The sequence below is a fragment of the Chryseobacterium scophthalmum genome, from assembly GCF_900143185.1.
GTDB lineage: Bacteria > Bacteroidota > Bacteroidia > Flavobacteriales > Weeksellaceae > Chryseobacterium > Chryseobacterium scophthalmum.
In genome coordinates this window covers 57,672-115,342 of record NZ_FSRQ01000006.1, presented here as the reverse complement: position 1 = coordinate 115,342, position 57,671 = coordinate 57,672, and the positions used below count along the sequence as shown (strand labels likewise).

57 protein-coding genes, 1 pseudogene and 1 riboswitch (2 of these 59 cut by a window edge) are annotated in these 57,671 nt (G+C 32.8%); of the genes and pseudogenes, 33 read left to right on the top strand and 25 right to left on the bottom strand.

Annotated features, from left to right (window positions below):
• The 23 genes and pseudogenes from arr to BUR17_RS19920 all read left to right on the top strand — a co-directional run.
• Positions 1 to 303: the 3' portion of an NAD(+)--rifampin ADP-ribosyltransferase gene (gene arr / locus BUR17_RS20030; RefSeq protein ID WP_074232265.1), read on the top strand. The gene continues 123 nt to the left of window position 1, outside the view; the window shows 303 of its 426 coding nt (coding positions 124–426); the start codon falls outside the window, past its left edge; it ends in the stop codon at positions 301 to 303.
• Between the two features lie 174 nt (positions 304 to 477).
• A complete protein-coding gene (locus BUR17_RS20025; RefSeq protein ID WP_074232264.1) occupies positions 478 to 1,038 on the top strand; it encodes a DUF7822 domain-containing protein in 561 nt (186 codons plus the stop codon).
• A 61-nt stretch (positions 1,039 to 1,099) separates the two neighbouring features.
• Complete coding sequence (locus BUR17_RS20020; RefSeq protein WP_074232263.1) at positions 1,100 to 1,324, top strand: hypothetical protein; 225 nt, start codon at positions 1,100 to 1,102, stop codon at positions 1,322 to 1,324.
• Between the two features lie 111 nt (positions 1,325 to 1,435).
• On the top strand, positions 1,436 to 3,310 hold the full coding sequence (locus tag BUR17_RS20015; RefSeq protein WP_074232262.1) for a leucine-rich repeat domain-containing protein: 1,875 nt from the start codon (positions 1,436 to 1,438) through the stop codon (positions 3,308 to 3,310).
• Positions 3,311 to 3,429: 119 nt separating this feature from the next.
• Complete coding sequence (locus tag BUR17_RS20010) at positions 3,430 to 4,554, top strand: hypothetical protein (RefSeq protein WP_074232261.1); 1,125 nt, start codon at positions 3,430 to 3,432, stop codon at positions 4,552 to 4,554.
• A 137-nt stretch (positions 4,555 to 4,691) separates the two neighbouring features.
• A complete protein-coding gene (locus BUR17_RS20005; protein WP_074232260.1) occupies positions 4,692 to 5,435 on the top strand; it encodes a hypothetical protein in 744 nt (247 codons plus the stop codon).
• 24 nt (positions 5,436 to 5,459) lie between these two features.
• Positions 5,460 to 5,765: a hypothetical protein gene (locus BUR17_RS20000; RefSeq protein ID WP_074232259.1), complete on the top strand. Its 306-nt coding sequence runs from the start codon at positions 5,460 to 5,462 to the stop codon at positions 5,763 to 5,765.
• A gap of 155 nt (positions 5,766 to 5,920) precedes the next feature.
• A complete protein-coding gene (locus tag BUR17_RS19995) occupies positions 5,921 to 6,766 on the top strand; it encodes a metallophosphoesterase family protein (RefSeq protein WP_074232258.1) in 846 nt (281 codons plus the stop codon).
• Between the two features lie 411 nt (positions 6,767 to 7,177).
• Positions 7,178 to 8,626, top strand: coding sequence for an MBOAT family O-acyltransferase (locus BUR17_RS19990; RefSeq protein WP_074232257.1), 1,449 nt, complete (start codon positions 7,178 to 7,180; stop codon positions 8,624 to 8,626).
• 3 nt (positions 8,627 to 8,629) lie between these two features.
• The gene (locus BUR17_RS19985) at positions 8,630 to 9,664 is read left to right on the top strand and encodes an alginate O-acetyltransferase AlgX-related protein (protein ID WP_084550833.1); all 1,035 of its coding nucleotides are present in this window, start codon (positions 8,630 to 8,632) and stop codon (positions 9,662 to 9,664) included.
• A gap of 127 nt (positions 9,665 to 9,791) precedes the next feature.
• Complete coding sequence (locus tag BUR17_RS19980) at positions 9,792 to 10,289, top strand: GNAT family N-acetyltransferase (RefSeq protein ID WP_074232255.1); 498 nt, start codon at positions 9,792 to 9,794, stop codon at positions 10,287 to 10,289.
• 107 nt (positions 10,290 to 10,396) lie between these two features.
• Entirely contained in the window at positions 10,397 to 10,915 is a 519-nt protein-coding gene (locus tag BUR17_RS19975) for a DinB family protein (protein WP_074232254.1), read from the top strand.
• A gap of 192 nt (positions 10,916 to 11,107) precedes the next feature.
• Positions 11,108 to 12,091: an alpha/beta hydrolase gene (locus tag BUR17_RS19970; protein ID WP_143747631.1), complete on the top strand. Its 984-nt coding sequence runs from the start codon at positions 11,108 to 11,110 to the stop codon at positions 12,089 to 12,091.
• Between the two features lie 75 nt (positions 12,092 to 12,166).
• Entirely contained in the window at positions 12,167 to 13,027 is an 861-nt protein-coding gene (locus BUR17_RS19965; RefSeq protein WP_074232253.1) for an AadS family aminoglycoside 6-adenylyltransferase, read from the top strand.
• An 88-nt stretch (positions 13,028 to 13,115) separates the two neighbouring features.
• The gene (locus BUR17_RS19960; protein WP_074232252.1) at positions 13,116 to 14,417 is read left to right on the top strand and encodes a DUF2268 domain-containing putative Zn-dependent protease; all 1,302 of its coding nucleotides are present in this window, start codon (positions 13,116 to 13,118) and stop codon (positions 14,415 to 14,417) included.
• 40 nt (positions 14,418 to 14,457) lie between these two features.
• Complete coding sequence (locus tag BUR17_RS19955; protein WP_074232251.1) at positions 14,458 to 15,216, top strand: hypothetical protein; 759 nt, start codon at positions 14,458 to 14,460, stop codon at positions 15,214 to 15,216.
• A 4-nt stretch (positions 15,217 to 15,220) separates the two neighbouring features.
• Complete coding sequence (locus tag BUR17_RS19950) at positions 15,221 to 15,583, top strand: DUF2200 domain-containing protein (RefSeq protein ID WP_074232250.1); 363 nt, start codon at positions 15,221 to 15,223, stop codon at positions 15,581 to 15,583.
• A gap of 14 nt (positions 15,584 to 15,597) precedes the next feature.
• Positions 15,598 to 16,038 (top strand): DUF1801 domain-containing protein, encoded by a 441-nt coding sequence (locus tag BUR17_RS19945; RefSeq protein ID WP_074232249.1) that lies wholly within the window; start codon positions 15,598 to 15,600, stop codon positions 16,036 to 16,038.
• Between the two features lie 52 nt (positions 16,039 to 16,090).
• The gene (locus tag BUR17_RS19940) at positions 16,091 to 16,504 is read left to right on the top strand and encodes a DUF1801 domain-containing protein (RefSeq protein WP_074232248.1); all 414 of its coding nucleotides are present in this window, start codon (positions 16,091 to 16,093) and stop codon (positions 16,502 to 16,504) included.
• Positions 16,505 to 16,961: 457 nt separating this feature from the next.
• Positions 16,962 to 17,087: riboswitch (FMN riboswitch) on the top strand.
• Positions 17,088 to 17,177: 90 nt separating this feature from the next.
• Positions 17,178 to 17,824 (top strand): annotated as a pseudogene (gene ribB, locus BUR17_RS19935) (3,4-dihydroxy-2-butanone-4-phosphate synthase).
• Positions 17,825 to 17,945: 121 nt separating this feature from the next.
• A complete protein-coding gene (locus tag BUR17_RS19930; protein WP_074232247.1) occupies positions 17,946 to 18,920 on the top strand; it encodes a T9SS type A sorting domain-containing protein in 975 nt (324 codons plus the stop codon).
• Between the two features lie 38 nt (positions 18,921 to 18,958).
• Entirely contained in the window at positions 18,959 to 19,786 is an 828-nt protein-coding gene (locus BUR17_RS19925) for a hypothetical protein (protein ID WP_074232246.1), read from the top strand.
• A 220-nt stretch (positions 19,787 to 20,006) separates the two neighbouring features.
• A complete protein-coding gene (locus tag BUR17_RS19920) occupies positions 20,007 to 20,774 on the top strand; it encodes a DUF3575 domain-containing protein (RefSeq protein ID WP_074232245.1) in 768 nt (255 codons plus the stop codon).
• Positions 20,775 to 21,069: 295 nt separating this feature from the next.
• Here BUR17_RS19920 and BUR17_RS19915 read toward each other — a convergent pair whose 3' ends face one another.
• A complete protein-coding gene (locus tag BUR17_RS19915) occupies positions 21,070 to 21,282 on the bottom strand; it encodes a hypothetical protein (RefSeq protein WP_066679427.1) in 213 nt (70 codons plus the stop codon).
• A gap of 299 nt (positions 21,283 to 21,581) precedes the next feature.
• On the opposite strand from BUR17_RS19915, the gene BUR17_RS19910 reads away from it, so the two are divergent.
• A complete protein-coding gene (locus BUR17_RS19910; RefSeq protein WP_074232244.1) occupies positions 21,582 to 22,010 on the top strand; it encodes an FEKKY domain-containing protein in 429 nt (142 codons plus the stop codon).
• Here BUR17_RS19910 and BUR17_RS19905 read toward each other — a convergent pair.
• The 5 genes from BUR17_RS19905 to truA form a co-directional block, all read right to left on the bottom strand.
• Complete coding sequence (locus BUR17_RS19905; RefSeq protein WP_074232243.1) at positions 22,005 to 23,762, bottom strand: ABC transporter ATP-binding protein; 1,758 nt, start codon at positions 23,760 to 23,762, stop codon at positions 22,005 to 22,007. The two genes, BUR17_RS19910 and BUR17_RS19905, sit on opposite strands and share 6 nt — an antisense overlap.
• A gap of 133 nt (positions 23,763 to 23,895) precedes the next feature.
• A complete protein-coding gene (locus tag BUR17_RS19900) occupies positions 23,896 to 24,663 on the bottom strand; it encodes an alpha/beta hydrolase (RefSeq protein ID WP_084550830.1) in 768 nt (255 codons plus the stop codon).
• Between the two features lie 461 nt (positions 24,664 to 25,124).
• The gene (locus tag BUR17_RS21110; protein WP_228418880.1) at positions 25,125 to 25,490 is read right to left on the bottom strand and encodes a Crp/Fnr family transcriptional regulator; all 366 of its coding nucleotides are present in this window, start codon (positions 25,488 to 25,490) and stop codon (positions 25,125 to 25,127) included.
• Positions 25,491 to 25,771: 281 nt separating this feature from the next.
• Complete coding sequence (locus BUR17_RS19885; protein WP_074232240.1) at positions 25,772 to 26,113, bottom strand: hypothetical protein; 342 nt, start codon at positions 26,111 to 26,113, stop codon at positions 25,772 to 25,774.
• Positions 26,114 to 26,245: 132 nt separating this feature from the next.
• Positions 26,246 to 26,980 carry a tRNA pseudouridine(38-40) synthase TruA gene (gene truA, locus BUR17_RS19880; RefSeq protein ID WP_074232239.1) on the bottom strand — a complete coding sequence of 245 codons (735 nt, stop codon included), beginning with the start codon at positions 26,978 to 26,980 and terminating at the stop codon, positions 26,246 to 26,248.
• A gap of 184 nt (positions 26,981 to 27,164) precedes the next feature.
• On the opposite strand from truA, the gene lpxK reads away from it, so the two are divergent.
• The 4 genes from lpxK to BUR17_RS19860 all read left to right on the top strand — a co-directional run bounded on the left by lpxK (position 27,165) and on the right by BUR17_RS19860 (position 31,536).
• Positions 27,165 to 28,193 carry a tetraacyldisaccharide 4'-kinase gene (gene lpxK, locus BUR17_RS19875; RefSeq protein WP_074232238.1) on the top strand — a complete coding sequence of 343 codons (1,029 nt, stop codon included), beginning with the start codon at positions 27,165 to 27,167 and terminating at the stop codon, positions 28,191 to 28,193.
• Between the two features lie 133 nt (positions 28,194 to 28,326).
• Positions 28,327 to 28,842 (top strand): TlpA family protein disulfide reductase, encoded by a 516-nt coding sequence (locus BUR17_RS19870; RefSeq protein WP_074232237.1) that lies wholly within the window; start codon positions 28,327 to 28,329, stop codon positions 28,840 to 28,842.
• An 84-nt stretch (positions 28,843 to 28,926) separates the two neighbouring features.
• Positions 28,927 to 30,021, top strand: a complete 1,095-nt coding sequence (gene dinB / locus BUR17_RS19865; RefSeq protein WP_074232236.1) for a DNA polymerase IV — start codon at positions 28,927 to 28,929, stop codon at positions 30,019 to 30,021.
• A 42-nt stretch (positions 30,022 to 30,063) separates the two neighbouring features.
• Positions 30,064 to 31,536 (top strand): alpha-amylase, encoded by a 1,473-nt coding sequence (locus BUR17_RS19860; RefSeq protein ID WP_074232235.1) that lies wholly within the window; start codon positions 30,064 to 30,066, stop codon positions 31,534 to 31,536.
• Between the two features lie 196 nt (positions 31,537 to 31,732).
• On the opposite strand, the gene BUR17_RS19855 is transcribed toward BUR17_RS19860, so the two are convergent.
• Complete coding sequence (locus BUR17_RS19855; RefSeq protein ID WP_074232234.1) at positions 31,733 to 33,874, bottom strand: S9 family peptidase; 2,142 nt, start codon at positions 33,872 to 33,874, stop codon at positions 31,733 to 31,735.
• 195 nt (positions 33,875 to 34,069) lie between these two features.
• On the opposite strand from BUR17_RS19855, the gene deoD reads away from it, so the two are divergent.
• Positions 34,070 to 34,780: a purine-nucleoside phosphorylase gene (gene deoD / locus BUR17_RS19850; protein WP_074232233.1), complete on the top strand. Its 711-nt coding sequence runs from the start codon at positions 34,070 to 34,072 to the stop codon at positions 34,778 to 34,780.
• Between the two features lie 55 nt (positions 34,781 to 34,835).
• Here deoD and BUR17_RS19845 read toward each other — a convergent pair whose 3' ends face one another.
• From BUR17_RS19845 to BUR17_RS19830, 4 genes are all read right to left on the bottom strand, one after another.
• Complete coding sequence (locus BUR17_RS19845; protein WP_074232232.1) at positions 34,836 to 35,621, bottom strand: TatD family hydrolase; 786 nt, start codon at positions 35,619 to 35,621, stop codon at positions 34,836 to 34,838.
• Entirely contained in the window at positions 35,618 to 35,938 is a 321-nt protein-coding gene (locus BUR17_RS19840) for a hypothetical protein (RefSeq protein WP_074232231.1), read from the bottom strand. Before BUR17_RS19840 ends, BUR17_RS19845 begins: the two co-directional genes overlap by 4 nt.
• A 65-nt stretch (positions 35,939 to 36,003) precedes the next feature.
• A complete protein-coding gene (locus BUR17_RS19835; RefSeq protein ID WP_074232230.1) occupies positions 36,004 to 36,666 on the bottom strand; it encodes a hypothetical protein in 663 nt (220 codons plus the stop codon).
• Between the two features lie 2 nt (positions 36,667 to 36,668).
• Entirely contained in the window at positions 36,669 to 37,379 is a 711-nt protein-coding gene (locus BUR17_RS19830) for a DUF434 domain-containing protein (protein ID WP_074232229.1), read from the bottom strand.
• Between the two features lie 293 nt (positions 37,380 to 37,672).
• Here BUR17_RS19830 and BUR17_RS19825 point away from each other — a divergent pair, with 293 nt between their 5' ends.
• The 3 genes from BUR17_RS19825 to xylE all read left to right on the top strand — a co-directional run bounded on the left by BUR17_RS19825 (position 37,673) and on the right by xylE (position 42,296).
• Entirely contained in the window at positions 37,673 to 39,163 is a 1,491-nt protein-coding gene (locus tag BUR17_RS19825) for a xylulokinase (RefSeq protein WP_074232228.1), read from the top strand.
• Between the two features lie 256 nt (positions 39,164 to 39,419).
• On the top strand, positions 39,420 to 40,748 hold the full coding sequence (xylA, locus tag BUR17_RS19820; RefSeq protein ID WP_074232227.1) for a xylose isomerase: 1,329 nt from the start codon (positions 39,420 to 39,422) through the stop codon (positions 40,746 to 40,748).
• A gap of 126 nt (positions 40,749 to 40,874) precedes the next feature.
• A complete protein-coding gene (xylE, locus tag BUR17_RS19815) occupies positions 40,875 to 42,296 on the top strand; it encodes a D-xylose transporter XylE (RefSeq protein ID WP_074232226.1) in 1,422 nt (473 codons plus the stop codon).
• Between the two features lie 63 nt (positions 42,297 to 42,359).
• On the opposite strand, the gene BUR17_RS19810 is transcribed toward xylE, so the two are convergent.
• From BUR17_RS19810 to tssD, 14 genes are all read right to left on the bottom strand, one after another.
• The gene (locus BUR17_RS19810) at positions 42,360 to 42,641 is read right to left on the bottom strand and encodes a hypothetical protein (protein WP_074232225.1); all 282 of its coding nucleotides are present in this window, start codon (positions 42,639 to 42,641) and stop codon (positions 42,360 to 42,362) included.
• A 17-nt stretch (positions 42,642 to 42,658) separates the two neighbouring features.
• On the bottom strand, positions 42,659 to 44,242 hold the full coding sequence (locus tag BUR17_RS19805) for a Na+/H+ antiporter (protein WP_074232224.1): 1,584 nt from the start codon (positions 44,240 to 44,242) through the stop codon (positions 42,659 to 42,661).
• A 248-nt stretch (positions 44,243 to 44,490) separates the two neighbouring features.
• Positions 44,491 to 45,276, bottom strand: coding sequence for a hypothetical protein (locus BUR17_RS19800; protein WP_074232223.1), 786 nt, complete (start codon positions 45,274 to 45,276; stop codon positions 44,491 to 44,493).
• Between the two features lie 8 nt (positions 45,277 to 45,284).
• Positions 45,285 to 45,980 (bottom strand): hypothetical protein, encoded by a 696-nt coding sequence (locus BUR17_RS19795; protein WP_074232222.1) that lies wholly within the window; start codon positions 45,978 to 45,980, stop codon positions 45,285 to 45,287.
• A gap of 11 nt (positions 45,981 to 45,991) precedes the next feature.
• Positions 45,992 to 46,666 carry a hypothetical protein gene (locus tag BUR17_RS19790; RefSeq protein ID WP_074232221.1) on the bottom strand — a complete coding sequence of 225 codons (675 nt, stop codon included), beginning with the start codon at positions 46,664 to 46,666 and terminating at the stop codon, positions 45,992 to 45,994.
• Positions 46,626 to 49,370, bottom strand: coding sequence for an OmpA family protein (locus BUR17_RS19785; protein ID WP_074232220.1), 2,745 nt, complete (start codon positions 49,368 to 49,370; stop codon positions 46,626 to 46,628). The genes BUR17_RS19790 and BUR17_RS19785 overlap by 41 nt, the downstream gene beginning before the upstream one ends.
• A 3-nt stretch (positions 49,371 to 49,373) precedes the next feature.
• On the bottom strand, positions 49,374 to 49,892 hold the full coding sequence (locus tag BUR17_RS19780) for a DUF4280 domain-containing protein (RefSeq protein WP_074232219.1): 519 nt from the start codon (positions 49,890 to 49,892) through the stop codon (positions 49,374 to 49,376).
• 2 nt (positions 49,893 to 49,894) lie between these two features.
• Positions 49,895 to 50,950, bottom strand: a complete 1,056-nt coding sequence (locus BUR17_RS19775) for a hypothetical protein (RefSeq protein WP_143747630.1) — start codon at positions 50,948 to 50,950, stop codon at positions 49,895 to 49,897.
• Between the two features lie 16 nt (positions 50,951 to 50,966).
• Positions 50,967 to 52,004: a hypothetical protein gene (locus tag BUR17_RS19770; RefSeq protein WP_074232217.1), complete on the bottom strand. Its 1,038-nt coding sequence runs from the start codon at positions 52,002 to 52,004 to the stop codon at positions 50,967 to 50,969.
• A gap of 93 nt (positions 52,005 to 52,097) precedes the next feature.
• On the bottom strand, positions 52,098 to 53,471 hold the full coding sequence (locus tag BUR17_RS19765) for a T6SS phospholipase effector Tle1-like catalytic domain-containing protein (protein ID WP_074232216.1): 1,374 nt from the start codon (positions 53,469 to 53,471) through the stop codon (positions 52,098 to 52,100).
• 3 nt (positions 53,472 to 53,474) lie between these two features.
• Entirely contained in the window at positions 53,475 to 54,476 is a 1,002-nt protein-coding gene (locus BUR17_RS19760) for a DUF2931 family protein (RefSeq protein ID WP_228418878.1), read from the bottom strand.
• Between the two features lie 64 nt (positions 54,477 to 54,540).
• Positions 54,541 to 54,711 carry a hypothetical protein gene (locus tag BUR17_RS20815; RefSeq protein ID WP_159437618.1) on the bottom strand — a complete coding sequence of 57 codons (171 nt, stop codon included), beginning with the start codon at positions 54,709 to 54,711 and terminating at the stop codon, positions 54,541 to 54,543.
• Between the two features lie 2 nt (positions 54,712 to 54,713).
• Positions 54,714 to 56,642, bottom strand: coding sequence for a type VI secretion system Vgr family protein (locus BUR17_RS19755; RefSeq protein ID WP_074232214.1), 1,929 nt, complete (start codon positions 56,640 to 56,642; stop codon positions 54,714 to 54,716).
• Positions 56,643 to 56,904: 262 nt separating this feature from the next.
• Positions 56,905 to 57,309 (bottom strand): type VI secretion system tube protein TssD, encoded by a 405-nt coding sequence (gene tssD / locus BUR17_RS19750; RefSeq protein WP_074232213.1) that lies wholly within the window; start codon positions 57,307 to 57,309, stop codon positions 56,905 to 56,907.
• A 299-nt stretch (positions 57,310 to 57,608) separates the two neighbouring features.
• Here tssD and BUR17_RS19745 point away from each other — a divergent pair, with 299 nt between their 5' ends.
• Positions 57,609 to 57,671 carry the 5' end (the start) of a LacI family DNA-binding transcriptional regulator gene (locus tag BUR17_RS19745; RefSeq protein ID WP_074232212.1) on the top strand. 966 nt of this gene lie beyond the right edge of the window, so 63 of the gene's 1,029 nt are visible here — the first part of the coding sequence; the start codon lies at positions 57,609 to 57,611; the stop codon falls past the right edge of the window.

Sequence of the window (57,671 nt, the reverse complement as noted above, 5' to 3'; positions counted from 1 at the left end):
ATTATGAATCACATCTATTTTACGGCATTACAAAACGGCGCCGGATTAGCTGCTGCGCTCGCAAAAGGTGATGGTAATGAAAGGATTTATATCGTAGAACCAACAGGAATCTTTGAAAATGATCCCAATGTAACCGATAAAAAATTTCCGGGAAACCCTACCCGATCTTATCGAAGTACAGAACCTTTAAAGATTGTTGGCGAAGTCACCGAATGGATTAAACTGACCGATGAAGAACTTCAAAACTGGAGAGAAAGAATTGCAAAACTTCGGGAAAATCCGGATGCGGAAATAATTAATTAAAAGTATCAGTTTTTAATTGATTTTTTAAACTCTCTTAAGTCTCAAGTATTGTAGTGGTAAAATAATCTTAGATAAATCTGTGAATTCTCAGCTAATATACACAACTTTAGTTGTAAAATATTTTCACAATACGTAGATTTGAAATTCTACAAAAACTAATAAAACTAATAACCAATGGCAAACAGAGCATATTTATACAGTGCTAATAAAGAATTAACCAAATTCCGTGATGTATCGGAATGTCCCAATGAAATTCCTTTATTCTATAAAATCATTTTGGGTTCTGAAACACAAATGTCTACCTCTAAAATATGGAACTTTGAACTCCCCATTGTCATAACAGGAGATTTTAAAAATGGACTGAAGAAATTTTACAATTTTTTAGATTACCTAGAAACTCAGGAGTCTGTTGATAAACAAAAAATTGCCGAATTTAAAAATGAAACAGACGATTTCATCGAAAAGCATCCGGAAAGAGAACTGGATTTATTGTTTTTAGAAGGAGGAGAAATTGATGACTTGGTTGGAGATATCTACCCTCTTGAAGAGCAAAATGAAGCACTTTACGATGAAATCATTTCAATCTCTAAAGACATTGATGAAATTCTGGAGAAAAAACCGGAAAATGTATTTGACTTTAATGATATATACTGGTTGCAAGCGATAAAAGATGACATCAATACATTGTCTGTATATTGGACGTATGTTTCCTATTATTCATTCAACAAATCTTAAAAGAGGATGAAATTATTATTAATAAGGTTTTGAGTTTTGTTGAATAAAATTATCAAACCCAATGAAAGAGATTATCAATTTAAATTTCAACAATACAGAATATGAAGTTGAAGTTACCGGAAATGTCGATAAAATAGAAGGATTTATTTATTACTCTTTGAAATTTGACGAAGAAAATTCTATTTTAATTTCAAAATATGATGGAGAAAAATGGAGAATGGTTAATATGAAAGATCACGATTTTTTCGCTCAAAAATTAGGCGAGATTATTGAAAATACACCTTAAAAAAACATAACTAATTAAAATTTTGACAAACAGCGTAAGAATAAAAGAAAACATTACCATTATTCTCCTATAATTTCTCCATTTATTTTTAGACTATTTTATATAAAACTAATGAAAAACATCATCAGTCTCATAGAAACTTGGGATTCAGCTCATATTACAACCGCTTTAGCCGAGTTAAAAACTGATAAAGCTTTAGAAAATAACATTATTACTCGTTATGAATCGCTTTTACAGGCAATTGGTGGGAAAACACTCAAATCTTTGGCACATTTGCCGAAAAAATGGGGGAAATTAAACAACGAAAAGAAAGCCGCAGTGATCGAGGCATTTCCTGCCGATGCCGTTTTCTTTACAAATATCTTGGATCTGAATGCAAAACTTCGGGTAGATGCGTGGCGCGATTCACATTATTCGCACCAAATTCCAAATTCTTTAAGTGGTATTCCCAATTTAAAAAATGTTACAGAACTGCATTTGAAACATCAACAATGGGAAACGTTACCAGTAGAAATTGGCGAAATGGAAAACTTAGAAGTTTTGAATGTAAGCTGCAATAAATTGAGAGAACTTCCTGATTTTATATTGAAATTAAAAAAATTGCGTGTTCTTAATCTCAAACAAAATTATGGTTTAAAAACAATACCGGATATTTCAGAATTGACGAATCTGGAAAACGTCGATTTTGTTTATACTGATATTAAAACGCTTTCAGAAGGATTTTTCAATCTCAAAAACCTCAAAGAAATAAACACTGCTGAATCTGATCTAGATAAAGATACAGCAATCATGCGCCGTTTAATCAAAACTTTTCCAAATGCAGAAATTTATACCAATGCAAGAAAAGCTATTGAACTGGAAGATAATGTAGATGAAGATGAGTTTTTAAACAAAGAAAAAATCGATATCAGTGAATATAATCTGAATTACCTGCCTGAAAATCTGTTTCGTGCAAATGCAGTAAAACATTTGAAAATTCGCTGTTGGAACTTAAAAGAACTGTCTGATAATTTTGATGCATTACAAACCTTAGAAACCCTGGCTTTAGATATTGGATATGACGTTGCTATTATTCCATCAAGTATTTTTAGATTGAAAAACTTAAAAGAACTTACAATAAAGGGTTCAGGTATCAATTCTCTGCCAGATAATATGGAAGGGTTGGGAAATTTGGAGCATTTGGAAATGGAGCATTTGCAGATTAAAGCATTACCCAATTCATTCAAGCAATTAAAAAATCTTAGATCTTTTAAAATAAAATACGGCACTTTTGATATTTTTGATGCGATTGCAGGTTTAACGAATCTGGAAAAGATTGAATTGGAAGATTATAACACTCCTTTCATCATTGCTGCACCACTTACTCAACTCATCAACCTTCGGGAATTACGCATTCGTGCCAATCAAAAAATAACAGACGCCATTTTTCATTTGCCAAAAAGCATTAAAAAATTAAGGCTCCGCGACAACACCCGAAAAGATGAAGAAACCAAACTATCACTTGGAAAAGTGCTTAATCATTTTGATCAGGCAACCGAACTGGATTTTGAACACATAGATTTTTCGGATATTTCAGAGCCGATTTTACCAAATAATAGTCTTAACACTTTAAGTTTAGACTATGCAAAAATGACCAAACTCCCCGATTCTTTTTCCAATCTGACAAGTCTGACTTATTTCAGAATGTTTGCTTGTAGTTTAGAAAAACTAAATCCGGTTTTGTACGATTGTCACAATTTGCAAAACATTCGTTTATCTAATGCAAAATTTCAAAGTATTCCTACAGGTATTTCAAAACTTCAAAATCTTAAACATATCGGCTTTGAATGTTCTGATATAGAAATATTACCTGACGATATTCTGGATATGAAAAATCTGGAAAAAATCTCTTTAGAAAACTGTCCTTTGTACAAAAACAAAGATTTTAAGACGTTAATAAAAAAGAAAATTAAAGGTATAAAAATTGTGAAAGGCTGGTATGATTAAGAAAGTTGCTATTTTAAAAACCTATTGCTTATTTCAACTTGCTCATTTATAAGATATATCCTATATTTGGGAAATTTTTAACAACAAACTAATAACAATTGAATTCTTAGATTATAACCATGAAAACTACACGTTTATTATTATTGCTATCATTACTTTTCTTTAGTTTTGGTAAAGCACAACTTTCGGCATTTATCAATGGTAAAGAAGTAAAATCTGGCGCAACAATTTCTAAAAATGACTTAGCAACTTTACAGGTCAGCTTCAAAAAACCAAAAAGTGTAACCATTTATTCTGGTTTTTCAAACTTGTATGTAGAGTTTTCAGATAATACCAAAACTTATATCACCCATTGGGGTATGCAGAAAGACGGCTATACTGCTATGGAAGATTTTCTTAAAAACACACCAGCTACAAAGAAATTCAGTGTTTTTGAAGGAAATGATTTTTACACTAAAGGAAATAAACTTCAATGGGTTTTGGATGGAGCCAATGGATTGGAAAAGCAAAAAACCATAAGAGTAGAAATCGGACTTTGGGTTAAGGAAGAAACAGGTTATCAGCAATATGGACAAAAAGTTCAATTATTAGAACCCATCTATTTCAACGTTCCTATTTGGGAAGCAAAAAATCTATATCTTCCTTACCTTGATGCAATCATAGATAAAACCAATATAAAAGATGATATAGATGTAACACAAACAGGACAATTAGGTAGAAGTGATACAGAAATAGGCTATAAAATGTATTCTAATCAGGTAGCCTATAAAGTTTTTGCTTTTGAAAAAAGTTCACATCCTGGTCTGAATGTAGATGAACTGGCAAAAGATTTTATTTACGCAGCTACTTATGAGTCAAATAATGATAAAGTAAAAAAAAATCATGAATATGATTTAAAAAAATATGAATTACCTTGGTATCATATCTGTATTTTTTTCAGAGATGAAAGAATCCAAAATCTAAATTACAATCTAAACAAAGAGATAAAGTCTTTAGATTTAATGAGTTTGTATCAAAAAGTTGAATTTGGTAAAATGAAGGGGTATTCGTTTCAGTCAAGTTTATTTAATTCTACAGATGGAAAATACAATAAGGATGTTGGTCAGTTTAAAATATTTATTCTAAATCATCCTACAAATCCTGATATTATTTTGATGATGTGCAATGAAATTGGAAGAAGTACAGCAACAGCACAGGATGTAGATACATACATGCAGACTTTTCTAAAAAGCATTAAGCAATAAATTATTCGAATCAACGGAACAGGATCTAAATAAAATTTTACATTTTGTAGTAACAGTTGCATCAAAAAGTAAGATTAGGATTTAATACCGCTTGGCAAAAAACAAAAAAACAATAACCTAAATAATAATTAAAAAACATGAAAAGTAAATCAATTTTAGTAGCATCATTTTTTTCTGTTGCATTCCTACTTACATCTTGCGGACAAAAAGATCAAAACGTAGAAATGGGCAAAGAGTTTAAAGTGTATGAAAACCCAATAACAATTTTAAAATTAGAAGAAAGCAAAGTATTACGAAACGACAAAGATTCTACCCTACTTATTGCTCCAAATGGTAAAAAATATGTTTATTTTGAAGTGAAGAATCCTAAAAATGAAATGATTTTCCTTAAAGCTTTCAACAAAGATGCAGAAGTAAAAAGCGATGACAACGTTAATCTTGCTTATTATTCTCACGATATAGACAACGGTTTTGATGACGAGTTTTTTCTAATTGATGATAATAGTTCAATAGATAAAGTAGTGATCACAAATCCTTCCGAAGAGCAATTCGTTCTTATGAATCCTAAAATTACAAAGTCCAGCAATGTAATTTCTCCTGAAGCTCAAAAAATAGTAGACTCTTTCTCTAAAGAAATAAATTTATTAAATGCCTTTGCTCCGTATGTAAAAGACGGTAAAGATGTGATGACTATTACAAAAAACGAAGGAGATTTGCCTGTAAACCGTATGAGCATGAAAGCAGAAGTAAATTATTTTTCCAAAGATGGTAAATTTTATATTTTCAAAACTACCGACATTTTCAAAAACATAGCAAAGGTATATACAACCTGGGAGAATGGTAAAATTACAAGCTTAGTGGTAAAACCTCATTATAAATAATCTTTTTAACTAAAAAACTATACTATGCAATTAGGAAGATTATTTGGGATTCTTGCCATTTTTTGTGGTGGCATATTCACATATTTAGGATATGGAATGATGGAAACAACAGGATCAGTTTTTAAATTTGTTCTAGCAGCACCGGTTTTTGTTTTAATCGGAATTGCAATGTTTGTTTTTCCGGGAGGAGATATTACAACAACTGAAAGTAAAAATAAAACAAAAGATCCTAAAGTTTGGGTGAGTGACGCTCCGAAAAGCCACAAAATTGCATGGGCAATCGCGGGCGTAATTGGATTTATAATTTCCATTACTGTATTCAAAATATAATTGGTAGGTTTAGAAATTTAGCAATAAACAAAATCCCGAATTTCACGTTCGGGATTTTTGTCTCTAAAGAATTATGGGATAGCTAAATCTGTTTTAATCTTAATTGTTTTCGATTATCTTTAATTTTATTTTTTTAAATGCAAAAAATATAAATAATGAGAGTAGCTATTTTTTCTGACATACACGGTAAGATGCTATTGCCTTTCAAACTGGTAGATTTATACCAAAAAGAAACAGGCAACAAAATTGATTTCATCCTGCAATGCGGAGATATGGGAGCTTATCCGAACATAGAAAATCTGGACAAGGCAACGATAAAGCATGCTCAATATGACAGAGATGAACTGGGATTTCATGACGATTTTATTAAAACAGATCAAAAAATAAAGTTATTTTTAGATGAACTTAATATCAATATGATCTGTGTTCGTGGAAATCATGAAGATCACGATTTTTTAAATAATCTGGAAAAGGAAAATTCTCAAAACAGCCTGTTTCCAATTGATGTTTATGAAAGAGTTTTTGTCTGCAGATCGGGTTTACAACAAAAATTAGAAACAGAAAATGAAGTTTTAAATTTTGTAGGCATCGGCAGAATCGGAGACAGAAAAGGAAGATCAGAAAAACGTTTTATTCAGGATTACGAAAGAAAGGAAATCAAAAAGCTGTTAAAAACAAAAGACACTTTTGATATCTTAATTACCCACGATAAAGACGATAGCCAAAGCGGTTATGGTATGACTGAAATCAGAGAAATATTGGATAATGTAATTTTTCATTATCATTTTTATGGACATACAGGAGAAGCTTTTAAACAGGAAACAGATTTTAATGGCATCACAGAATCCATAAAAGTAAAGGAGCTGAAATTTAACGAAAGTGGAATTTTAGAAAAAGGCTGTATGGTAATCTTGACAAAAGAAAACGGAGAATTAAGCATTGAAACTGTTGATCAGAAACTGACGAATAAAATGACAAAGTTTAATTGGAAACTTCAGTAAAAAATGTTTAACAAATAGTTTCAGATAAAGTAAAATGGAAAGATTTTCAAACAGCACAGAGGCACTGATGAATGAAGCTGAAATTGAAATAGGAATATTAGCTAAAAACAAGAGTTTTAAATTTGAATAATGGTGGTTTCACTTTTGAATCATTCTTTGGTTTAATGAAAATGATAAAAGGGGGGGTATTGAAAATATTAACTAAAAGTCTGCACAAATGTAAATATAGCCCATGATAGTGATTTTCATACAAGGACAAGTTAAGTTTTCATCAGCAATGAATTTTCCGCCAGAAAATATATATCTTAGTAGACGTATTAATCCATTTGTCAATGTACAAAACTACGGAACGCTCCGCATCCTCTACAAACTAAATTTGTAAAAAAACTAAAAAACAGATAAAATAAAAAGATGCTTTTTAACTCAATAGGCTTTGTAATATTTTTACCCGTAGTATTTCTGCTTTATTGGTTTTTAACAAATAAAAATCTCAAACTTCAAAATATATTATTACTCTTATCAAGCTACTTTTTTTATGCTTGCTGGGATTGGCGTTTTTTATTTTTGCTTATGTTTTCTACGCTTTTAGATTATTTTACAGGCTTGAAAATGCAGGATGCAAACAATCAAAAAAGAAAACGATTTTGGTTTTGGCTAAGCGTAGCAGTAAATCTTGGATTTCTTGGTATATTTAAATATTACAACTTCTTTGCAGAATCTTTTGCCGAAACAATTTCTTATGTCGGTTTGCAAGTCAACCCTTGGACATTAAAAGTAATTCTTCCGGTTGGTATTTCTTTTTACACATTTCACGGGCTTTCTTATGTGATCGATATTTATAAACGTAGAATTAAAGCAGAAAGTAATGTTGTAGACTATGCCGTTTTTGTGAGTTTCTTTCCTTTACTTGTTGCCGGACCCATTGAAAGAGCAACCCATTTACTACCACAAATAAAAAAAAGACGAACTTTTGATTACACAAAAGCCGTCGACGGTTTAAAGCAAATACTTTGGGGACTTTTCAAGAAAATAGTTATCGCTGATAATTGTGCTGAGTTTGCCAATCAAATTTTCAACAATTCTGCTGATCAATCCGGAAGTAATTTAGCATTAGGAGCTATTTTTTTTGCCTTTCAGATTTATGGAGATTTTTCTGGATATTCTGATATTGCTATAGGAACTGCAAGACTTTTTGGAATAGATTTATTAAGAAATTTTGCATTCCCCTATTTTTCAAGAGACATTGCAGAATTTTGGAGGCGTTGGCATATTTCGCTTTCTTCGTGGTTCAAAGATTATTTATACATTCCATTAGGTGGCAGCAAAGGAGGAAACTGGATGCGTATCCGCAACACATTTATTATTTTTATTGTAAGTGGTTTTTGGCACGGTGCAAACTGGACTTTTATTGTTTGGGGAGCATTAAATGCTCTTTTTATTTTGCCATCTATTATCATGAAAACCAACCGTAATAATTTAGAAACAGTAGCACAGGGAAATTTATTGCCCACAGTAAAAGAGTTTTTTCAAATGACCATAACCTTTACTTTGGCTGTGTTTGCATGGATATTTTTCAGAGCAGAAAATATAACACACGCACTTTCGTACATTTCAGGTATATTTTCTAAATCTCTTTTTTCTATTCCAACTATTACACCCCATTTTCCCGTTCTTATTATTATCATTCTTATTATTATTTTTACTATTATTGAATGGTTGGGCAGAGAACAGCAATACGCTATTGCAATGCTGGGAACAAAATGGAAAAGCTCGTTAAGATATGCAATGTATTATGCTATTATCATTGCAATATTTTGGTTTGCAGGAAAAGATCAACAGTTTATTTATTTTCAGTTTTAATCTATGAAAAGATTTATTTCAAAAACGGCAATCTTCATTATACCCTTCTTGGTTTTATACATCATTACGTTTTTGTTTTTCACAGTTAATGCTGGAGACTTATTGCGTATAGGATTCATTCCCTCTACAGATAAAAAATATCGGCAAAATTTCACATCCTACAACCATGAAATGAAGTTTACTGAGCTATCAAAATCGAAAGCGAAAACATATCAAATACTGACTATTGGAGATTCGTTTTCAGAACAGGGAAAGAGTGGTTATCAAAATGTTTTAGCCAATGATTTCAGTATTCTGCACGTTGACCGCTTTATTTCAAACAATCAGATTCAAAAATTGGTTGAATTGTCCAATGGTAATTTTTTTGATACCTATAATGTTCAATATGTGATTTTACAAGGTGTAGAAAGAGATTTAATTGATGACGTAAAAAATATAAACAATAAATCCAGAACTGACATTCATCAAATAGATTCGATAGTTACAAATCATAAACCCGAACAAAACAAAGAAGAATACAATTTCTTTTCCCGTACAACTTTAAGATTTCCTTATTACGCTTTGAAATACTTCACAGACAAAAATTATTTATCAAATGAACAAGTTTATAATGTTGAATTAAATACGAAATCATTATTTAGCAATAATTCAAATAAGTTACTTTTTTATTATAAAGACTTGAATAATACCAGGCAAAACAATTTACCTGAAAATGCAATCAAACTCAACAGAATTTTAAACAACATCTCAGAAAAACTTAAAGAAAAAAATATAACACTTATATTTTTACCTTCACCAGATAAATACGATATCTATTATGATTATATTGTTGATAAGCAAAATCTGACGAAGCCTATATTTTTTGATAACTTCAAAAAGCTTAATAAAGAATACATTTGCATCAACTCAAAAGAAATATTGACAGAGGAATTAAAAAATAAAAAAGACATTTACTATTTTGATGATACTCATTGGTCACCAATAGCATCGGTGATCATAGCACAAAAAATAAAAGAAATAATAATGTCACATAAATAAAGTAAAAACATACAACAAAATATTTCCATAAAGCCATTGTTTCAGACACTATAAATGAAGAAGATTGCAAAGCTAAATAAAAGCAATCAATATTTATGAGTAAAAAATCACCCAATTATAAAAGTAAATGAACCTTCCACCTTACGATAAATTCCCGGAAATTGTTTCCGAAACCATCATTTTGAGAGAAATTCAAAATGATGATATTAAAGATATTGTTGAAATATCTTTCTATGATGCAATGCCTGCTTTGAATGTTGAAAATGCAAAAGAAATGCAGGAGAGAATTAATCTGGATTACCAAAACGGTTCATCAATTCATTGGGGAATTGCCAATAAACAAACCAATCAAATTATGGGAACTTTGAGTTATTATCGTGGCTTTGATCATGGAATGGGAGAACTGGGTTGTATTTTGAAATCTGAATTTCATGGAAAAGGTTTTATGACCACAGCGATGAAACAGGCTGCCGAATTTGGTGTTAATTATATGGGTCTTACAAAAGTAATTGCGATTACAGACAAAAATAACAGTAACGCAATAAAACTTTTTGACAGAGTTGGTTTTGTTAAAACGAGAGATCTTGAAGAAAATGAAATTGAATATCAATTTGTAAATAAATAGTAACCAGAATACTATGAAACCGTTCTTTAAATAAAGCGGTTTTTGTTTTAATAAAAATCAAACACTTTTTATTAATTTTATAACACCAAACTATAAAATATTTCACAATGAATCTAAAAACTTTAATGACTCACACCGCTCAGTACAACAATTGGGTTGTTAACAAGTACATCGACTGGCTTTCTACAAAATCTGATGAACAACTTAATCAGGAAGTTATTTCAAGCTTTCCGACAATCTTAAAAACATTGCATCACATTTGGCAAACACAGGAATATTGGTGGAGTCATATCGGAGAAAATGATGATTTTGATTTTGCTGCCACTTCAGCAACAACCGGTAAAGAAGAAATTTTCAATGCTATCAGAAACAACTCTCGAAAACTAATGGAGTATGTAGAAAGTTTATCTGAAGAAGATCTTATAAAAAATGTAAAAATTGACTCACAATGGTTTCAGTGTGATTTTTCAAAATATGAATACATTCAGCATATCATTTTACACGGAACGTATCACAGAGGGCAAATTGTAACGATGGGACGAAATATAGGAATCACCGACGCACCAATGACAGATTATAATTTCTGGAATATTTATAAAGAAACAGACGTACCAATTATGAACTAAGTACAAACAAACAACTGAAATAATTTATTTTAATGATAAAAAATCAGCGTGTAGAAAAGGTTTCTTAAGAATTTTTATAAACCGTTCAGATTTCTGGACGGTTTTTTTGTTTTTAAAATATTCGTATTGATGTAAAATGTAAATTTGATTTATAACAAATCACTGAAAAGCAAGACACAAACAAAAAATTATATGAAAAATTTTGGAGTATTTTTAATGTTTAATTGCATTGGCTTTATCTTTAATTCATGTCAGGATAAAAAGACAGAGAAAGAAACAGAAAGCAATAATATTAAAGTAGCTGATAAGATTGAAACCGAACCTCAAGAAATCCCGATTTGGAATAAATCAATTCCGGATTTTGAACTTATTAAAGGTACCGAATCCTATAATGATGGAATGGCGACAAATGTCTCAAAACCAACCATGACAGTTTTCTCTCCCAAAGGAAAAAATACAGGCGTTGCTGTTATTGTTTATCCGGGTGGAGGTTACAACAAACTTGCGATTAATCTTGAAGGCTCAGAAATTTGTAAATGGCTCGCTTCAATCGGAGTTACAGGAATATTATTAAAATACAGAGTTCCAGCTTCTGGTCCGCATTATAACGAAGAATGCGATTGTGAAAAAGATCCCGTAAAACCTTTGGCTTTACAAGATGCACAAAGAAGTTTAGGCTTGGTTCGTGCACGAGCAAAAGAATGGAATATTGATCCAAATAAAATTGGAGTGATGGGATTTTCTGCAGGTGGACATTTGGTTGCAGATTTGAGCACCAATTATAGAGAAAGAGCCTATCCTTTGACGGATGAATTTGATAATATAAGCTGTAAACCCAACTTCGGAATTGTTTTTTATCCTGGACATATGACATTTCATACCACAAAACCTTATGAATTAAATCCAATGATTCCGGTTGATCGCGAAACTCCGCCTACCTTTATTTTGCAGGCCGGAAATGATAACATTGATAAAATTGAAAATTCTTTGGTTTATTATATGGCATTACACAAAGCAGGCGTTCATGCAGAATATCATATCTATTCGGAAGGAGGTCACGCTTTTGGATTGAAAGAATCTGCACAAAAAATTCCAAATTGGGAAAAACTGCCAATTGCAGATTGGGAAGTTCTGGTTGAAAGATGGCTTAAAACAATAAAAATGACTTCAGATTAATCAAGACGCATAGAAAAGAAGTTTCTATCGAAAAAACTAACGTAAAAAAAATTGCACTAAATCATTTCACTTAAAATGAAAGCCAGAGAAGAAAAATTAAAATCCATTATTAATTGGTCAGAAAATAACGAAGATGTAAGAGCGGTTTTACTCACAAGTTCACTTATAAATCCTCTTGCGTCTGTTGATGAATTTAGTGATTTAGATATTGAACTTATTTTTGAAAATAATACACAATATATTTCAGACAATAATTGGACACATCATTTTGGAAATCCAATTACGATGATTGAAGAAGATGAAAATAGCTTCGATGGAAAACATGCAATGAAAATGATTTTGTATGATGATCATGTAAAAGTTGATTTTAAACTATTCAGCAAAGACAAGTTTCTGGAAGAAGTAAAACTGAAAGAATTACCTGAAGATTGGGATATTGGCTATAAAGTTCTAATCGACAAAGAAGAAATAACAAAGGAAATGCAGAAACCCAGCTTTCAGGTTTCCATCATCAAAAAACCATCAAAAGAAGAGTTCCAACATATTCTCAATGACTTTTGGTGGGACACAACTTACGTTGCAAAATGTCTAGCAAGAAATGAAATATTTTATGCAAAATTTATGTCGGAAACCAATATCCGAACTGAATATCTAATTCCTCTCATCGAATGGTATATCGCAAGTAAGCACAACTGGAACATAACAACCAATAAATACGGAAGGCTTTTTAAAAAATATCTAAACCATGAAATGTGGCTGAAAACAGAGCAAACATTTTCAGGAAGTAATATAAAAGATAATTGGACAGCTTTATTGGCAATGGCTGATTTAGTTTCAGAAATCGGAACTGAATTGTCGGAAAAGTTAGATTATGAATATCCTTTTAAATTAGAAAAAGATATCCGGAAGTATTTAAACGAGCTTAAAATAAAATAAAAATGTTTTCTCCGGACAATATTCTCCTATTTCGCATTTTTGTTTAATTTAGTTGGGTTGAAGCAACCTGAAAATTATTAAATACAATATGAAGAAACTGCTTAGTTTGATAATCATTTTATGTTTAGCAACGGCTACATTTGCACAAAAAAATAAACAGGTTTTTGTATCGACAGACATTGATAATTTTTGGACTGCTTATGACAAAATAAATGCTACCAAAGACAGTGCTCAGCAATATAAGCTATTAAAAAATCTTTATCTTGATAAAGGAACTCCCGGACTAAAAAGTCTGATTAAAGTTCGCAACTATTCAGAAAAAGAATTTATTAGCTGGATGACACAATATCCAAAATTCTGGTCTTCATTAAAACCCAATACCTTAAAAGTAAAAAGTCTTTACCCGAAAATAAATGCAAATATTCAGAAGCTTAAAAAAGCATATCCTGATTTAAAACCTGCCACAATTTATTTTTCATTTGGTGCTTTCAGAACAGGGGGAACAATTGATGGAAACAGGGTTTTAATTGGAAGTGAACTGTCATTAGCAGATAAAACCACCATCATCGATGAGTTTCCAACTTGGCGACAAAACTTCTATAAAAATCAAAATCCTTTTCATGAACTGCCTTTGTTGTGTACCCACGAATACATCCATACCCAACAAAAAGAATTAGTTGAAAATTTACTTTCGATGTGTTTGTATGAAGGGGTTGCAGAGTTTATTTCCTGCAAAGTTACCAATACAAAATCTGATGCACCTGCCATTGAATTCGGAAAAGCAAATCAAAAAATCGTTGTTGATAAATTTGTATCTGATCTGTTTATCATCAATAATAATTACAATTGGCTTTGGGGAGAGAATAAAAATGAATTAAAAGTAAGAGATTTAGGATATTATATTGGTTATGAAATTTGCGAACGCTATTATAACCTTTCAAAAGACAAAGTAAAAGCAGTTAAAGAGCTTATTGAGCTTGACTACACCAATGAAAAAGAAGTTGAATGTATTGTTGATTTAACCAAATTATTGCCAAAAACTTTAGAAGAATTAAATAGCGATTACGAAAAACAAAGACCGACAGTTGTAAAATTATTACCATTTGAAAATGGCAGCCAAAATGTAAAATCAGGTCTTACAAAAATTACAATTTCCTTTTCTGAATCTTTATTAAAACACAACACAGGGTTAGATTATGGACCTCTTGGAAAAGATCACTGCCCTAAAATTAGACCTGAAAGATTTTTTAGTGAAGATGGAAAATCTTGGACATTTGAAGCCGATCTGAAACCTAATCAGCACTATCAAATTTTGATTTCCAGCAATTTTAGAAAAGAAAATGGAGTAAGACTTAAACCTTATTTAATTGACTTTAAAACAATTGACTAACAACAGGTTTAATTGTAAATACAGATTTATTAACTATAAAATGAAATTCAGATTATTACTTTTAATTGTACTCGTTTCTCAAATTTACTTTTCTCAAATTAAAAAAATTGATACCATTAAAGTTGCCAACATCAACTATGTTATTGATTTATTTAAAAAGAAAAATATTGAAGACATTTCACAAAATGTGAATTTTCCCCTAAGAAGAGAATATCCGATTCCGGAAATTAAAAATAGAGAACAGTTTAAACAACGTTTCAATCAAGTTTTTGACGAGTTACTTATTAATGAAATTGCTGATTCAAAACTCAAACAATGGTCAGAAGTTGGTTGGAGGGGAAGTATGCTCAATAACGGAACTGTATGGATAGACAGTGATGAAGGAAAAATAATTGCGGTAAACTATCAAAGTGATTTTGAAAAAAAGCTGAGAAAAGAGCTTATCGATAAGGAAAAAGAAAATGTACACAGTTCGTTAAAAACTTTCGAAAGCCCGACTTACAAAATAAAAACTAAGAAATATCTGATTAGAATTGACGAATTAGAAAACAAAAAATACAGATATGCTTCCTGGAAAATAAGTAAAAAAGAATCGTCAAAACCCGACCTCATTCTGAACAATGGAGAATTGGATTTTCAGGGAAGTGGCGGAAATCACGTTATTACTTTTACCAATGGGAATTATATCTATAAAGTTTACAGAAATATTATTGGAGAAGAAAATACACCCGACATCACTCTTGAAGTCGAAGAAAATGAAAAAATTATTCTACATCAAAACGGAACCTTAATAAAATAAAAACATGAAACCGACACCCCAACATAATGAGAGAATTGCGAAAATGACCTTTTCATCGGTTTATCCACACTACATTACAAAGGTAGAAAGCAAAGGCAGAACCGTTGAAGAATTGCATCAGGTGATAGAATGGTTAACCGGTTTTAATGCTAAAAAACTACAGGGACTGGTTGATGAAAAAGTAACATTTGAAACCTTTTTTGAGAATGCAAAACTAAATCCTAATGCTCATCTTATAACAGGAGTAATCTGTGGCTACAGAATTGAAGAAATTGAAAACCCACTGACAAAACAGGCTAGGTATTTAGATAAATTAGTCGACGAATTGGCAAAAGGCAGAAAAATGGAAAAGATTTTAAGACAGTAATCTCAATCGAAATTATGGCAAAAACAAAGACAACGTACACCGAGATAGACGTAAAAGATTTTTTAGATTCTTATGTTGACAATGAGCAGAAAAAAACCGACAGTTTACAATTGATAGAACTGATGCAGGAATGGTCTGATTCTGAACCCAAAATGTGGGGTCCATCGATTATAGGATTTGGAAATTATCATTATAAATATGCAAGCGGGCACGAAGGTGACGCGCCGGTTATTGGGTTTTCGCCCAGAAAAGCAGCGTTTTCGCTGTACGTTTACTCCGATACTGAAAAAAGTAAATTATTACTACCAAATCTTGGAAAATTTAAAATGAGTAAGGCCTGTATTTATATAAAAAAACTTTCTGATATTGATGTTTCTATTTTAAAGGAACTTTGTATGGAATCAATTCAATACATCAGTGAACATCATGAATGTTCTTGCAGAGCCAAATCATAGGATTTAAAATAATTTATAAATTAGACTTTAAATTAAATTCTAAATTTTCACAATGACCATCCAAGAACAAATAGAAGAATATATCACAAGTCACAAAGAACCAAAATGCAGTGATTTAGAAAATCTGCATCAGATTATTCTTGAGCTTATGCCAAAATGCAAATTATGGTTTTTAGACGGCAAAAATGAAGAAAACAAAACCGTTTCCAATCCGAATATTGGCTACGGAATTCATCTCATGAAATATGCTGATGGAAAAACCCGAGACTTTTACAAAATCGGATTGAGTGCCAATACAACAGGAATTTCCATTTATATTATGGGGATTGAAGACAAAAAATACTTAGCCAATACATTTGGAGAAAAAATAGGTAAAGCCAGCGTCACGAGCTACTGCATAAAATTCAAAAAACTGGATGGTATCAACATTGAAGTTCTTAAAGAAGCAATACAATCTGCTCTTTAAAATTCATAGTTTTAACAAAATCAAAGAATTAAAAACAATCATAGAATATTCTCACCATTCAAAATACTTGTATTTCTTTGTTAGGTTCACACCTTTGCATACCTTAAAAACGGTCAATATTTAAAATTCTCTATTTTTCTTTGCGTGAAATTAAGAATTATAGCAAATAGCATATTAAATAAAATTCGTGCATTCGTGGCAAAAAAGCTGAACACAAAACTTCAATCAACCACAAAAATCTTAGCAGGTAATTGAGAATAAAATCTGTGCAATCTGTGGAGCTAAGATAAATAGCCACGAATACACGAATTTTATTTTTAATACGGTTGGTGTGAATTCTCATTAAAACCTCTTCCCTATTTCAAAAAACTTCCCGAAATTTACAGTCTGTGCGTTAAACAAAAAAATTAATGAATTAAAGAACAATTAAAACAAACATACAGTAAAACTTAGCATAAGTTTTCTTCGGGGCAGGGTGCAATTCCCTACCGGCGGTTACAGTCCGCGACTCCTTTTTTACGAAAGGACTGATTTGGTGAAATTCCAAAACCGACAGTTACAGTCTGGATGGGAGAAGAAAATGAAACAATCAATAAGACTATTTTGATAGACTTGTTGTGTTGTATTTCATTTCCATGTACCGAAGTGTATTTTAACTTAAAATTAAAATAACATGGAAAAATTATTAGAAAAATTCGGAGCTACTTCGAGTGAACGTGTAGAAAATGCACTTCTAAAGTTACAACAAGGAAAAGGCATCCTTTTAGTAGATGATGAAAACCGCGAAAACGAAGGCGACATCATCTTTCCCGCCTCCACCATTACAGAAAAAGACATGGCACTTTTAATTCGCGAATGCAGCGGAATCGTTTGTCTGTGCATTTCGGAAGAGAAAAGTAAACATCTTAATCTTCGTCCGATGGTGGAAGCCAACAATTCAAAAAATCAAACAGCATTTACCATTTCCATTGAAGCAAAGAAGGGGTTGAATCTGGTGTTTCTGCGAAAGACCGTGTTACAACAATCAGAGCAGCCATTGCCGAAAATGCTTTGGCAGAACACATTGCAAGTCCGGGACACGTTTTCCCTTTAATTGCCAGAAAAAACGGAGTTTTCGAAAGAAGAGGTCACACAGAAGGAAGTGTAGATTTGGTAAAAATGGCAAACCTTGGTGATGATTCTGTTCTTTGTGAATTGACCAACGAGGACGGAAGTATGGCAAGACTTCCTGAAATTGTAGATTTTGCAGAAAAAAGAAATATGACCGTAGTGACTATAGAAGATATTTACGCTTATCGTAAAATGATCTTAAGTAACTAAAATATCGGTTTAACGCACAGTAGAAGTCCACTTAAGATTACTTGAGTGGATTTTTTTTATTGGTAATCAAAAATTTATGAAAAATATTTCACAAATGATTTATCTTTATAAAAAGTGAAAAATGAAAAAAACTCTCCTTATTTTAATTTCCACTACAGGTTTCTTATCTGCTCAAACTACGATTACAAAAGCATTTAATGATCCTATTATCGGTGAAATCGTCAACAATGTTAATATCAACGGAACGGTAGATAATTCTGCAACAGGTAATAATGTAACCTTTACGAATACAAGTTTAACAGCCGGCTCTGCATCTTCAGCAACTTATTCTGCACCAAGTTCCACAGAGATTTCTACTTTTCCGGGATCGACTATTAAAATGACAGGTGGCGGAAGTACATCTTACTACAAACAAACCGCTTCAAAACTTGAAATTACAGGATTGGTAACTCCGGATGCCACGCTGAATTTTTCTACCAACAACGGAACTTTCATTGGTTATCCTGCAGCTTTTGGTTATTCTGAAAACGATACAGCTTCAGGTACATTCAGCGCAACTGCAGGATCGGGAAATTTTTCGGGAACCATTGCCATTTCAGCGGACGCTTACGGAACTCTTCTCATCGGAACGAAAACGTATCCAAATGTTTTAAGGATAAAATCAATACAGAACTTCAACCTTACTGTGTTTGGTTTTCCGGTAGGAACTATTGCCAATACAACATATGCCTATTATGACAATCTGCACAAAGCTCCACTACTAAGTACAACCAATGCAGTGATTACTGTTCAGGGAACTCCGCAAAACACCAATATAGCACAAGCTTTAAATGAAACTTTTCTAGCAGTTTCAGATTTAAAATTAAAAGAGAAACTAAGCATTTATCCAAATCCGGCGCAGGATTTTATTCAATTAAAAGGTAATACTTCAAAAAATTCTAAAATTAAAATTTATGGCTTAGATGGAAAGCTGGTTAAAACCACAGATGTAAAATCCGGGAAAATTGAAGTTTCAGAATTACCACCCGCTGCTTATTTCATTGAAGTTTCAGGTTCAAAAACGACAAAAGAAACTACTAAATTCATAAAGAAATAGTTAATTTATTATAGCAGCAATTAATACATTTAAATTAAATGAATATTATTTCATCAGTCCGTTTAGAAGAAAGAAAAATTGGAAAAGAAAAAATTGATATATTAAGAAAATCAACAACTAAAATATTAATAATTCATTACAGTTGTGAATCTTTTTTCAATTTAGATGGTAGAACACCTAGAATAACATCAATTTGTATTAAAGATAGGGGTACAAATGATATAATAACTTTCTCAATTCATATTCAAGCACAAATTGATGGGAATGCGCTCTCGACCCTAACTGATTCTCAATACAATTCTTTAGAAAAAAAAATGCTAATCGATTTTTATCGATTTGTAGAAAAAAACTCCAATAAATATTGGATTCATTGGAATATGAGAAATACGAATTTTGGATTTGAAGCTATTTCAAATCGATTCAAAATTTTAGGAGGTAAGCCAAAAACTATTCCTAGTGATCACAAATTTGACTTATCATCTATTATTGGACATTTATACACTTTCCAATTTGAATATCATGAACCAAATGGACAATTATTAAATTTAGCTCATAATAATAATATAACCACTCGTGATGCAATGATAGGAGCTGATGAGGCACAAGCTTTCGAAGATAAAAATTTTTTAAAACTACATATGTCTACAGGAAGAAAAATTGAAATAATAGATCGAATATTATTACTTGAAGAAAAAGGCAAATTAAAAGTTAAGACAGGTTTACTAAAACAATATGGTTTAAGTATATCTGGAATATTTGAAATCATAAGAAATAATCGATTTTTATTTATTATATGGTCAGTAATTATTTGGATATTAGGAATTGTATTTGAACCATTGGTGAAAAAAATATTACATTTAGAATAGAAAATAGTTTTTAAATATAATGTAAGATCTAACTAATATTATTTCAAACTCTTATAATAGATAAGAATTCATAAAGAAATAAAATTATTTTTATAAAATTTACAACCGTTCTAAGATTTTAGAACGGTTTTTGATTTAATGTTTTCATAAACTTACGTTCTTTCATTTGTCATCATACACGATCGCTTTTATATCTATTTTTAATTAAAATTTTAAAGCCATGAAAAAACTATTTCTTATTATCTCCTACCTCATTATTTCTGAAGCAACAGCTCAGGAAATCGTAAATTATGAACCCGCATCGGCAATTCCGGAAGATAAAATGAATATTATTAAAACCAATGTTACAGGATATGCTTTCAGAAATATTAATCTATCATACGAAAGATCGATCAACCGCTGGTTTGCTGTAAATGTAGGTTTCGGAACCGTTGCAGAAGGTAAAGTTCCGTTTATGAATGCTTTTTTGAGTGATGAGGATGAAAAAAGATTTCAAAATCTTAAAATAAAAGCAACCAACTTTACCATAGAGCCGAGATTTTACATTGGTGAAGGGTATGGAAAAGGATTTTATTTTGCACCTTATTACCGATATTCAAAAGTTTCTACCAATACTTTTGATTTTACTTATGATTACACTGCATTTAATACAACCATTCCAATTCCATTAAAAGGTTTGGGAGACGCTAATGGAAACAGTGGCGGTTTGATGGTGGGTGCGCAGTTTTTTCTTAATAAACAGCATAGTTTTGTTTTGGATTTTTGGATTGCCGGAGCACATTACGGATCAGGAAAAGGAGACTTCAGCCTGACAAGTGATATCGTTCTTACCCCCGAAATGCAGGCACAGCTAAAAAAAGAAATTGAAAACTTAGATGTTCCTTTTGTAGATTACACCGTAGAAACGAATGCAAATGGAGCCAGAATTAAAGTAGACGGACCTTGGGCAGGTTTCAGAAGTGGTTTTTCTTTAGGATATAGATTCTAAAAGTCTGTTTAAATTTGTAAATAATTTTTCAATAACCATTCTTAATTTTGACTGTGTCGAATCTTCGATTTCTTAATTAAATAAACTTTGTTTATTCTTATTTTTAACATTAAGATTTTTAGTTAATTAAGCCAAATAAATTTAAGAAATCAATAGATTGATTTTTATTAAGTTTTTTTAAGTTAAATGATTTTAAATTTCTTAATGGTGAAAATAAATATCAAACTTAAACATGCACTAATAATTCAGCATAAAAAAAGCACCTTAGAAATTTTCTGAGGCGCTTTTAATATTTTTAGCTATAGCATTCTTTAAATCTGGAAATCAAATTATCCATCGTGTGTCTTTGTACATAAACCGTCTTCACATCCTCATATCTTGGAGATTTGTAAAACACTTCATGGAAATCCATACTTCCGTTGCCTACTTTTACAATTTTTTGAACATCAATGTTCAATTTTTTCAATTCATCTTTTAAGACCTGAAATTCGTCTTGAATATTATTCATCTTTACATTTTGTTTTTAAGTTAGAAAATCATCATTTTTTTCATCATCAACCCCTATAAAATTCAATAGAAGGTTAAATTTTTAATAAATTTAGCAAATATATTTAAACCAGCAATGGGGTTTAGTAAATTTTTAATGATTTATCTTAATTGCAAAAACTATACCTAACTGTTTAGTTATTAATGAAAAGTAAATTTAATGTGAACTCAATGTTAACAAATGGCGATTTAATCGCAGTTTGCATAATTGATTCTTATTGAATCAATTAACGAAATTAAGTTTAAAAAAGAATTTTATTAATGAATAAAATTTCACAGAAATCAGAAAAAAATTTAACCTTAAGCAATTTTAAACATCAAAAAGGGAAATACAACACCATGAAAATCTTCAAAACTGTTTCTCTGATTATTTTTACAGCGACTTCAATGTCAATTTCTGCACAACAATATGAGCCCGTAATTTTAGAAACTAAAAAGGGAAATGAAAATCACAATACTTCCAATAAAGATGAAAAAGTAAAGTACTTTATGCAGTTCGGAATCATGTCACGAAACCATGATAGCTTCAAAGAAAAATACGGAGTACACGTAGTGTATGAAAACTGCGTTATCACTCCATTCATGTCTGAAAAAGCAAAAAAGAACAATCAGGAAGTTGCACAATATTTAAACAAGAAATATGGTGAAAGCTGGAAAAAAGATTTAGAAATAATTCCTTACGGTTTATAAACTCTGTTTTTCTTCTACCTCAACTTCGTGTCTCAGCTGCGCTTTATATAAAGTAGAATAATATCCGTTTTTATCTAAAAGCTCCAGATGTTTACCTTCTTCAACGATTTTACCATGTTCCATCACGATAATTTTATCGGCTTTCTCGATGGTTGAAAGTCTGTGGGCAATGATAATTGATGTTCTGTTTTTAGTAATTTTTTCGGTCGCTCTCTGGATTAATTTTTCACTTTCGTGGTCTATTGATGAAGTAGCTTCATCCAAGATCAAGATTTTAGGATCTGATAAATAAGCTCTTAGGAAAGATAAAAGCTGTCTTTGTCCTAATGAAATAGACGAACCTCTTTCGCTCACCACAAATTCGTAACCTCCGGGAAGACTTTCAATAAAGTTATCAACTTCAATTTCTTTTGCGCCGGCCTTTATTTTTTCTAAAGTCACTTCATCATCACCAAATGCAAGATTTTCGTAAATACTTCCATGGAATAGGAAAACATCCTGTAAAACCACACCGATATGACTTCTCAGATTATACAGTTCGTAATCTTTAAGCTCAACATCATCAATGTAAATTTCACCCGAATTGATATCGTAAAGTCTTGTAATTAAACTGATAATCGTAGATTTACCGGCTCCGGTTGCTCCGACAATTGCCACAGTTTCTCCCGGATTAACTTTAAAATCAATTCCTTTTAAAACCTCCTGTTTTTCGTCATAAGCAAAACGAACATTTTTGAATTCTATTTTTCCGTCGAAATGATCTTTTTTTACAGTTCCAGTATTTGGCATTGCATAATCTTCATCCATCACGCCTAAAACTCTTTCTGCACCAACAATTCCACGCTGAATATTATTGAAACGGTCTGCAATCTGTCGTAAAGGACGAATCAACATCGAAATAAACTGAATAAATGCAATTACAACACCTGCACTGATGGTAATATAACCTCCATAGAAAAGAACGAAACCAATAAAAAGAGATGAAATCAATTCAACAACAGGAAAAAACAAGGAGAAGATAAAAACCGTTCTCAACAAAGCACTTTTTAAAGTGATATTAATATCATCAAACTTTTTAAATTCTGCTTTCTGTCTGTTAAACACCTGAATAATCGGCATTCCCGCCAATCTTTCCTGCACAAAAGAGTTTTGATTAGAAGTCCAGGTTCTTTCATCACCAAAAGCTTTCTTCAGTCTTTTCTGGAAAAATCTTGTAATCACAACCATTAAAGGTAAAATGGCAAGAGAAATATAACTCAGATGCACATCAACCTGAAACATCATAAATAAAACGAAGACAATTCTTAAAACATCTCCGAAAACCATTAGAAAACCATCTGTATAAACTGTTGCAATAGTTTCTACATCACCAACAGCTCTTGTCACTAACTGACCGATCGGAGTTTTGTCAAAAAAAGCAGTTCTGAAATAAATCAGCTTATTATAAAGCCTTTCACGAATGTCTCTGATAACATTCTGCGAAATATAGTTTGAAAAATAAACTAAAAAGAAATTTAAAATCGTTTCGGCAAAAACCAACCCAACCAAAGCATAAATATGCTTCATCATGAGCGCTTTATCTTTAAGCTTCGTGATGTCATTATCTACAATCTGCATTGTAAGATAAGGTCTGTATGTAGAAACAACCGATAATATGATGGAAATAATCAGGGTAAAAATAAACCAAGAACGAAACTTCATCCCAATGAAGAAAAGCCTTTTTACAATTGCCCAAGTATCTTGTTTTTTCATTATTGAAATTGACGTAAAGAATTGTTTTGAAAAAATTCTCTGCAAAAATACGGCTTTAAAATTTTACAGGCTTTACAAGTATGTAAAATTGTATGAGAAAATACAAGATCGTTTTATTTCTGAAATATTTACATTATTGTTTTTCAAGCCAGTTTAAAATATAGCCAGCAACTTCTTCCCAGCCTTTTTCACCAGCAATAAAATGACTTCTACCCTCAAATTCTTTAAAATCTACCACACTGTTTTTGTCTTTATAGGCATCTGCAATTTTCTTTGAAAACTTTGCGGGAAAAATGTGGTCATTAGAACCTGCAATAAATAATAACGGCTCGTGTGGTTTATTTAAATCTAATTTTGCTGAAGATTTAAAAAGCGGATCTCTTGCCAACTTTCTGCTTTCCGGAGCAGCAACAGCTTCATATAACTTATCGCTTTCTTCTTTAGAATAATTATTAAAAAATGCTTTGTGATACCATTCTTTAGTTCCTAAAAATGCTGTATTTCCTTTGAAGAAATTTACAACAGGCCAAACGATTTTCACGGTAGAAAAAGGAGCCATCACATTTTTTGGAGGAGCGCCATCAATACTTACTCCAGCAACAGCTTTTCCCATATCAATTAATTTCTGAACCATCAATCCACCGAAAGAATGCCCTATAATGATTGGTTTTTCAGGAAGTGTGTCGATAAATGTTGATAAATATTTTACCACATCATCGAAACCTACATCTTTCAGATCTGATGGAATATTTTTCTTTAAATCAACAGGATTTCCTTCATGTCCAGGATTTGCAGGTGTATGTACTGTGTAGCCTTTTGCTTCGAAATAAGTTTTCCATTCTTTCCAGCTTGTATTGTTCACAAATAATCCATGAATTAATACGATTGTTTTTGTTTTCATAACTTTTATTTTTAGTTGGTTTTAAATTATGGGACAAAGTTCTGCGAATAAAATGAGGATAATTTTAACCTTGGTTAAAATCGTAACAACTGAATTAAATTTTATTAGAAAAGTGTTTTTCTCACAGATTTTTTACCATTAAGAAAAATTAAGGTATTAAGTGAATTAAGATTTTTTTGTTTTGAAGGGATCAACAAAGTTGATTTTGATTAAGGAAATTTAGGTTTGGAGGTTTTTATATTTCAGAATTTTTAAATTGATTCTTTTTACTTTTTACTTGGTTCTTTTTACTTTGGTACTTTCACTGCAGCCCGGCTTGAACGGAGCTCTTTTTTCTGGGATTGCGACGGAGAAATTTTGCAAAGATTGCCTCATTTTGCTCGCAATACCAGAAAAAAAGCGGGAGTGGAAGACGGAAAAAGCTGCCCTAAAAAATAAAATATACCTTCGGAAAAAATAATTTATTTTCCTGAGATTCTTTTTCGAATTCTACTCAAAGATGGTCCCTGAATTCCTAAATAAGAGGAAATATGATACAACGGAACATTATTAAAAATATCGGGATGCTGTTTGATCAAATCTAAATATCGTTCTTCGGGAGATTTTAAAATAAATCCTTCAATTCTCGACATGGTAACATTAAACGCCTCCTGCGCAAGAAGTCTGCCGAATTTTTCCCATCGATGCGACTGATGATACAATGCCAGTAAATCTGTATAACGAATAAATATAATGGAAGCATCTGTTAAAGCTTGTGTATGATAATCGCAAGGAATCTGATTGATAAAACTTTTAAAAGAAACCACAAAACCATTCGCAGAATACAAGAAAACGTTCTTCTCTTCGCCCGTTTTTTCCTCAATTGTGTAAGAACGGAAAACGCCATCAATAATAAACCCGAAATAGGTACAAACTGTGCCGCGAAGATTATAGAAATCTCCTTTTTTGTAGGTTTTTGGCAGCTAGTAATTTTCAGATAATTTGAAATCCTCTTCTGTAAGTCCGGCAAAGTGATTGAGGGCAAAAGCTAATTTGTCGATTTCATCCATAGTTATTCGTTTTAAAAATTAAAATGGTGACTCTGAAACTTCAGACCCACCATTATTTATTATAACTCTTTACTTCCTATTTCTTCAATTTCCAAAACCGGACTTTGAGTATTTTCTTTTATGAATCTGTTCTCAAGAATTCTGTACACTCCGTAAACACAGCCAATCGCAAATAGCCAACTGATGATATTAATCCCAGAAAAACCTGCGTAATTATTGTCATTCAAGGAATTCGGATCTGTAAAAGCAACATACATTCCGTAGGAAAACAAAAACAATAGCTGGAATCCTAAATAAATACCGATCGCCAAAAGCCCGAAATGCCATTTTGTTTTACCAAATCTCTCGGCCAAACCTGCATAATAACGATATGCGCCCACAAGAATAATTATTGACATCATAGTTTTTTAGTTTTTTAATATGCTTTTTGAATTAAACACAAATTACACAAATATTTTTCACAAATTAGCACAAAAGCACGAAAATTATTTGTGAAAATTAGTGTTGATATTCGTGAAATTTGTGTTTAAATATCAATCAAATTCATAGCCTACATCCACCAAAAACAGCGCATGAGCCGGAGCAGAAGTTCCCGCGGAATTTCGGTTTTTATTTTCGATCACTTTTCTAATATCTTCAGGTTGTATTTTTCCTGAACCTACTTCTACCATTGTTCCTACAATCGCTCTTACCATATTTCTCAGAAAACGGTTTGCAGAAACTGTAAACTTCAATTCGGTTCCGTTTTGTTCCCACTCTGCTTTGTACATTTTGCAGAGATTGGTTTTGTTGTCGGTATGCAGTTTTGCAAAACTTGTAAAATCTTCGTATTCAAAAAGAATTTTGCAGGCTTCATTCATTTTATGAATGTCTAAAGGTTTTCTCCAATGTTGCCACGCCGAATCCTGTGTAAACGGATTTTTTTCCAAAGAAATATAATATTCATAGGTTCTGAAAGTCGCGTCAAAACGGGCATGAAAATCCTTTCTAACTTCAAAAATTCGTTTTATTGAAATATCAGCAGGCAAAAAACTATTCAATTTATGCGAAAGATGATCGCTCAAAACCTGATCGGTCTCAAAATGGGCAAACATTTTCTTGGCGTGAACTCCGGTATCTGTTCTTCCCGCTCCTGTTGTTTTAATTTCTTCCCTTAAAATCGTAGAAAGAGCTCTTTCTAATTCTTCCTGTACGGAAATATCTTTCGGCTGAATCTGATAACCAAAGTAATTTTTACCGTTGTATGAAAATTCTATAAAATATCTCAAAGCAAATCAATATTAGATTTTAGAAATAAAATGTACGGAATGATAAATTATTGTCCTTTGTTTTACTTCTTAAACGTTCCTGCAAAAATACTTTAATTTGATGGCAAAAAAAATTGTTAATTTATTTCGAAAACTGATTAAAAACATCAATTAACGGTTTTAAAATTCTTATTTTTGTCAGCGTATGAAAAGATGGTACCTCTACCCTTTTTCCTTAGGTTATCACATGGTTACGGGCATCCGAAACACAATGTACGATCTGGGAATTTTTAAGTCTACGAAATTCAAGACACCGATTATTAATGTCGGCAATCTTTCTGTGGGCGGAAGCGGAAAATCACCAATGGTGATGTATTTGGCAAAATCTTTATCAAAACATTACAGAACAGGCGTTCTTTCCAGAGGTTACGGCAGATTGACGAAGGGATACGACGTAACCAACTACGACAGTAATTACAAAACTGTGGGTGATGAAGCGATGCAGCTTTTTGAGCGTTTTAAAAACCGTTTTGTAATCGCAGTTTCTGAAGACCGAGTTCCCGGAGCAAAAAAAGTAATCGATGATATGGATCTTGATGTGTTGATTCTTGATGACGCAATGCAGCACAGAGCCATCAAAGCAGGATTCAATATTTTGATGACCGATTTTAATGATCCTTACTTTAAAGATCATCTTCTTCCGGCTGGAGATTTAAGAGAATCTAGAGCTGGAGCAAAAAGAGCAGATATTATCATGGTCAGCAAATGTCCTGATGAACTGACCGAGGAAACCAAGCAATATTATATTTCAAGAATAAAACCGGAGCGCAGTCAAAAAGTATTTTTCTCATCGATTGGATATGACGAAAATGTTTATTCAAGAGAGAAAATGCTTCCGGATAATAACCTGAATTATTACGACATTCTTTTGATCACAGGAATTGCCAATCCGAAACCTTTATTGGCACATTTAGCAAAGTTTTCGCAACGTGTAAAGCACTTGAAATTTAGAGATCATCATAATTTCACTGATGCGGATATTAAAAATATCATCGAAGAATACAAAAAAATGGGCGAATACAAATTAATTCTAACCACCGAAAAAGATTATGTACGCCTGAAAACTTTCGACTATCTTAGAGATATGGTCTATTACTGGCCAATCAATGTGGTGATTGATAAAAAGGAAGAATTCAATCAAATGATTATGAATTATGTAAGTAAAAAACAATAGAAAATCTGCGGCGAAAGTTGCAGATTTTTCATTTACTATAGATTATCTCAATTCTTAAATTTAAGCCAATTCATGCAATTTCATTTTTAATTTCCGGATCAATGTTTAGATTTGTAAAAATAAATATCTGCATATGAAACAGCTGTTAACTTTTATGATGTTGAGTATTTTCACTTTGGGATGTGCGCAAAAAACACCTGAAGTTTCTAAAACTCAATTTTCAAAAGAAGCATTAAATCAGAAACTGGAAGATGAAAATGGTAAAAACATCAGCGTTCAGGAAATATTAAATCAACATAAAGGAAAAGTTTTAGTTATCGATTTTTGGGCTGGTTGGTGCAGAGATTGCCTTCAAGCCTTGCCAAAAGCTGAAGAACTGGAGAAAAACAATCCGAACATTGATTTCGTTTTCTTTTCATTAGAAAGATCAAAAGAGAAATTTGACAGCAGCCTTGAAAGATTTAATATGAAAGAAAAAGAAAACTACTGGTTTGCTTCAGGCTGGAAAAATGATTTTAATAATTATATTGACCTTAATTGGATCCCACGATATATGGTGATTGATCAAAAATCTGCCATTGCAAAATATTACGCCATTTCTCCTGAAGATCCTGAAATACAAAAAACAATTGATAAACTTTTAAAATAAAGTTGAGGTTAAAATTTAGGCTAAATTTTAAATCTTAAACACAGAACTTTTTAACAAAAACTATAGAATCCATATCTTTGTGATATGGATTTTTCTTTTCCGCTCCGCAAAATAATTCATGTTGATATGGATGCATTTTATGCTTCTGTGGAACAGTATGATAATCCTGAATTACGTGGAAAAGCAATTGCAGTTGGCGGTGGTCATCGTGGTGTTGTTTCAGCAGCGAGTTATGAAGCAAGGAAATTTGGTGTCCGTTCTGCAATGCCCAGTAAAACTGCGAAAGAAAAATGTCCACATTTAATTTTCGTTCCGCCTAGATTTGCACGCTATAAAGAAATTTCCAGAAAAATCCGTGAAATTTTCTACGAATACACCGATTTGGTAGAGCCACTTTCTTTGGACGAAGCCTATCTTGATGTTACCGAAAATAAAAAAGGAATTGAGTCTGCAAATCAGATTGCCAAAGAAATCCGTCAGAAAATATTTGAAGAAACCGGTTTAACCGCTTCAGCAGGAATTTCAATCAATAAATTTTTAGCCAAAGTTGCTTCAGACATTAATAAACCCAACGGACAAAAAACTATTCACCCCGAAAAAATAGAAAAATTTCTGGAAGAATTACCTGTTGAAAAGTTTTACGGCGTTGGAAAAGTAACCGCCAACAAAATGTTTAGCCTCGCAATTTATAAAGGAAAAGATTTAAAAAACAGATCTCTTGAAGATTTAACGAGACTTTTCGGCAAATCGGGGAAATATTATTACAATGTCGTTCGTGGAATTCATCATTCTGAGGTAAAACCTAACCGCATCCAGAAAAGTGTTGCCGTAGAACGTACGTTCTTCGAAGATCTTTTTGATGAACAGCAGATCAACGAAAAATTAGAAAATTTAAGTCAGGAACTTCATCAGCGTTTACAGAAACATCAAATTCTCGGAAGATCTTTAACCCTGAAAATAAAATATAAAGATTTTTCATTATTTACCCGAAGTTTTACGAAGGAAGAATATTTCACATCGCCTGAACAGTATTTTGCAACTTCAAAAAAACTTTGGGAGCTTCGTCCTTTTGATAAAGCGGTACGATTATTGGGACTATCATTGTCACACCTCAACACCGAAGAAAAAAAGCAGGTTTCAGTACAGCTTAAAATTCCGTTTGAGGAGTTTGAAAATTAAAATATTGATTTTCAACAAATAATCTCATCTAAAACATTAACTATGAACCAAACCATGATTCAGTTTTTCCACTGGTATACAGAAGGAAATGGGAAACTATGGAAGCAGGCAGAAAAACAGGCAAAATATTTATCCGAACTCGGTATTACATCAGTATGGTTTCCTCCGGCTTATAAAGGAACAAACGGCGGATATTCTGTAGGATATGATGCTTACGATCTTTTTGACCTTGGAGAATTTGACCAAAAAAATTCGACTGCAACAAAATACGGAACCAAAAACGATTATAAGAAAGCCATTCAAAGCTTAAAGAAAAATAATATTGAGGTTATTGTAGATGTTGTTTTGGGACACAAAGCTGGTGGAGATGAATTAGAAAAATTTAAAGCAGTAAAAGTTGACGAAAACAACCGTGAAAAAGTCATTTCTTCAGAAATTGAAATAGAATCTTATACAAAATTTACTTTTCCGGGACGTGGAAAAAAATATTCAGATTTTGAATGGAATTTCACCTGCTTCAGCGGTGTAGATTATGCCGAAGGAAAAGATTCACATATTTATAAAATCAAATCTGAATATGGTGATGACTGGGAAGAAATGATTGATGATGAAAAAGGAAATTACGATTATCTGATGTTCAATGACATCGAACACCGGAACCCTCATGTGCGTGAAGAGCTGAATAAATGGGCAAAATGGTATTTTGATGAAACAGATTTTGATGGTGTAAGACTGGATGCTTTAAAACATATTTCTTTTGATTTTTATAAAGAATGGCTAACAATGCTCCGTTCCAATTCCGGAAAAAATATTTTTGCGGTTGGTGAATATTGGGCTCCCGGACAATTGAATTTATTACAAAAATATATTGAAGCTACAGAAGGTTGCATGAGTCTTTTCGACAGTTCGCTTCAAAATAATTTTCATACCGCATCCAAAGAAGGAAATTCCTACGATCTAAGAAATATTCTGTCTGAAACTTTAACAGAAGCTGACCCGATGCATTCTGTAAGTTTAGTTGATAATCATGATACACAACCTTTACAGGATTTGGAGGCTCCGGTTGAAGCTTGGTTCAAGCCTCTTGCTTATGCCCTTATTTTATTGAGAGAAAAAGGATATCCTTGTGTTTTTTATCCAGATTTGTTTGGAGCTCATTATAAAGATAAAGACCGTGAAGGAAATGAGCAGGAAATATTTTTAGATAAAGTAGACGGCATTGAAGAACTTTTAAAAGCCAGAAAAGAAAATGCATACGGAATTCAAAGAGATTATTTTGAAGATTCCAATTGTTTAGGCTGGGTTCGTGAAGGTGATGAAGAACATCAAGGTTGCGCCGTTGTTTTGAGCAATAAAGATTATTACGAAAAACCTATGGAAATGGGTGAAAAGTATATTGGAAAAACTTTTTATGACGCTTTAGGAAGATCTCAGGAAAAAGTACAAATACGAGAAGATGGTTGGGGAGATTTTCCTGTTCCTGCCGGAAATGTGAGTGTTTGGATTCCTGAATAATATTTAAAAAAAATTCTCGCTGATTTTGCAGATTGAGCAGATTTTAAGAATATTAAATAAATCAGCGTAATCTGCAAAATCAGCGAGATATTATATCTTCAAAGCATTTTTAATTAAAATAAATTTTGGCTAAAGTCCGCTCCTATTGATATTTAAAACAAAAAATCCAGCCTCTCAAGACTGGATTTCGTTTTTATTATTTCTTTAAATACAAATCAAAATAATCGGTCACTTTTTGCATCAAATGTACTCTGTCTTTCCCAACCACATTATGCGGATGTCCCGGATAAACAAAATAATCCATCTGAACTCCGTGATCCACTGCAGACTTGATAAATTTCATCGAATGTTGCCAAACTACCACATCATCCTGTGCCCCATGGATCATCAATAATTTACCTTGTAAATTCTGAACTTTATCCAATAGATTCGAAGTAGCATAACCTTGAGAATTTTCCTGTGGAGTATCCATATATCTTTCACCGTACATAATCTCGTACATGCTCCAGTCGATTACAGGACCACCTGCAACACCAACTTTGAAAACATCAGGCTTGCGAAGCATAAAACTTGTTGTCATAAATCCACCAAAACTCCATCCGTGAATTCCCATTCTTTCGGAATCTACATAAGGAAGTGACTTCAGATAATTAACGCCTTTCATTTGATCTTCCATCTCTGTCGTTCCTAAGTTTCTAAAAACAGCCTGCTCAAATTTAAGCCCACGGTTTGAAGAACCTCTTCCATCCATTGTGAAAATAACGTATCCGTTTTGAGCCATATATTCGTACCAAAGATTTCCTGAAGCAGGGAAAGTGTTGGTCACAAGCTGTAAATGTGGACCGTTGTACAAGTAAACAATAGCAGGATATTTTTTATTTGGGTCAAAATTGGTGGGAAGAATAACTTTTCCATACAAAATCGTTCCGTCATCAGCTTTCAGATTGATATTTTTAATTTCCGGACGATCATAGTTTTTTAACGGGTTGTCCGATTTCAAAAGATTAGTCGCCTTTAACGTCGTGGTGTTAAGAATATCTGCAACTCTAGGGGTCGTTGCATTGCTGTAAGTATCATATAAATAATTACCGTCGCTGCTCAAAACTCCTGAATGAACTCCTTCTGCGTTGTCCATTCTCTGGGTTTTGAACGTATTCCAGTTGATTCTATACAGATGTTTTTCGGTAGGATTATCTTGAGTAGAAACATAATATATTTCTTTTTTATTTTCATTAAACCCTAAAATATCGGTAACCAACCAATCGCCTTTAGTGATCTGAGCAATAAGTCCTTTTTCTAAACTGTAGTGGAACAAATGATTATAACCCGTTCTCTGACTTTGCCAGATAAAATCTGTATTTGAATTAGGGAAAAACGTCAACGGATGTTGAGGTTCAACATATTTATCACTCGTTTCTTCAAACAATGTATTGATAAAATTTCCTGTAACAGCATCATATTTATTCATTTTTAAATGATTCTGACCTCTGTTTAAAACCCCAACGAAAATAAATTTAGAATCAGGGCTCCAGGTAACTGCTGTTAAATATTGGTCTTTTTCACCTTCTACTTTAAGGAAAGTGGTAGACTGGTTTTTAATATTATAAACTCCCAATGTCACTTCATGAGAAGCTTTTCCAGCCATCGGATATTTAATATTGGTATTAACTGCAGGAGTTACAGACCAGTCAATTACAGGATAATCTGCAACCATTGTCTGATCCATTCTGTAAAACGCTATATTTTCAGAATTGGGAGAAGGAAAAATTCCGGTGTCAATTCCAAATTCGTTTCTGTGAACATTAGAAGCTCCGTTCAGAATATTTTCGTTAGAATCATTCGTTATCGCAACTTCTTTTCCGTTTTTATTGATGAATAGGTTATTGTTTTTTGTATAAACCAAAGTCTGATTATCTGCCAACGTTTTTACATTCGAAGGATTATCTCCTAAATTTGCCGAACGTTTTACTTTCCAATCACTACCCGATTTTTCCAACCAATACATTTGGTTATTTGCCGTAAGATAAGCTTCAGAATTGGTGATAAATTTTACAGGAGGAAGACCTTTCAACTTTTTATCTGCAAAATTTTTGTTCAGCTGATATAATGAGATCAAAGTATCCTGCTTATTCGTTTTAATATCCGTAGTCAAATATCCGCCTTTTACCGCCTGAATATAAGATTTGCTGTCGCTTGACCATGAAAACTGCGAGATATTTTTTACCGCAAGATTAGTTCTCATCCCGTTTACAGCTTCCGCCATGGTAAATTTCTGAGTTTGAGCACAAGCCGTTCCACCCAAAACAACCATCAATAAAGAAAATTTATATAATTTCATTGTATAAAATTGAATCCGTCAAAAATAAGAAATAAAAACCACCCGTTAAGAAATGTTAAAATAAAAAGATTGTGAAAATGTATTTTAAACTTTAAAAAGGATTATATATCATAATTTGAAAAGTTCCTGAATAATATCATTTTACCGTTCCCAATCCACAAATTGTTATCTTTGTAAAAAATTTAAAACAAAAATATGAGCGTACACATCAGTGCAAAAAAGGGAGAGATTGCCAAAGTTGTTTTGCAACCGGGAGATCCGCTTCGTGCAAAATATATCGCAGAAAATTTTCTTGAAAATGCAAAATTAGTAAGCCAGACAAGAGGAATTTTTTACTACACTGGAACTTACAAAGGGAAAGAGATTTCTGTAGGAGCAAGTGGAATGGGTTTCCCAAGTATCGGAATTTATTCTTTCGAGCTGTACACAGAATATGAAGTTGATACGATCATCAGAATCGGAACTTGCGGTGGATATTCGAGTGATGTGAAATTATTCGATATTCTTAATGTAGAAAACGCAGCCAGCGAAAGTACGTACGCAAAATATGCTTGGGGATTTGAAGAAGAGATCTTTTCTCATCAAGGAAATATTTTTGATATCATCAACGAAACGGCTGAAGAATTAGGATTAAAAGCAAGAGCTACCAACATTCACAGCAGTGATATTTTTTACAGAAAAGATCCTGCAACTCCGGCAATTGCTACAAAATACAATTGTCCTGCAGTAGAAATGGAAGCTTTCGGATTGTTTGCCAATGCAAAACATTTAGGTAAAAATGCTGCGACTATTCTTACAGTTTCTGATATTATCCCAACTAAAGAATTTATTTCTGCTGACGAAAGAGAAAAAGCTTTGAAACCAATGATTGAATTGGCTTTAGAAGCAGCTTTGAAAGTGATTTAATAAAAATCAATTGTTATAAATAAAAAGAGCTTTACTTTGTGAGTAGAGCTCTTTTTTATATCCTGAAAAAATTTCTGGCGACTTCTGTAGTTTCATCGGCAACTTCAGAGATATTTGTTTTTTTGAGATGCGCGATAGTCTGTGCTACATAAGGCAAAAATGAAGGTTCGTTTCTTCGGTTTTGCATTCTCGGCATATTTTTCGGAAGCATAAAAGGTGCATCGGTTTCAATCATCATTCTGTCGAGTGGAACATATTTGATGACTTCTTCCAAATGTTTAAATCTGTTCGCATCACTTATGGCTCCGGTAAATCCTAAATAAAATCCTTTATCCAGATAAGTTTTTGCTTCTTCTAAAGTTCCCGTAAAACAATGAACAACTGCTTTTGGAAGTTTTGATAAATATTCGTCTGTGATTTCGTTGAATCTTTTGAAAGCTACTCTTTCATGGAGAAAAAGAGGTTTGTTAATTTCAATTGATAATTCTAGTTGAGCGCGATAACATTTTTCCTGAATGGGTCTTGGTGAAAAATCTCTGTCAAAATCCAGTCCACATTCTCCAACTGAAACTACATGATCTTGTTTCAATAATTTTCTTAATTCATTAATACTTTCATTGTTGAAAGATTTTGCATCGTGAGGATGAATTCCTGCTGTAGAAAATAAAATTTCAGGATAATCTTCTGCGATTTCTGCCGATTCTTTGCTTCCCCGGACGCTCGTTCCTGTAAGGATCATTTGTTCAACTCCATTGTCGAGAGCTCGGTTAATGATTTTTTCTTCCTCATTGTAAAATTGTTTATTGGTCAGATTGATGCCAATATCGATAAATGTGTTCATTTTTTGTTTGTTTTATTATTTATTAAAAAATATCTCGTTACATGTGCTCTGTTGATCGAGCTTTTGAAGGCTTTTTCAGAATAGAAACTTCTGTAATCAGAATCAGTTGTTCCGTTGATTTCTCTTGTAATTTTAACCCAGATTAATTTTCGTCTTTTCTTTCTTTGCTTTAAAAATTTAGTGGTTTCACTAAGCTGGTCTTCGATTTCAGATCTTTCCGTTTTCCTCCATTTTTTATTTCCATGCTTTTTCAAATAAGGCCCAATCTTACCATATTCGAAGCTTCTGAAAATTCCTTTATTGTAAATGTTTTTCATCTGTCTTTATAAAAAAATTTAAAGCTAAAGTTTGGTCAAAATTACTTTGTTACTACGCAATCTTTTTACGTATCAAATGATTCATTTATAAAACCTTCCAAAAAACCAATCAGATTTTTTCCGCCGTGGCTCCAACGAATTCCGTGACCGTCTTTTTCTCTTACTTCAAAAACCAATTCGTGCTTGTAATGAAAGAAAACATTCCACCATGTTTTATGGTCTAAAATGAAATTAATTTTCTCCATAACGATTTGTCGTTTCTGCTGATTATTTCCTTTTACTTCGCCCCAAAATTGATCTTCCATTCTTCCGACATGCTTTTCCCAAGCTCTTTGCGCAATGGTAATTTCCTGATTGAAAGATTTTTCACAAGCTTCTATCAACAAACTTTTCAAAGGAGGAATTGCGTTTTCATCACGTAGACTTGCTGAGGTTAGTCTTTGTCCTAAAATATTCAACCAATGTTCAAAAGGAATTTCTTCCAATTGTTTTACTTTCATTTCATCTGAATTTTCAGAGTCTAAAATATGAGTAAATAAATTGAAACTTTCATCACGATCAATTTTAATTTCCTCGTTAAAAAATGGAAGATTGAAATCTAAAGTTTTGTCTTTAAATTTTTGAATATTCAGACTCAAATTTTTAAGATGTTCTTCAGCTAAAATTCCCTGATATTTTTCTTTCCAGTTTTTTGAAAATAATGGAATATAGTCTTCAAATAAGTTCATGATTAAAACATTTTCACAAGATTAACAGACAATTTTTCTTCGTTGATCAAATATTTAACAAGATTAAACCAATTTTTAGAATGATCTAAGATCCAGGCATCAGAAGAAACAATTATTTCTGCATTTTCAACTAAAAATCTATCTGGATTAAACTCCAGTTCAACATTCCAATCAAAATTATTTTCTTGAGCAAAATCTAAAATTATTTCTTTAATTCTGCCGCTGTTTGAAACAGGTTTATCAAAAATCCAGATTAGCTTTTGTACCTGAGATTTCTGAAAAAATGTAGCAACCAATTCAATCGCTTTTTGTGTTTGATCGACTCTTTTGTAAGTTCCATGAACACCGGAAAGATCACGAAAGCAACCGTCGATTCCTTCAAAAATATAAGCTTTAGAAAGTAAACTTTCCAATAAAATTAATACATTAAAGCCATCAAGGTAAATCGTTTTATCTTTTAGATCTAAAATTTGAAGTTCTTTATTTTTTCTGTTCTGAATCTGATCTTCAGAAGAAGCTCCACGCAAAGCCTGAATTTGTCGGGCTTTCAGTCGGTAATTATTCCCAACTAATTCTGAGGAAGCTTTTTCTGCATAATTTCGACTCAGCAAATATTTCATATCCTGAACAGCTAATTTCAGTTTATCTATCTGCTTTTGTGAAGAAAATAAGGTATCGTCGCCAGTGTTTTTTCCACGATTTCTATTGTTCATATTCAAAAATATAATTTTTGGAGCAAATTTCTCTATTTTAATTTAAAATTACGTGTTTGCGCAATCGATTACTCAAAATTGCATTTTAAAGACTGTTTTTGGGGAAAATCTTTTTTTCACAACCAAGGTTATTTAAGTTTAAAACCAAACAGCACAAATTTAAAATATTCCTAAAAGACTGAAAATAAAGACTTAAGATAAAATTCGCTGATTCAAATTCACATATTCTTAAAAAATAATTGAGTATTGCATAAAATTATTACATTTAAAGGTTAACAATTATTAATTCATTAATGAAGTTTATAGGATATGATGTTGGAAGCTCATCGATAAAGGCTTCTATCGTAGATGAACAGGGCAAAGTGATCGCTCATGCAAAATATCCGGAAACAGAAATGTCCATTGATTCTCCAAAGATCGGTTGGGCAGAACAAAATCCGGAACAATGGTGGCAAAATCTCAGAATTTTAACTCAAAAAGTAATTGCTGAAAGCCACATCGATAAAAACGAGATCAAAGGAATAGGTATTTCTTACCAAATGCACGGATTGGTTTTGGTGGGAAAAGATAAACAGGTTCTTCGTCCATCAATTATTTGGTGCGACAGTCGTGCTGTAGAAACTGGCAACCAAGCTTTCAATGATCTGGGTGAAAAAATCTGTATGGATAAACTCCTAAATTCACCGGGAAATTTCACTGCTTCAAAATTAAAATGGGTAAAAGAGAACGAGCCCGAAGTGTATGAAAAGATCTGGAAATTTATGCTTCCCGGAGATTTTATTGCATTGAAATTAAGCGGTGAAGCAACAACAACCGTCACTGGACTTTCAGAAGGCGTTCTTTGGGATTTCCAGAAACATCAGCCTTCAAAAACATTGTTAAATCATTGGGGAATAGATGAATCATTGGTTTCAAAAGTGGTTGATAATTTTACGAAGCAATGTGTAGTTTCAAAACAGGGAGCTGAAGAAAGCGGTTTACCGGAAGGAATTCCTATTTTGTACAGAGCGGGAGACCAGCCAAATAATGCTTTGTCTTTAAATGTCATGAATCCCGGAGAAATTGCCACAACGGGTGGAACTTCCGGAGTAGTTTACGGTGTAACAGATAACGTTCATTCGAAAGAATCTGTGCGAGTTAATAATTTTGCACACATCAATCATACTCAGGAAAAGCCAAGAATTGGGAAAATGCTTTGCTTAAATGGGGCAGGAATTCAGTACAGCTGGTTGAGACATCAGGTTGACCAGAAAAGACATTCTTATCAGGAACTGAATGATTTGGCATCACAAATTCCAATCGGGTCGGACGGAATTATCGTTTTACCTTTTGGAAATGGAGCCGAAAGAGTTTTAAAAAATAAAGACATTGGTTCTTCTACTTACAATGTAAATTTTAACCGTCACAAAAGCGTTCATCTTTTCAGAGCCGGATTGGAAGGAATTGCCTACTCTTTCGTTTATGGAACTGAAATTCTTATGAATGATGGTCTTCAAAAAGGAATCATTAAAGCTGGAGGAGACAATTTATTTCGCTCTTCCTTATTTGCGCAATCGATTGCATCTTTGCTGGATACTGAAATTAGAATTTTTGATACAACAGGTTCAACAGGAGCGGCAAGAGCAGCAGCGATCGGAGCCGGAGCATTTGATACGCTAAACGATATTTTAACAGAAAAAGATATTACCACAACTTATATTCCTGATTTTAAAAATATGAATCAGTACAAGGAAAGCTATGCGAAGTGGAAAACAAAACTGGAGCAAGTAATTACTAGCTATTAGCGAATGGCAATTGGCTTTTAGCTTTACATTCAATTGTTAGCGATTCATTTTAAACGATGACAAACTCGCAGCCCGACTTATCTAATGTTTGTTTATTTCTTTATCTGAATCGATGAATCTCGTTCCTCGATTTGAACGGAAATCCTTTTGCGAGGAGGAACGACGAACAAAAGATTGGGAGTGGAAGGCGAAAAAGCTGCCCAAATAAAAACTCAATAATAAATTAAAAAGATCAATAAAATTTAAAATATATAATATGTCAGTTACATTAGGAAACAAAGAATATTTCAAAGGAATAGAAAAAATCAAGTTTGAGGGAAGAGAATCAGACAACCCGTTAGCGTTCAAATTTTATGATGAGAATTTGGTGGTTCGTGGCAAAACGATGAAAGAATATTTCAAATTTGCCTCAGCTTATTGGCATACATTCTGTGCAACTGGTGGAGATCCGTTCGGAGCAGGAACTCAGCAATTTGACTGGTTGACCGCTTCTGATGCAAAGCAAAGAGCCACAGAAAAAATGGATGCCGCATTTGAATTTTTCACAAAACTGGGCGTTCCTTATTACTGTTTCCACGATTATGATTTGATCGACGAGGCAGATAATTTTACAGGATCTACAAAAAGATTAGAATTCATCACTGATTACGCCAAAGAAAAACAAGCAGCTTCTGGCGTAAAATTACTTTGGGGAACTTCCAACTGTTTCTCAAACCCAAGATTTATGAACGGGGCAGCAACCAATCCTTCATTTGATGTTTTGGCTTACGCAGGCGGGCAGGTAAAAAATGCATTGGATGCAACGATCAAATTAGGCGGAGAAAATTATGTTTTCTGGGGCGGTCGTGAAGGTTATATGTCTTTACTGAACACCAATATGAAACGTGAACAGGAACATATGGCGAAATTTTTACATTTGGCGAAAGACTATGCAAGAGCTCAAGGTTTTAAAGGAACCTTCTTCATCGAGCCAAAACCAATGGAACCTACAAAACACCAATATGACTTCGATGCGGCAACTTGTTTGAATTTCCTTCGTCAGTACGATCTATTGAATGATTTTAAATTAAATCTTGAGGTAAATCACGCGACTTTAGCACAGCATACTTTTGAGCACGAACTGCAAGTTGCTGCTGATAATAATGTTTTGGGAAGCATCGATGCGAACAGAGGGGATTACCAAAACGGTTGGGATACAGATCAGTTCCCGGTTGATCTATATGAAATGACTCAGGCGATGTTGGTGATTATTCAGGCTGGAGGTTTCCAAGGTGGAGGTGTGAATTTCGATGCTAAGATCAGAAGAAATTCTACAGATCTAGAGGATATTTTCATCGCTCACATCAGCGGAATGGACAATTTTGCGAGGTCATTCTTAGCTGCTGATAAAATTTTAGAAAAATCAAAATATTCAGAGATCAGAACCAATAGATATTCTTCTTTCGACAGTGGAAAAGGAAAGGATTTTGAAGACGGAAATCTTTCTTTAACAGATCTTGCAACTTATGCTCAAGGTTTGGGAGAAGTAGGTAGAGAAAGTGGAAAACAGGAATATCTGGAGAGCTTAATTAATCAATATTTATAATTTTTTAAACACAGATTGCACGAATATTTTCACGAATAACACGGTGAACGATTTGTGTAATTAGTGAAAGGATATTTATGCAATTCGTGTTTAAATATATTTTAACAATTAAAACTAAATCAAACTATGCAAATAATAGATTCTGGTCCTAACTATTCTTCAGGAACAAAGGCGCAGATCAATATGCTGTACGTTACCGTACTCACATTGGTCGCCACTTTGGGAGGACTTTTGTTTGGATACGACACCGCAGTGATTTCCGGAGCCGAAAAATCGATTCAGGAATATCTGATCATTCCTTTGGGATTGAGTTCATTGGCGCACGGAGCAACCATTTCGAGCGCATTGATCGGATGTATCATCGGTGGTGCAATTTCCGGGATGATCTCTACGAAACTGGGAAGAAAAAGATCATTGATGCTTTCTGCATTTTTGTTCTTCATCAGTGCTTTGGGAGCGGCCTATCCTGAATTTTTATTCTTCAAACACGGCGAACATTCAATGGGTGTTTTGCTGGCTTTTAATTTCTATAGAATTATCGGTGGAATTGGTGTAGGATTAGCTTCAGCGGTTTGTCCGATGTATATTGGCGAAATTGCACCTGCTGAAATACGTGGAAAATTGGTTTCTTTAAATCAGTTTGCCATTATTTTTGGAATGCTGGTCGTTTATTTTGTAAACTGGGGAATCGCAAGCGGGCAAACCGTAGAATGGATTAACGAAATCGGATGGCGATATATGTTTTTATCACTGACAATTCCTTCTGCCCTATTTGGAATTCTATTATTTTTCGTTCCTGAAACGCCACGTTATCTAACTTTTATTAATAAAGATGCGGAGGCTCTTAAAATTTTAACCAAAATAAACGGAGAAGCCCGTGGAAAAGAAATTTTCTCTGAAATAAAAAGCACCGTCGTTGAGCAAAAAAGTGAGATTTTTGCCTTTGGAAAAACCGTCATTGTCATTGGAATTTTACTTTCTGTTTTCCAACAATTTGTAGGAATAAATGTGGCTTTGTATTATGCGCCAAGAATTTTCGAAAGTATGGGCGTTCATAAAGATTCTTCGATGCTACAAACCGTTGTGATGGGATTGGTGAATGTTATATTTACGGTTATTGCAATCTTCACGGTGGATAAGTGGGGAAGAAAACCTTTATTGATTGTCGGTTCAGTTGGGATGGCGATTGGAATGTTTGCGATTGCGATCTTATCTTATTATCAAATTATCGGGATTGCCACTTTGGTGTTTATTATCCTTTACACGGCTTCATTTATGATGTCTTGGGGACCGATTTGCTGGGTTTTAATTTCAGAAATTTTCCCTAATAAAATAAGAGGAAGTGCGATTGCAATTGCTGTTGCCGCTCAATGGGCAGCCAATTATTTAATATCTTCCACTTATCCTTTTATGATGGAATTCAGCGGAGCTTTCACGTATGGATTTTACGGCGTGATGAGTGTATTATCGTTAGTTTTTGTTTGGAAATGGGTTCCTGAGACCAAAGGCAAATCTTTGGAAGAGATCGAAAAGATTTGGGAGAAATAAAATATACTTCAGTTTTATAATTAATTTGTGTGAGCATCGAATTTTTTCGGTGCTCTTTTTTAATCAATTTAAAATTACTTCATTCAGTATTTTCATTTTTTTTTTAAGTTGTTTAATTCTCCAAATAAATAAAATTAATGCCATCACAATTAATATTACTCCAACCAAGCATTGTGAAAAATAATCTATGTCTTGGGTTTTTGGACTTAATAAAATTCCTAAACCTACAATTAATAAAAAAACACCTAACCCAACTTTTGTCTCAACATGAGTTCCTAAAGCACCAAAAATACCCATTAAAAATTCTGCTCCTATTTTCTTTAAAATTTTATTGTTCTGTGACATCGAGATAATTTTTAGAATTAAATCATCCTTAATCGCTCTTCTTCAAGATCGATTTGGAATAATTGCTGACGGATTATTTCTTCATTAATTTTCGGGTCTTTATTAAGCTCTGAAAGATATTCACGCTGGGTTTCGAGCATTTCTATAAAGATAAGTTTTGTTTTCTCATTCATCCAACTGTCGTCGGCGGCTTTTGCACGTTCTTCCCAATGTCTAAGAAAAATCTCTAAACCTGCATGGTCTTTCAATTCTTTTTCATACTTGGTTTTAAGAAAATGATAAACATGTTGTTTCAAATCTTTTTTTAATTTTTGTTTCGTTAATTCTTCAGATTCTTCTTTGAAAACATCATCAAAAAACCGAGTACGTTTGATAAAATAAGGAAGCGTAAGACCCTGAACTAAAAGGGTAAGTAAAATCACAACAAAAGTAATAAAGAGAATTAAATTTCTATGCGGAAAAGCTTCACCATTATCTAAAGTCACGGGAATTGCCAATGCCGCCGCCAACGAAACCACACCCCGCATTCCTGTCCAGCCTAATAAAAGTGGCATCATCCAACGACGTGTTCTTGAAGATGCATGAGGTTGTACACTTGGACGAAAAATCATCGTAGAAATTAATGCAGCATAAGAGCTAATCATTCTTGCAGCGATGAGAATTCCTGTTACTAAAACACCGTAGCCAATAGCTGTTTCCAACGGAATTTGATCTTCCTTAAGTCCATCTACAATTTCAGGAAGTTCTAATCCAATGATGAGGAAAACTACACCATTCAGAATAAAAATAAGACTTTCCCAAACACTGTAGGCATGGATCCGGCTTGTACTGTTTAAGAATTTTAATCGTCTTGCCGACATAAAGAGTCCGCCTGCAACAACCGCCAAAACGCCCGAACTGTGAAACTGCTCTGCAATCCAATACATCAAATAAGGTTCAATGATCGTCAATGCAATATCAGAAGGTGCATCCGTTGGAAGAAGTTTGTGTGCTTTTACAAAAATCCATCCCAAAAGCAAACCAATAACAACGCCGCCAATGACCATCCAAAAGAAACTCATCGTAGCGTCCATCCAAATGAACTGACCCGTTCCAACCGCAATCAAAGCGAATCGGAAAATGATCAATGATGAGGCGTCATTCAACAAACTTTCGCCTTCAAGAATGGTAGAGGTAGATTTTGGAATTTTGACAAATTTAGTAATCGCACCTGTACTTACCGCATCTGGTGGAGAAACAATTCCACCAAGTAAAAAACCTAAAGCAATTGTAAATCCTGGTATAAAATAATTGGTAATTAATGCCACTGATAAAGCGGTAAAAAATACGACCAAAAAAGCAAAACTCCCGATAATACGCCACCATTTCATCATTTCTTTAAAAGAAATATTCCAGGCTGCGTCACATAATAACGGTGGAAGAAATATAAAAAAGATAAGATCCGGATCAATTTTTATGACAGGTAATCCCGGAATGAAACTGATAATCAAACCTCCAACAACCAATAAAATAGGGTAAGCAATTTTGAGTTTGGCAGCAAACATGTTTAAAACAACGATGACCGCAACCATTGCTAACAGAAAAGGTAAAAGACTGTGCATGATATTATTTGTGTTTTAAGATATAAAAATAGCAATAATTTCTTTTGTTATTTTTTACTTCAAAAATAGATATCTTTAGTTTAGAAATAATTTATCCTAATGAAAAGTAAACTATTTGTATTCTAATATTAATATTAAAAATGGATTATTTTCAAATGGTTGGGAATACTTTGGCATTAATACGTAAATCTAAAAAAGCTTAAATAAAATTTATTTAAGCTTTTTAAATACCTTTAAAAAGATTGACTTCATATAACTTCAAATTCAGCTTTCCCATTTGGGATATGAAACATAAGCTCTAACATAAGCTCTTCACCAGTGTTTGGGTTAAATAGGAAAAAAGCAGGCTCTCCGTTGTTTTTTTTGTACGTTGCCAGTTTTCCGTTACCATATATTTTTAAAACTTTATCATGACTGAGAGGCATAGGCGAAAAACCATTTTGGGAATCTGTTATTAAACTATTTATTCTCGCATTTGCATCTGCATCGCTCAAATACATTGCACTTGCCATATTTTTTTCACGATTTTTTATCATTTCAAACAAAGATTCATATTGCTTATTTGCAAAACAATCGCTTATTTTTTTGTAGATTAAATCTAGCTTTTCAGTGATTACAGAAATATTATTCTTTAAATCTAAAGATAAGTCTTTACTATATTCCAAAGTGCTCATTTCATAAGAAATATCCGCTTCAAAGGAAGATGAATGTTTAAAATCAGATACTTTTTGACTGATTTGTATTTTGTTAGTTACACAATCTTTTACATGAGTAAAAGTTTCGCCCTGAACATTAAATAATTTTATGACATATTCGAACTTAGTTTTATCATCAATTATGTTTTGTCCAGAAACAGGAAACAGATTAATGACTACATTTTGTTTTCCCGGGCTAAAAATTCCAAAATTTATAGGAACATTAGGAGACATCTGCCCTTCCGTTTCAAGTGAAATAACGGGAATATCATTAATCAGCACTTCAAATCTGCAATTGACTGCCGTAAAATCTATTGTATAATAAGGTTGATGAATCATTTTTAGGATTATTTATTATAAAACATGTCAAAACTTCTATATGACACCCATTCTTTATATTTTGGCGATGACTTATCTAAAACATATATTTTAAGTTTTCCATCATTTTTAGAATGATTTACTGTATTAATGAAAAAATAAGTGACTTTATTTTTAGAATCCTCCCAAACTTCCTTCGTTTCTTCTATATGGTCTGTCTTTGGATCCCCGTTTTCATCAAGAAAAATAGGTCTTTCTTTTGTATTGACATTTTTTTCAAAAAATGCTGGTTTAGAACCCATTGATTTTGTGATAGAACTAATGATTTTATCACTGTCTTTATGATTAATCAATTCCATTTCGTAGCACCAGATTTTCTTGTTTTCTTTAAAATAAAAAAACGAAATATTATCTGAATCTGATATTGCATTTCCTGCTATTGAAAGGTTTAATTTCTTGTTTTTTGGAAATTGAAATTCTTCATAATCACCTGAAACATTGTAATCATCTAAGGCATTGTCATTAACGGTCAATCCTATTCCTTTTAAAACTTCTTCTATATTCGAACCAAATTTCAGCTCTTTGAAATCTAATTTTGAATTATTACTTTTTGCAATATTATTACTCGTCACATTTACTGTTGAATTTGGTTTTTCAAGAGCTTTTTCCTGACAGTTCATTAAAACAAAGCTCAAAACTATTTGACTTAAAATTATTTTTTTCATGTAATAAATTCTTAGTTTACTTCTTCTATATATTTTGTGAATGGATATATTTTAACATTTTTTTTGTTCATGAGTCTATATTCTAAATAATCTGAATATTTTGTATTCGATGTCGCACCTATCGCTACATCGGTTAAATTGCTAGTTTTTAAACATAACAAATCAGATTCAATTGTTTTTTTGTTTTGTATCACTGCTTCAAATCCCTGATTTAAAATATAAATTTTATCTGAATTTTCCCAAATCAAATACTTTTCAAATCCTTTATCATCTTCAAAACTTGGTTTACCTAAATTTTTCAATAACGTTTTTAAAAGCTTTTGACTTTCATTCTGGGTATAAATATGAATCTGAAAGCCATTAATATCTTGTTTATCACCCATGAACTGAAGAAAATTCTTCCCTGAATACTCAGCCGAATTTGACGTAATTTCACCATCAAAATCTTCACCAAAAAACTGATAAGGATTCATATCTTTAATTTTATAGGTCACTACTCCGGCATTATATCTACTTTTATCAACTTCAAAGTCATTATCTTCTAATAAAAGAATATTTTTTACCGGATAATTAATACTGGCTAATTCTATCTTAGTCTCAGTACACGACGTTAAAAAAACAATTAATAAGAAAAGAGTAATTAATTTACTTTTTCTTTTTTTCCCAAAGCAATAATTTATTTTCACTACCTGTTATTTTAGCTAACTTTTCCATTATATCAAACCCGTCAAAAAACGTTCTTGTTCGGTTGTAATTTACGGGAGTCCAATCTTTACTAACTTTCTTATAAGTAAAACCTGCTTTTACCATGATAACCACTGTCCCTACACAGGGATCTATACTTAAACTCGGGATATAATAAATTCCGCGCAGAGAATCATATTGTAATTTATGGCCTGAAGTAATACCCATTGAAGCTCCTGCAGACAATTTACCTTCCATATGACCTTCGAGTTCAGGTTTTTTAGTAGTTCCTATTACCACGTACATTCCTTTTAGTTCTAATCCTGATTTCAGTTCTACGGTTATATTGGAGGTTAAAGCAAAATCAATTCCTGTCCCATCTTTGACTGTACTGTAAGTAACATCTACTGAACCATCAACTTTCCCTCTAACTTCTAAATCAATGTACATTTTAAATTTAATTTCAACTCTTTCAGATTCATATCCTTTTTGAGCCCAATCTCTCACCATATTGAAGATTTCAAGCGCCAAAGCATTTCCTGTTCCTGCAGTTGCTGCAGCAACACCCGCCTGAACCGCTAAACCTAGCAAATCAAAAACAATCGCAAGCTCAACCAATGGTTTAGTTTCTAAAAAGAATTTCAGTTTAGTCCCTATTTCACTGTTTGTATTGTTTACATCTGCTTCCCAATCAGCTCCAACATATACTGCAGGTGCATTTAGTTTTATATCAAAAGGCAGTTTACGTCCTATTCCTTTAGAAATATTACCTTTCGTTCCGCCAGTAATTCCTTGAGCAATTTTTTTAATTGATGATATCGTTGAAAATAATTTAGATATTTTATCGCTATACTTTCCAGTGAGTTCAGGATTACTACCGTATGAACCATCTTTTTGTTTATCAAAGGAAGCTTTTAATTCTACACCAAAATCAACTTCACTATACTTTCCTTTTTCTTCATTTGCTAATTTCAGAGCTTTTCCTCTTAATTCTTTATGTTTTTCAGGAGACAGTTTTTGCCATTTTATACTTAAGCTGTTGCTTAAATTCACATAAAAAGCAAATCTCCATTTAATATCAGGATATGTTCTGATAATAACTGTCGGTATTTTTTTATTTGCAAAATAAGTACACGAATGAATATCAACATTCACTTTATTAGGCGTACTGGAAGCAGGCCAAATATATTGTATCGGAAGTAAATTATGTTTAGACAAATCAGAATATACTTCATACTGTTTACTCGGAACTGGGTATGATTCTACTTTCTCGTTACCATTCTTTACCTGCCCGATATCTGTAATTTTTATATTTTTCTCATGAGAACCAATACATCCTTTATTTTCAAAATTATTTACCTGTATATTAATTTTTTTCTTATTTGAAGAGTCATAAGGTGGTGCAATAACTTCGTAAATCAAAGACAATTCATCATGATCGATTACTGAAAATCTGATTTTTGCTCTTCGATTTTCCTGATGTTGTGCTTCCGTAAGATTTGCTCCTTTGTAAATCAATTGATTTTCACCTAAACCCTGCGAAAGAAATTTGGTATTGCTTAAACCTTGCTGCTTGAGATATTGGGCTACAGCTTCAGATCGGTTTTGGGACAGTCTTAAATTAAAATCTCCAGGACCACGTTCATCAGCATGACCTTCTATAATAACATTAGAATGCTTATTATTTTTTAATTTACTTGCTATTACATCTAATGTTTTTCTATCATTGGCACGAATATTATTTTTATTAAAATCAAAGTAAACCAGCTCTACTATCTCGTTATAAGAAGTCTGTGCTTTTCTTTTTAATTTTGTTTTTCCTTCTTCAAAAACCGTAACACTTTTATCATCTGTAATAATAATTTGTTTGAATTTACATAATCCTACACCTTGATGATTCTTATCTGTATTACCTACCAAAATAGTCGACTGGTTCGATGGTTTTGTTTTATTTACTACTTTGAGTTCATTTTTAATATTAAGATACTTACCATGTTCAACATTTCCGTTTTTATCTTTTAGATAAGCGCCATTCTTTTTTTTAATCTTTACATAAAATTCTTCATTACTCTGAATAAATTTAATGGAAGATTTCCATTCTGATGTATTAGGAATTTTTAGATTGATTTGACCGTCGGTAACAGTTACATTATAAAGTGTTCTCATTTTATAATCACCATCCCACATCTCATTATAAACCTCAACGATAACTACCTCACCATTGATTCCTTCTGTATCTGCATGAAAATGTATTTCTTCACCATAACAAAATCCAAAGTTATTATCATCTGTATTTTTAATGTTTTTTCCACCTCTCGTTCTGCTCCATGTGCTCGAAACAATTAATGGCGGACATTGTGCAAAAAGAAAAAGGCCTGTAAAATTGACATCAGGCTTCCCAGTCATACTTGCTTCAACATAATAAGGATATCCGCATAGATGTTTAGGTATTTTATAGGAAAAATACTTGTCTGTCATACACTCAATTCGCTCAATTATTTTTTTCCTGTCCCTATCAAGAACCATCCAGTATAGTTTCCCTTTCTTTTGAGCTTCAGTAGTATCTTTATGCCATTCTTTTATATAAAAATGTGCTTTTTTATTAGCAGGAACGATTACCCATTTATCCACGCTAACTCTTGAATTAGAGTTATCTGCTTCATTGGGTTGAGGTACAAACTTTATTTTTTTAATTCCTTTAGACATTCTTTATATTTTTAAAGATTCTTCCTGTGCTACAATTTGTCCTGATTCAAAGCCTTCATGAGTAGGTTCTTCTGTAAACATATCCTCCGAATTCATCAACGGATTGATCTGCTGCTGCACATCCTGATCTGCATTTTTAAAATTCTGCTGACTTGCCTCTGCTCTTTGTCCGTGATCTATAATTTCTATACATGGAGTTCCGGCAATAGCACATACTGCCTTGCTATCTTCCAAAATGATATAACCTCCATTGCTAAGCTGAACTTTATCGTAAAAGTTCTGCCATTCGGTCACCATAACTTTACACGGCGGAGGCGGGCTTCCCATTTTTGTACAATTTCCGAATGTGTTTTTTTCAAATGTTGCAGCGCCAATTTCTTTAGTAGTGACAATCAGTTTTTTTGCTGCACTTTTATCGTTTGCATATTCTTTTTCGTGACTCAGCACTTTAAGATTATCCGGAGCCTGCCCAAATTGGCATTTGCACATAGCTCCTTGTACTACAATGTGTTTTTCTGCCATAACTAAAATTCTTTGTTTGAAATTACAAGTCTTGATAAATATTCATTTCCGAATTCTAAGCGAACAAATGTTGAATTCATTTTAAAAGTTACAACCGTCAAGGCTTTCGCAGTATTTTCATCACCGTCTACTGTAGTCTGATAAAGCTGGGCATTATATCTTGCAAATTTTGTTTTGCATTCTGAAGGTGAACTATCATTAAAAACCAAACCATAAGGCAATCCCGAAATAGCATCATTTCCGTAATATTGAATGGCGTAATATTCTTCACCACTATTCATATTGGCATAAATCATATTGAAATTTTCGAAATCCCAATTGGAATATTTTCCGTTCTTACAGCTTTCACAATCCATTTTACTCGGATCTGTTTTTAAAAGTTTCGCTATCTGATCTGAATTTGTTGGAAGACTGATAAATTGCTTTTTAACAAAAAGATCCTGAAGATATTTTGAGGTCACTTTTTTTTGTGATTGTTTTGCTTCTACAGCTGCAATCTGAGCATCAGTCTGAGCAGTCATCATCGCTTCAGTTTCAGAATCAATTGAAGAGTTGTCGACAGCTGTTAATCCTTTAGACAATTCTTTACTTTTCGCATTTAAAAGAAATTCTTTAATTTCATTTTCAAGTTTTCCGGTAGATTTTGTGAGCTTTACATCGACTTCCTTTTTAGACCAGTTATCAGGATTAATTTCTTCTAAAAAGACCGTAACTTTAGTACTTTTCGCAGAAAGCTTTTTCATGGAAACATTCCAGATTGCTTTTTGGATAAACTGTTTTGGCTTTGCTCCTTTTTTTAAAGCTAAGTTTAAATATAAATTTTTCTCATTGGCATCAAATTTCAAATCATATAAATCGACCGTCGTTGAAAACTCATTATCTCCTGCAGCGGCAGCTTTTGGCTCATCTTTCGTAAAATCATTGGTAAAATCAAAAATCGTGTTTTGCAATGCTTCAATATCTTTGGGAACCGTAAATTCTGTTTTCTGCCCAAAATTCAGAGCAAAAACTAAAATAAAGAGTGCTAAAGAAAGTTTTTCAAATATTATTTTCTTCATTGGTTTGGTTTTAAATTTAATCAATAACAGCTACAACAACAGATATTTTTTTTCTCCTTTCAAGATTAATATCGCATTCCAAATACAATGATTCTGAAAGCTGCGTTTCACCGTTGAGAAAATACTGAAGTCTGAAATTTCCGTCATCGTTCATCACTGTATTTTCTTCTATAATTAAAGAAAAAGGCGCTTCGTTGATAAAATCATAACGGCTTCTTTCATCATATAATTTTCCGTTTCCAGAAATATTTATTAAATCGTAATCATCTTTTAGCGGATCAATTTCCACTTCAATTTTAAATCTCGGTTCAATAGCATTATTTATCACCGGAAAGGTTTCTGTCATTTCAGTAAGATAATCCTGATTAAATTTCTGATAAATTCCAAAAAACAAGGTTCGGATGAAATAATCGTTTTTAATGAAGATAAAAAGAGAATTGGGTTCATCTAAAACCTTTTCAATTTTTTGACAATATTCATCGACTATCTCACCTTCAAATTCTTTGTAAACCTCATCTTTAATATCATTCCATCTTTCTTTAAATACATCAGTATTTTCAACATTGCTAAATTTACCTTGCTGATCAACGCTTATCTGCATCGGATATAAAACCTGAGACGTTTTATACGCCAGCAAATCTGCTATTTCGTTGACTTCTTCATCATTCAGAAAAAGATTTGATATCCTGTCGATTTCAAAAAAATGAAATCCATTTTCATATTTAACCCACCGAACAGAAGTATTGTATTTAATTTCATTTTTTTTCTCGTTATTTTCGATGGTAATCATTACTCCATATTCCAAAAGTGAATTCTCAGGCTGAAAAACCAATCTGTTTCCGTGACCAAATTTCACCAGCTTCTTTTTATCAGCAACTGCAGTTCGTGGCAGAAATAGCTCTTTCTGCTTGGTAAGATGTATTAAAATATTGTCTTCAACTTTACAATGATTGTTGTGAAAAAACTTTAACGATTCTTCAGTCAGATCATAAAGATTTGCAATACTTTTTACAGTTTCTCCGGGTTGTATATTATGTTTATTAAACTTCTGCATAAATAAAAACGATGGTTGAGAGAAGTGTGATTATGATCTAAACCCTACTTCTTCAAATCCGTTGAAAGTTTTATTAAAACGACAATTTTCACATTAATGAACTACTCTTTTACCATCTGATCTTGGATCCATACCTACCCAATCATAATCTGCAGACCAATGTAAATACTCATTTCTCAATTTTCTTAGATCTTCCTGCTCTTTCATTTCTTTTTGATAATCAGCATATCTTTGTTCTGGAACTTTCGAACCCTCATATTGCTTATTAATATCTGCGAACCAGCGAAATTTATATGGTTTTCCGTTCCCCATCACATAGCCATTCAATTTATTTTTCACTCTAACCAGCAACGGATCGTTTGATATTTTATATTTTGTACCTATTTGTGTAACATCTATTTTTAAGCTTTCGTTTTTGCCATATTCTGCCATAAACTGTAAAGGAATATAACTGTATGTTTTTTTTACTAATTCTCTATTACTCGAAAGCTTTCTTCTATATTCATGTATAATAAGCTGCTTATCTGTAAACCAACCTTGTGCAACAAGCTGTGCCTTTCTCTCTTTTTGAACACTTTCACTGCCGTTGATAATTTCATCTTTTGCCTCTGGACCTGTTTCGTAACCACCACCAATATCACTATGCACTCCTGGAAAAGATCTCTCAATTCCTAAAAACACATTTTTCTGCTTTACTTTATCATAAGTAATAATATCGGTAAGATCAAAGTTGATTCTATGCTCGTTTTCTGCAGTAAAATGAACAATTTTTTTAGCTTTTGCGATATCATCTAAATGTAATTCTACAATATCATTACTAAAATTCGGAGAGGTTGTCCAAGTATTTTCCGAATAGGATGAGACCGTATCAAAAATTCCCAAAAACCTGATATCTACTTTTATTTCATCAGGATTAATACCTAATTTTTGCATTTCTGTTCCTAAATTACCAAAATTGATACTCTTAGGATCCGAAGTGTTTTTTTTCTTTGAAACCTGATGCACAAAATACCTTGCCGCAGCGGCACCTCTGCTAAAACCGAAAACATCCAAGATAACAGTTCCTATTTTTGCTGCAGGATTAGCTTTTTTAAGTAAACTTATTTTCTCTGCAATATCTTCACAGCCAATTACAACTTTTGCTTTAATACCCGTATCTTCAGAACCATAAGCATAACCATCCATCTCATCTCCTTCATTATCTGTGGTACCAATTCCTTCTACATAGATTGCATTTTTCTTATCGTAATTATCCCAAAGACGCGCAACATTACTCCAGTCATTATTGTAACTATTATTATCCGATGGGTCACCGCCATGGTCTTGGTAAGATTCTGTGTTGCCTTTCCGTGCATCAGAATTGGTTTTATTATTTAGAGTACCATCAAAGAAAACCCCCAAAGCGACATTAATTACGTTTGGTGGCGGTGCTGGTGGTGAATAGTTTCCAAATACAACGTTTGACATGATTTAATAAATTTTACTGATGAAATTTTTCAGCTGAATACTATTTTCTTTTTGTTTTAAACTGACATCAGCACTTTTATTTTCCGGATTTACTTTAATGATAATATCCACTGGCTCTGTTTGACTAAAACTTGTAAATGTTTTGTACATATCGGTCAGATCAAAATCTGTAGGAAGAACATTATTGCCTTTCAAGACATTTTCTTCATAATACTTTTCATCTTTTGTAAAAAAAAGATTTGCTCCCAACTCTTTACCGGCAAAATCTGAAATGACTATTGACAAATAATAAGGTATTGCTTTTTTATCCTGGTTTTCAGCGTAAGTATCATATTCTCCGTTGCAAGCCATGAAAAATATTTTCTTAATCTTAAAACCTGATGGCAGTTCTACTACAGGTTTCCATGAATATTTCTTTCTGAAATTTTCATAAATAGACGGATCTGGATAGCCTGAAGTACTTAACCTGTTTTTAACTTCGGAAGTCATTAGAAAATCACTTTTTAAACGCTCTTTAGCATAATCATTTTCAAACATATACTGTGCATTTTCATAAGCTTGTGACTTTGTAATAATAGTATCATGAGCCTGAAAACTGCCTATTTCTTTCTGAACTCCCGGTGCATTCACCCACAAAACAAGTTTCCCTTTGGGAGCCAATCCTATTTTGAATGTTGTATAGGTTTGTTTTTTTCCGGTATCTGTATCTATAAAACCTTCTTTAAATAATTGTTCGATCTTTATTTTATCTAAATTCCATTTTCCGGTGTAGAATTTTTCTTCAACTAAAGAATACCATGTAAACTCTAACTGGTGAGGAATTTCCATCTTTTTAGTCGCAACATTCATTTTTGAGCCTTCATTTCCCCAACCCGTATTTTGCGTACCCCAAATTGCATCAAAAGGATAGGTAAAGTTATTTGAAATGATCCCACCATTGTAGATTTCCATAGGATATTCTTGTGGAGCAGAGATGGTGCCCGACCAGTTGTATTTTTCTTCCATTTTTTTATTTTGACAACTTACTAGTGAAAAACTATAAAAGATAAAGAGAACTAATATTTTTAATTTATTTATTCCCATGAGACATTATTTTTTTATTACTTGCCAAAACAAGGTTTCCATTAGTAGCCTCTGCATTGATTTTTTGTGCAATTTTTTCAGCCTTTTTTCCGACACTTAAATTGTAAGTATCATTTACTTTGATGATAATATTTTTTGCTGTTTTTCGAATGGCCATGATTAGAATAATTTTGATTTTTCGGCACTGTTAAATTCAACAATCTTTCCACTTTGCATCGTCATATTTTCCAATTCGCTGAACATTGATATTTCTCCGGCAATTTCGTTGGAGGTTTCAGACTGACGGAAAAATTCTTTTTCCACCATCTCCGTTCTCATATCTGAAGATTCACGAATATCTCCCGCTGCAGTCTGCACAATATCTGTACCTGCAGTAGAAATAATATTATCATTTGCAGAGCTGGTAATACTTGCTCCCGCTCCAATCGAAATTTCTTTACCAGCAGTGATATTGATATTTTCACCTGCGTTTAAAGTAAAATTTTTCGGAGCATTCATTGAAATATTTCCCTTTCCATCCATGAAATAGGTATTTCCACTCGGATCAATGATATTTACACTTCCTTCTTCATCGTTCATCAAAATTCTGATTCCGCTTCTTGTCTGTATTGATTTTAAATGATTATTGATTCCGCCACCTAATCCAACTCCTCCATGAAACATTCCGCCCATTACAAAAGGTCGGTCGGGATGATTGTGTACAAAATTTACCATTACCTGATCGCCAACTTCGGGAATGGCAACATAACCTCGGTTTTGGGTAATCTGATCAGTTCCTCCTGCATCGGGACTCATCATTCTAATGAAATGTGTGGTGTCATTCGTCTGCCAGTCAAATCTTACCTGAACTCTTCCCTGTCCTTCTGGATCGGCGTTTGAAATGACTGTTGCAATTTGTGGCTGTGCGATAGGAACGGTAAATTCAGGTTTTGGTAAAAACCCTGTGTCTGATGCAATTCCTGCAAAACTTCCGGTATAATGACCAATCGTATCAATTTCATGGGTAGTTTCTGTAATCATGATTCTTGTGAAATACGAAGTTTCATTCGTATCAACTTTTCGCATTTCAATATCTACGCTGCAGCCAGGATGTAAAAAAGGAACGGTTGTAGAACCTGAAAGATTGAAAACATTCACCGCTTCACTTCCAGAAGTACTTTTTTGTGAATATTCAACATCCAAATGAGTTGTTGCTTTTATGGGTGCAACGCGTAATGATGGAGTTTTGTAAATAGCATCATTATGCTGATAAGCTGTTTTTGCTAAATCTCCAACATGCTGAATCGGCGTTGAGCCCGATTTTAAAACTTCATTTTTATTGCTGTTGTAACCGTAAAATTGTGGTTTGGTATGAACAGCTTTTAATTCAACTTTTATATCGTTTGCACTGCTTCCGTAAGTTAATTTGATCGGCTTATTTTGTGGTGGAAGTTTCCCGAAGTGAAGAACTTCTCCATCGTAATAAAACTGTTCGCCATACGCTTCTGCCATTCTCGCCAGATAATTGTAATGGGTTTCATCATATTGACTGCTATAAATAATTTGAGAATAATCATTGGTATCAATTCTGATATCAAAACGGCTTTTATCTAAACCTTGTTTAATGACTTCTTCAGCAATAATTCCCATATTGACAGCCTGATTTCCACCAAAACTTTGAATATGAGGAGCTCCATCCAATAGAATGGTAGGACTATAACCTGACAAAATGATATTTCCCAGACTCATTTTCTCCTGACTGAAACCTACGCCTGTAATAACGCCTACAAAAGTGCGTTCCGGACTGTTCTCAATGTCTTTATAAGAAATGACAGCCGTTAATCTTTTGCCTAAAAATTTATTTGCTTCTTCTAAAGTATGGGTTTGGCGGTCGCCTAAAGTATCATGCGCTAAAGTAAGCGTAAATTCGTGGTGCTTTTGTGAGCTTTGGGTAAGCTTGAAATGTTTGTAATACTTGATTACCTTACCTTCAATGACCAAAGATAATTTTACCAATCGGTTAATTCCGGTATGATGATTCTCTGAAATTCCTGCCGCATTCTGAGACGGGCGGAAAACGGAACCTCCAGATGTGTCAAAACTTTTCATATCTGCGTAAATTTGGTGTATAGAGCATAAATTTATAAAATATTATTCATCTCGATATGATAAATCTTATTTATTTTGCTTAATCAATTTAATGGGAATGCAATTAACTTGCCTTATGCATCTTACATTTCGGCAATGCCATTATTCTTTTTAAACCCTTCTTTTTGAAATTAATTTTTTTTCAAAGAAGAATTAGGGCAAAAAAGACCGTCTTTTGAGGACAGTCTTTTATATATTACTATAAATAATAAATCTGCAAATTTTAGCTTGTTGGCCAAATTCCTTCGTAAGCAGAATTACCATAGTTGATTTTCTCAGCACTTACTACAAAGCTGATCAACATTGAGTTTTCGTCTACTGCGTCGAAATCTACTTCATGTTGAATTACATAACCATTTTCCCAGTTTAAAGTAATCAAAGTACCTTCTTCATGAGATTTGTTGAAAGTAATTTCGCCTGAAGTTGGCTTGTATTTTCCGTTTAACAATGACTCAAGGATGTCAGATTTTTCTGTTGCCTCGATTGTTAATTTGATCAATGCATTTGACGGATCTGATGCTACTCTACCTGAAACATCTGTAGATCTTGAAACGCTGTAGTTTAGCTTTAATAATTTTTGACCTTCGCTGCCGTTGAATTTTAAGATTCCTCTTGAATTTGCTGCCATAATAAGTAAATTTTAAATCGTTAGTATTTTTGTGATTTCTATAACCCAAAGATAAATACACCAAAAATATTTTTAAAACTTTTAAACTATTATTTCGAAAATTGTAGTAATTCTACGATTTGATGTAGTAAAACTACGATAGATCTGCAAAGCTTTTAGAAATAGACTGTTCAGTATTATTTAATCAATAATGTATAAAATTATAGCTTCTGCGCTATTGGTATTTATAATTTGATTAAATTTACCACCATTCCATACAAGGAATACGGATGGAAAATTAACGTTAGTCCAGAATACCTATGACAAAGAAAAATGCCACTATTTATGATATTTCAAAGAAGCTAAACGTAAGTGTGGCAACG

What these genes read in the sequence shown, in the direction of transcription:
- BUR17_RS19915 (WP_066679427.1), bottom strand. Translation starts at nt 21,282, where the DNA reads ATGAATAATATTCAAGACGAATTTCAGGTCTTAAAAGATGAATTGAAA.
- BUR17_RS20020 (WP_074232263.1), top strand. Translation starts at nt 1,100, where the DNA reads ATGAAAGAGATTATCAATTTAAATTTCAACAATACAGAATATGAAGTT.
- BUR17_RS19830 (WP_074232229.1), bottom strand. Translation starts at nt 37,379, where the DNA reads ATGAACAATAGAAATCGTGGAAAAAACACTGGCGACGATACCTTATTT.
- BUR17_RS19950 (WP_074232250.1), top strand. Translation starts at nt 15,221, where the DNA reads ATGAAACCGACACCCCAACATAATGAGAGAATTGCGAAAATGACCTTT.
- BUR17_RS19925 (WP_074232246.1), top strand. Translation starts at nt 18,959, where the DNA reads ATGAATATTATTTCATCAGTCCGTTTAGAAGAAAGAAAAATTGGAAAA.
- BUR17_RS19990 (WP_074232257.1), top strand. Translation starts at nt 7,178, where the DNA reads ATGCTTTTTAACTCAATAGGCTTTGTAATATTTTTACCCGTAGTATTT.
- BUR17_RS19785 (WP_074232220.1), bottom strand. Translation starts at nt 49,370, where the DNA reads ATGTCTAAAGGAATTAAAAAAATAAAGTTTGTACCTCAACCCAATGAA.
- BUR17_RS19855 (WP_074232234.1), bottom strand. Translation starts at nt 33,874, where the DNA reads ATGAAATTATATAAATTTTCTTTATTGATGGTTGTTTTGGGTGGAACG.
- BUR17_RS19840 (WP_074232231.1), bottom strand. Translation starts at nt 35,938, where the DNA reads ATGAAAAACATTTACAATAAAGGAATTTTCAGAAGCTTCGAATATGGT.
- BUR17_RS19810 (WP_074232225.1), bottom strand. Translation starts at nt 42,641, where the DNA reads ATGTCACAGAACAATAAAATTTTAAAGAAAATAGGAGCAGAATTTTTA.
- BUR17_RS19965 (WP_074232253.1), top strand. Translation starts at nt 12,167, where the DNA reads ATGAAAGCCAGAGAAGAAAAATTAAAATCCATTATTAATTGGTCAGAA.
- BUR17_RS20815 (WP_159437618.1), bottom strand. Translation starts at nt 54,711, where the DNA reads ATGGCCATTCGAAAAACAGCAAAAAATATTATCATCAAAGTAAATGAT.
- BUR17_RS20000 (WP_074232259.1), top strand. Translation starts at nt 5,460, where the DNA reads ATGCAATTAGGAAGATTATTTGGGATTCTTGCCATTTTTTGTGGTGGC.
- BUR17_RS20010 (WP_074232261.1), top strand. Translation starts at nt 3,430, where the DNA reads ATGAAAACTACACGTTTATTATTATTGCTATCATTACTTTTCTTTAGT.
- BUR17_RS19995 (WP_074232258.1), top strand. Translation starts at nt 5,921, where the DNA reads ATGAGAGTAGCTATTTTTTCTGACATACACGGTAAGATGCTATTGCCT.
- BUR17_RS19940 (WP_074232248.1), top strand. Translation starts at nt 16,091, where the DNA reads ATGACCATCCAAGAACAAATAGAAGAATATATCACAAGTCACAAAGAA.
- lpxK (WP_074232238.1), top strand. Translation starts at nt 27,165, where the DNA reads ATGAAAAGATGGTACCTCTACCCTTTTTCCTTAGGTTATCACATGGTT.
- BUR17_RS20025 (WP_074232264.1), top strand. Translation starts at nt 478, where the DNA reads ATGGCAAACAGAGCATATTTATACAGTGCTAATAAAGAATTAACCAAA.
- tssD (WP_074232213.1), bottom strand. Translation starts at nt 57,309, where the DNA reads ATGGCAGCAAATTCAAGAGGAATCTTAAAATTCAACGGCAGCGAAGGT.
- BUR17_RS19755 (WP_074232214.1), bottom strand. Translation starts at nt 56,642, where the DNA reads ATGAAAAGTTTTGACACATCTGGAGGTTCCGTTTTCCGCCCGTCTCAG.
- BUR17_RS19860 (WP_074232235.1), top strand. Translation starts at nt 30,064, where the DNA reads ATGAACCAAACCATGATTCAGTTTTTCCACTGGTATACAGAAGGAAAT.
- BUR17_RS19975 (WP_074232254.1), top strand. Translation starts at nt 10,397, where the DNA reads ATGAATCTAAAAACTTTAATGACTCACACCGCTCAGTACAACAATTGG.
- deoD (WP_074232233.1), top strand. Translation starts at nt 34,070, where the DNA reads ATGAGCGTACACATCAGTGCAAAAAAGGGAGAGATTGCCAAAGTTGTT.
- BUR17_RS19775 (WP_143747630.1), bottom strand. Translation starts at nt 50,950, where the DNA reads ATGAAGAAAATAATATTTGAAAAACTTTCTTTAGCACTCTTTATTTTA.
- BUR17_RS19985 (WP_084550833.1), top strand. Translation starts at nt 8,630, where the DNA reads ATGAAAAGATTTATTTCAAAAACGGCAATCTTCATTATACCCTTCTTG.
- xylA (WP_074232227.1), top strand. Translation starts at nt 39,420, where the DNA reads ATGTCAGTTACATTAGGAAACAAAGAATATTTCAAAGGAATAGAAAAA.
- BUR17_RS19955 (WP_074232251.1), top strand. Translation starts at nt 14,458, where the DNA reads ATGAAATTCAGATTATTACTTTTAATTGTACTCGTTTCTCAAATTTAC.
- BUR17_RS19845 (WP_074232232.1), bottom strand. Translation starts at nt 35,621, where the DNA reads ATGAACACATTTATCGATATTGGCATCAATCTGACCAATAAACAATTT.
- BUR17_RS19825 (WP_074232228.1), top strand. Translation starts at nt 37,673, where the DNA reads ATGAAGTTTATAGGATATGATGTTGGAAGCTCATCGATAAAGGCTTCT.
- BUR17_RS19905 (WP_074232243.1), bottom strand. Translation starts at nt 23,762, where the DNA reads ATGAAAAAACAAGATACTTGGGCAATTGTAAAAAGGCTTTTCTTCATT.
- BUR17_RS20015 (WP_074232262.1), top strand. Translation starts at nt 1,436, where the DNA reads ATGAAAAACATCATCAGTCTCATAGAAACTTGGGATTCAGCTCATATT.
- xylE (WP_074232226.1), top strand. Translation starts at nt 40,875, where the DNA reads ATGCAAATAATAGATTCTGGTCCTAACTATTCTTCAGGAACAAAGGCG.
- BUR17_RS19980 (WP_074232255.1), top strand. Translation starts at nt 9,792, where the DNA reads ATGAACCTTCCACCTTACGATAAATTCCCGGAAATTGTTTCCGAAACC.
- BUR17_RS19960 (WP_074232252.1), top strand. Translation starts at nt 13,116, where the DNA reads ATGAAGAAACTGCTTAGTTTGATAATCATTTTATGTTTAGCAACGGCT.
- BUR17_RS19870 (WP_074232237.1), top strand. Translation starts at nt 28,327, where the DNA reads ATGAAACAGCTGTTAACTTTTATGATGTTGAGTATTTTCACTTTGGGA.
- BUR17_RS19780 (WP_074232219.1), bottom strand. Translation starts at nt 49,892, where the DNA reads ATGGCAGAAAAACACATTGTAGTACAAGGAGCTATGTGCAAATGCCAA.
- BUR17_RS19765 (WP_074232216.1), bottom strand. Translation starts at nt 53,471, where the DNA reads ATGTCAAACGTTGTATTTGGAAACTATTCACCACCAGCACCGCCACCA.
- BUR17_RS19920 (WP_074232245.1), top strand. Translation starts at nt 20,007, where the DNA reads ATGAAAAAACTATTTCTTATTATCTCCTACCTCATTATTTCTGAAGCA.
- BUR17_RS19805 (WP_074232224.1), bottom strand. Translation starts at nt 44,242, where the DNA reads ATGCACAGTCTTTTACCTTTTCTGTTAGCAATGGTTGCGGTCATCGTT.
- BUR17_RS19835 (WP_074232230.1), bottom strand. Translation starts at nt 36,666, where the DNA reads ATGAACTTATTTGAAGACTATATTCCATTATTTTCAAAAAACTGGAAA.
- dinB (WP_074232236.1), top strand. Translation starts at nt 28,927, where the DNA reads ATGGATTTTTCTTTTCCGCTCCGCAAAATAATTCATGTTGATATGGAT.
- BUR17_RS19800 (WP_074232223.1), bottom strand. Translation starts at nt 45,276, where the DNA reads ATGATTCATCAACCTTATTATACAATAGATTTTACGGCAGTCAATTGC.
- BUR17_RS19930 (WP_074232247.1), top strand. Translation starts at nt 17,946, where the DNA reads ATGAAAAAAACTCTCCTTATTTTAATTTCCACTACAGGTTTCTTATCT.
- BUR17_RS19760 (WP_228418878.1), bottom strand. Translation starts at nt 54,476, where the DNA reads ATGGAAGAAAAATACAACTGGTCGGGCACCATCTCTGCTCCACAAGAA.
- BUR17_RS19770 (WP_074232217.1), bottom strand. Translation starts at nt 52,004, where the DNA reads ATGCAGAAGTTTAATAAACATAATATACAACCCGGAGAAACTGTAAAA.
- BUR17_RS19795 (WP_074232222.1), bottom strand. Translation starts at nt 45,980, where the DNA reads ATGAAAAAAATAATTTTAAGTCAAATAGTTTTGAGCTTTGTTTTAATG.
- BUR17_RS19885 (WP_074232240.1), bottom strand. Translation starts at nt 26,113, where the DNA reads ATGATGTCAATAATTATTCTTGTGGGCGCATATCGTTATTATGCAGGT.
- BUR17_RS19970 (WP_143747631.1), top strand. Translation starts at nt 11,108, where the DNA reads ATGAAAAATTTTGGAGTATTTTTAATGTTTAATTGCATTGGCTTTATC.
- BUR17_RS19900 (WP_084550830.1), bottom strand. Translation starts at nt 24,663, where the DNA reads ATGAAAACAAAAACAATCGTATTAATTCATGGATTATTTGTGAACAAT.
- BUR17_RS19945 (WP_074232249.1), top strand. Translation starts at nt 15,598, where the DNA reads ATGGCAAAAACAAAGACAACGTACACCGAGATAGACGTAAAAGATTTT.
- BUR17_RS19910 (WP_074232244.1), top strand. Translation starts at nt 21,582, where the DNA reads ATGAATAAAATTTCACAGAAATCAGAAAAAAATTTAACCTTAAGCAAT.
- BUR17_RS20005 (WP_074232260.1), top strand. Translation starts at nt 4,692, where the DNA reads ATGAAAAGTAAATCAATTTTAGTAGCATCATTTTTTTCTGTTGCATTC.